This is a genomic window from Haladaptatus rarus, from assembly GCF_054177585.1.
Genome location: NZ_JBPEHG010000004.1, coordinates 1 through 55,779, shown reverse-complemented (window position 1 = coordinate 55,779; position 55,779 = coordinate 1). Strand labels below are relative to the sequence as shown.

At 61.7% G+C, this 55,779-nt stretch carries 55 protein-coding genes, 1 tRNA gene and 1 rRNA gene (1 of these 57 only partly in view); 32 read left to right on the top strand and 25 right to left on the bottom strand.

Annotated elements, in window-relative coordinates; translation table 11 throughout:
* Both ACR3FE_RS11420 and ACR3FE_RS11415 read right to left on the bottom strand, forming a co-directional pair.
* Positions 1-225 carry the 5' portion of a universal stress protein gene (locus tag ACR3FE_RS11420; RefSeq protein WP_458207258.1) on the bottom strand. The gene continues 168 nt to the left of window position 1, outside the view, so only the first 225 of its 393 coding nucleotides appear in the window; its start codon is at positions 223-225; its stop codon lies beyond the left edge, outside the window.
* A 24-nt stretch (positions 226-249) separates the two neighbouring features.
* The gene (locus ACR3FE_RS11415) at positions 250-954 is read right to left on the bottom strand and encodes an Sjogren's syndrome/scleroderma autoantigen 1 family protein (protein ID WP_458207256.1); all 705 of its coding nucleotides are present in this window, start codon (positions 952-954) and stop codon (positions 250-252) included.
* An 80-nt stretch (positions 955-1,034) separates the two neighbouring features.
* Between ACR3FE_RS11415 and ACR3FE_RS11410 the strand changes: the two genes are divergently transcribed.
* Positions 1,035-1,685, top strand: coding sequence for a CRISPR-associated protein Cas4 (locus tag ACR3FE_RS11410; RefSeq protein WP_458207255.1), 651 nt, complete (start codon positions 1,035-1,037; stop codon positions 1,683-1,685).
* Here ACR3FE_RS11410 and ACR3FE_RS11405 read toward each other — a convergent pair.
* The 3 genes from ACR3FE_RS11405 to ACR3FE_RS11395 are packed head-to-tail and all read right to left on the bottom strand — an operon-like array spanning position 1,668 to position 3,094.
* Positions 1,668-2,258 (bottom strand): L-threonylcarbamoyladenylate synthase, encoded by a 591-nt coding sequence (locus ACR3FE_RS11405; protein ID WP_458207253.1) that lies wholly within the window; start codon positions 2,256-2,258, stop codon positions 1,668-1,670. The two genes, ACR3FE_RS11410 and ACR3FE_RS11405, sit on opposite strands and share 18 nt — an antisense overlap.
* 54 nt (positions 2,259-2,312) lie before the next feature.
* Positions 2,313-2,825, bottom strand: a complete 513-nt coding sequence (locus tag ACR3FE_RS11400; protein WP_458207252.1) for a redoxin domain-containing protein — start codon at positions 2,823-2,825, stop codon at positions 2,313-2,315.
* Positions 2,825-3,094, bottom strand: coding sequence for a glutathione S-transferase N-terminal domain-containing protein (locus ACR3FE_RS11395; RefSeq protein ID WP_458207251.1), 270 nt, complete (start codon positions 3,092-3,094; stop codon positions 2,825-2,827). Before ACR3FE_RS11395 ends, ACR3FE_RS11400 begins: the two co-directional genes overlap by 1 nt.
* A gap of 118 nt (positions 3,095-3,212) precedes the next feature.
* Between ACR3FE_RS11395 and ACR3FE_RS11390 the strand changes: the two genes are divergently transcribed.
* Positions 3,213-4,604, top strand: a complete 1,392-nt coding sequence (locus ACR3FE_RS11390) for a hemolysin family protein (protein ID WP_458207250.1) — start codon at positions 3,213-3,215, stop codon at positions 4,602-4,604.
* Between the two features lie 131 nt (positions 4,605-4,735).
* Complete coding sequence (gene ribH / locus ACR3FE_RS11385; protein WP_458207249.1) at positions 4,736-5,152, top strand: 6,7-dimethyl-8-ribityllumazine synthase; 417 nt, start codon at positions 4,736-4,738, stop codon at positions 5,150-5,152.
* A gap of 234 nt (positions 5,153-5,386) precedes the next feature.
* On the opposite strand, the gene ACR3FE_RS11380 is transcribed toward ribH, so the two are convergent.
* Positions 5,387-5,983: a conditioned medium-induced protein 4 gene (locus ACR3FE_RS11380; RefSeq protein WP_458207248.1), complete on the bottom strand. Its 597-nt coding sequence runs from the start codon at positions 5,981-5,983 to the stop codon at positions 5,387-5,389.
* Between the two features lie 128 nt (positions 5,984-6,111).
* Between ACR3FE_RS11380 and ACR3FE_RS11375 the strand changes: the two genes are divergently transcribed.
* The 4 genes from ACR3FE_RS11375 (at position 6,112) to ACR3FE_RS11360 (ending at position 10,303) form a co-directional block, all read left to right on the top strand.
* Positions 6,112-6,696: a biotin transporter BioY gene (locus ACR3FE_RS11375; RefSeq protein ID WP_458207247.1), complete on the top strand. Its 585-nt coding sequence runs from the start codon at positions 6,112-6,114 to the stop codon at positions 6,694-6,696.
* Entirely contained in the window at positions 6,693-7,391 is a 699-nt protein-coding gene (locus ACR3FE_RS11370) for an energy-coupling factor ABC transporter ATP-binding protein (RefSeq protein WP_458207246.1), read from the top strand. The genes ACR3FE_RS11375 and ACR3FE_RS11370 overlap by 4 nt, the downstream gene beginning before the upstream one ends.
* Positions 7,388-8,095 carry an energy-coupling factor transporter transmembrane component T family protein gene (locus tag ACR3FE_RS11365; RefSeq protein ID WP_458207245.1) on the top strand — a complete coding sequence of 236 codons (708 nt, stop codon included), beginning with the start codon at positions 7,388-7,390 and terminating at the stop codon, positions 8,093-8,095. The genes ACR3FE_RS11370 and ACR3FE_RS11365 overlap by 4 nt, the downstream gene beginning before the upstream one ends.
* 87 nt (positions 8,096-8,182) lie before the next feature.
* A complete protein-coding gene (locus ACR3FE_RS11360) occupies positions 8,183-10,303 on the top strand; it encodes a (Fe-S)-binding protein (RefSeq protein WP_458207244.1) in 2,121 nt (706 codons plus the stop codon).
* A gap of 808 nt (positions 10,304-11,111) precedes the next feature.
* Here the strand turns inward: ACR3FE_RS11360 and larB are convergent.
* Positions 11,112-11,879: a nickel pincer cofactor biosynthesis protein LarB gene (gene larB / locus ACR3FE_RS11355; protein WP_458207243.1), complete on the bottom strand. Its 768-nt coding sequence runs from the start codon at positions 11,877-11,879 to the stop codon at positions 11,112-11,114.
* Between the two features lie 171 nt (positions 11,880-12,050).
* Between larB and ACR3FE_RS11350 the strand changes: the two genes are divergently transcribed.
* Positions 12,051-12,218 (top strand): DUF1931 domain-containing protein, encoded by a 168-nt coding sequence (locus tag ACR3FE_RS11350; RefSeq protein WP_458185959.1) that lies wholly within the window; start codon positions 12,051-12,053, stop codon positions 12,216-12,218.
* Between the two features lie 79 nt (positions 12,219-12,297).
* Here the strand turns inward: ACR3FE_RS11350 and rpiA are convergent, their stop codons facing one another.
* A complete protein-coding gene (gene rpiA, locus ACR3FE_RS11345; protein WP_458207242.1) occupies positions 12,298-12,984 on the bottom strand; it encodes a ribose-5-phosphate isomerase RpiA in 687 nt (228 codons plus the stop codon).
* A 391-nt stretch (positions 12,985-13,375) separates the two neighbouring features.
* Between rpiA and ACR3FE_RS11340 the strand changes: the two genes are divergently transcribed.
* The gene (locus ACR3FE_RS11340) at positions 13,376-14,620 is read left to right on the top strand and encodes an ABC transporter permease (protein ID WP_458207241.1); all 1,245 of its coding nucleotides are present in this window, start codon (positions 13,376-13,378) and stop codon (positions 14,618-14,620) included.
* Between the two features lie 146 nt (positions 14,621-14,766).
* On the opposite strand, the gene ACR3FE_RS11335 is transcribed toward ACR3FE_RS11340, so the two are convergent.
* Positions 14,767-14,922: a C2H2-type zinc finger protein gene (locus ACR3FE_RS11335; RefSeq protein WP_458207240.1), complete on the bottom strand. Its 156-nt coding sequence runs from the start codon at positions 14,920-14,922 to the stop codon at positions 14,767-14,769.
* 132 nt (positions 14,923-15,054) lie between these two features.
* Between ACR3FE_RS11335 and ACR3FE_RS11330 the strand changes: the two genes are divergently transcribed.
* Entirely contained in the window at positions 15,055-15,324 is a 270-nt protein-coding gene (locus ACR3FE_RS11330) for a DUF7553 family protein (protein WP_458207239.1), read from the top strand.
* A gap of 44 nt (positions 15,325-15,368) precedes the next feature.
* Here the strand turns inward: ACR3FE_RS11330 and ACR3FE_RS11325 are convergent, their stop codons facing one another.
* The 4 genes from ACR3FE_RS11325 to ACR3FE_RS11310 form a co-directional block, all read right to left on the bottom strand.
* Entirely contained in the window at positions 15,369-15,995 is a 627-nt protein-coding gene (locus ACR3FE_RS11325; RefSeq protein WP_458207238.1) for a rubrerythrin family protein, read from the bottom strand.
* 59 nt (positions 15,996-16,054) lie between these two features.
* Positions 16,055-16,306, bottom strand: a complete 252-nt coding sequence (locus tag ACR3FE_RS11320) for a DUF7511 domain-containing protein (RefSeq protein ID WP_458207237.1) — start codon at positions 16,304-16,306, stop codon at positions 16,055-16,057.
* A 54-nt stretch (positions 16,307-16,360) separates the two neighbouring features.
* Positions 16,361-16,852, bottom strand: a complete 492-nt coding sequence (locus tag ACR3FE_RS11315) for an NUDIX hydrolase (protein WP_458207236.1) — start codon at positions 16,850-16,852, stop codon at positions 16,361-16,363.
* A gap of 182 nt (positions 16,853-17,034) precedes the next feature.
* Entirely contained in the window at positions 17,035-17,901 is an 867-nt protein-coding gene (locus tag ACR3FE_RS11310) for a sulfurtransferase (RefSeq protein WP_458207235.1), read from the bottom strand.
* A 242-nt stretch (positions 17,902-18,143) separates the two neighbouring features.
* Between ACR3FE_RS11310 and ACR3FE_RS11305 the strand changes: the two genes are divergently transcribed.
* From ACR3FE_RS11305 to ACR3FE_RS11285, 5 genes are all read left to right on the top strand, one after another.
* Positions 18,144-18,923, top strand: a complete 780-nt coding sequence (locus ACR3FE_RS11305; protein ID WP_458207234.1) for a sulfurtransferase — start codon at positions 18,144-18,146, stop codon at positions 18,921-18,923.
* 322 nt (positions 18,924-19,245) lie between these two features.
* A complete protein-coding gene (locus tag ACR3FE_RS11300; protein ID WP_458207233.1) occupies positions 19,246-19,707 on the top strand; it encodes a twin-arginine translocation signal domain-containing protein in 462 nt (153 codons plus the stop codon).
* Positions 19,708-19,946: 239 nt separating this feature from the next.
* Positions 19,947-21,077, top strand: coding sequence for a thiamine ABC transporter substrate-binding protein (locus ACR3FE_RS11295; protein ID WP_458207232.1), 1,131 nt, complete (start codon positions 19,947-19,949; stop codon positions 21,075-21,077).
* On the top strand, positions 21,078-22,757 hold the full coding sequence (locus ACR3FE_RS11290) for an ABC transporter permease (protein WP_458207231.1): 1,680 nt from the start codon (positions 21,078-21,080) through the stop codon (positions 22,755-22,757).
* Between the two features lie 17 nt (positions 22,758-22,774).
* Positions 22,775-23,827, top strand: a complete 1,053-nt coding sequence (locus ACR3FE_RS11285) for an ABC transporter ATP-binding protein (protein WP_458207230.1) — start codon at positions 22,775-22,777, stop codon at positions 23,825-23,827.
* A 57-nt stretch (positions 23,828-23,884) separates the two neighbouring features.
* Here ACR3FE_RS11285 and ACR3FE_RS11280 read toward each other — a convergent pair whose 3' ends face one another.
* Both ACR3FE_RS11280 and ACR3FE_RS11275 read right to left on the bottom strand, forming a co-directional pair.
* Positions 23,885-24,622, bottom strand: a complete 738-nt coding sequence (locus ACR3FE_RS11280) for a cupredoxin domain-containing protein (protein ID WP_458207229.1) — start codon at positions 24,620-24,622, stop codon at positions 23,885-23,887.
* A gap of 185 nt (positions 24,623-24,807) precedes the next feature.
* Positions 24,808-27,129: an ATP-dependent DNA helicase gene (locus ACR3FE_RS11275; protein ID WP_458207228.1), complete on the bottom strand. Its 2,322-nt coding sequence runs from the start codon at positions 27,127-27,129 to the stop codon at positions 24,808-24,810.
* Positions 27,130-27,504: 375 nt separating this feature from the next.
* Here ACR3FE_RS11275 and ACR3FE_RS11270 point away from each other — a divergent pair, with 375 nt between their 5' ends.
* The 3 genes from ACR3FE_RS11270 to ACR3FE_RS11260 all read left to right on the top strand — a co-directional run bounded on the left by ACR3FE_RS11270 (position 27,505) and on the right by ACR3FE_RS11260 (position 28,920).
* The gene (locus tag ACR3FE_RS11270; protein WP_458207227.1) at positions 27,505-28,083 is read left to right on the top strand and encodes a DUF1684 domain-containing protein; all 579 of its coding nucleotides are present in this window, start codon (positions 27,505-27,507) and stop codon (positions 28,081-28,083) included.
* A 328-nt stretch (positions 28,084-28,411) separates the two neighbouring features.
* Positions 28,412-28,561: a DUF7563 family protein gene (locus tag ACR3FE_RS11265; RefSeq protein ID WP_458207226.1), complete on the top strand. Its 150-nt coding sequence runs from the start codon at positions 28,412-28,414 to the stop codon at positions 28,559-28,561.
* 62 nt (positions 28,562-28,623) lie between these two features.
* Complete coding sequence (locus ACR3FE_RS11260) at positions 28,624-28,920, top strand: GIY-YIG nuclease family protein (RefSeq protein WP_458207225.1); 297 nt, start codon at positions 28,624-28,626, stop codon at positions 28,918-28,920.
* A gap of 2 nt (positions 28,921-28,922) precedes the next feature.
* On the opposite strand, the gene ACR3FE_RS11255 is transcribed toward ACR3FE_RS11260, so the two are convergent.
* The gene (locus ACR3FE_RS11255) at positions 28,923-29,510 is read right to left on the bottom strand and encodes an NADPH-dependent FMN reductase (protein ID WP_458207224.1); all 588 of its coding nucleotides are present in this window, start codon (positions 29,508-29,510) and stop codon (positions 28,923-28,925) included.
* A 267-nt stretch (positions 29,511-29,777) separates the two neighbouring features.
* On the opposite strand from ACR3FE_RS11255, the gene ACR3FE_RS11250 reads away from it, so the two are divergent.
* Positions 29,778-31,160: a phosphoglucomutase/phosphomannomutase family protein gene (locus ACR3FE_RS11250; RefSeq protein WP_458207223.1), complete on the top strand. Its 1,383-nt coding sequence runs from the start codon at positions 29,778-29,780 to the stop codon at positions 31,158-31,160.
* Here the strand turns inward: ACR3FE_RS11250 and ACR3FE_RS11245 are convergent.
* From ACR3FE_RS11245 to ACR3FE_RS11230, 4 genes are read right to left on the bottom strand one after another with little or no spacing between them, the layout of a single operon-like run.
* Entirely contained in the window at positions 31,153-31,344 is a 192-nt protein-coding gene (locus ACR3FE_RS11245; RefSeq protein WP_458207222.1) for a hypothetical protein, read from the bottom strand. The two genes, ACR3FE_RS11250 and ACR3FE_RS11245, sit on opposite strands and share 8 nt — an antisense overlap.
* 26 nt (positions 31,345-31,370) lie before the next feature.
* Entirely contained in the window at positions 31,371-31,754 is a 384-nt protein-coding gene (locus ACR3FE_RS11240; RefSeq protein WP_458207221.1) for a GNAT family N-acetyltransferase, read from the bottom strand.
* Entirely contained in the window at positions 31,751-31,948 is a 198-nt protein-coding gene (gene samp2, locus ACR3FE_RS11235; RefSeq protein WP_458207220.1) for a ubiquitin-like small modifier protein SAMP2, read from the bottom strand. The genes ACR3FE_RS11240 and samp2 overlap by 4 nt, the downstream gene beginning before the upstream one ends.
* Positions 31,949-32,008: 60 nt before the next feature.
* Complete coding sequence (locus tag ACR3FE_RS11230; RefSeq protein ID WP_458207219.1) at positions 32,009-33,034, bottom strand: bactofilin family protein; 1,026 nt, start codon at positions 33,032-33,034, stop codon at positions 32,009-32,011.
* Between the two features lie 278 nt (positions 33,035-33,312).
* On the opposite strand from ACR3FE_RS11230, the gene ACR3FE_RS11225 reads away from it, so the two are divergent.
* The 4 genes from ACR3FE_RS11225 (at position 33,313) to ACR3FE_RS11210 (ending at position 40,365) form a co-directional block, all read left to right on the top strand.
* Entirely contained in the window at positions 33,313-34,287 is a 975-nt protein-coding gene (locus ACR3FE_RS11225) for a replication factor C small subunit (protein WP_458207217.1), read from the top strand.
* Between the two features lie 136 nt (positions 34,288-34,423).
* On the top strand, positions 34,424-35,053 hold the full coding sequence (locus ACR3FE_RS11220; RefSeq protein ID WP_458207216.1) for a GNAT family N-acetyltransferase: 630 nt from the start codon (positions 34,424-34,426) through the stop codon (positions 35,051-35,053).
* 60 nt (positions 35,054-35,113) lie between these two features.
* Positions 35,114-37,885, top strand: a complete 2,772-nt coding sequence (alaS, locus tag ACR3FE_RS11215; protein WP_458207215.1) for an alanine--tRNA ligase — start codon at positions 35,114-35,116, stop codon at positions 37,883-37,885.
* Between the two features lie 1,103 nt (positions 37,886-38,988).
* Positions 38,989-40,365 (top strand): right-handed parallel beta-helix repeat-containing protein, encoded by a 1,377-nt coding sequence (locus tag ACR3FE_RS11210; protein WP_458207214.1) that lies wholly within the window; start codon positions 38,989-38,991, stop codon positions 40,363-40,365.
* 66 nt (positions 40,366-40,431) lie between these two features.
* Here ACR3FE_RS11210 and ACR3FE_RS11205 read toward each other — a convergent pair whose 3' ends face one another.
* Positions 40,432-40,692 (bottom strand): DUF8028 family protein, encoded by a 261-nt coding sequence (locus ACR3FE_RS11205; protein ID WP_458207213.1) that lies wholly within the window; start codon positions 40,690-40,692, stop codon positions 40,432-40,434.
* A gap of 230 nt (positions 40,693-40,922) precedes the next feature.
* Between ACR3FE_RS11205 and ACR3FE_RS11200 the strand changes: the two genes are divergently transcribed.
* Genes ACR3FE_RS11200 through ACR3FE_RS11190 form a run of 3 tightly spaced genes read left to right on the top strand, consistent with a single transcriptional unit; the run spans position 40,923 to position 44,232 of the window.
* A complete protein-coding gene (locus ACR3FE_RS11200) occupies positions 40,923-42,329 on the top strand; it encodes an extracellular solute-binding protein (RefSeq protein WP_458207212.1) in 1,407 nt (468 codons plus the stop codon).
* A 4-nt stretch (positions 42,330-42,333) separates the two neighbouring features.
* Complete coding sequence (locus ACR3FE_RS11195) at positions 42,334-43,284, top strand: carbohydrate ABC transporter permease (protein WP_458207211.1); 951 nt, start codon at positions 42,334-42,336, stop codon at positions 43,282-43,284.
* Positions 43,285-43,320: 36 nt separating this feature from the next.
* Positions 43,321-44,232 carry a carbohydrate ABC transporter permease gene (locus ACR3FE_RS11190; protein WP_458207210.1) on the top strand — a complete coding sequence of 304 codons (912 nt, stop codon included), beginning with the start codon at positions 43,321-43,323 and terminating at the stop codon, positions 44,230-44,232.
* Positions 44,233-44,246: 14 nt separating this feature from the next.
* On the opposite strand, the gene ACR3FE_RS11185 is transcribed toward ACR3FE_RS11190, so the two are convergent.
* Together ACR3FE_RS11185 and ACR3FE_RS11180 are read right to left on the bottom strand one after the other, a co-directional pair.
* A complete protein-coding gene (locus tag ACR3FE_RS11185; RefSeq protein WP_458207209.1) occupies positions 44,247-45,410 on the bottom strand; it encodes an HD domain-containing protein in 1,164 nt (387 codons plus the stop codon).
* Between the two features lie 829 nt (positions 45,411-46,239).
* A complete protein-coding gene (locus ACR3FE_RS11180) occupies positions 46,240-46,875 on the bottom strand; it encodes a class I SAM-dependent methyltransferase (protein WP_458207208.1) in 636 nt (211 codons plus the stop codon).
* Positions 46,876-47,194: 319 nt separating this feature from the next.
* Between ACR3FE_RS11180 and pheS the strand changes: the two genes are divergently transcribed.
* The 3 genes from pheS (at position 47,195) to ACR3FE_RS11165 (ending at position 51,152) form a co-directional block, all read left to right on the top strand.
* A complete protein-coding gene (pheS, locus tag ACR3FE_RS11175; RefSeq protein WP_458207207.1) occupies positions 47,195-48,703 on the top strand; it encodes a phenylalanine--tRNA ligase subunit alpha in 1,509 nt (502 codons plus the stop codon).
* The gene (gene pheT / locus ACR3FE_RS11170; RefSeq protein ID WP_458207206.1) at positions 48,703-50,415 is read left to right on the top strand and encodes a phenylalanine--tRNA ligase subunit beta; all 1,713 of its coding nucleotides are present in this window, start codon (positions 48,703-48,705) and stop codon (positions 50,413-50,415) included. The genes pheS and pheT overlap by 1 nt, the downstream gene beginning before the upstream one ends.
* 278 nt (positions 50,416-50,693) lie before the next feature.
* A complete protein-coding gene (locus tag ACR3FE_RS11165) occupies positions 50,694-51,152 on the top strand; it encodes a GNAT family N-acetyltransferase (protein ID WP_458207205.1) in 459 nt (152 codons plus the stop codon).
* A 12-nt stretch (positions 51,153-51,164) separates the two neighbouring features.
* On the opposite strand, the gene ACR3FE_RS11160 is transcribed toward ACR3FE_RS11165, so the two are convergent.
* Positions 51,165-52,223 (bottom strand): quinone-dependent dihydroorotate dehydrogenase, encoded by a 1,059-nt coding sequence (locus ACR3FE_RS11160; protein WP_458207204.1) that lies wholly within the window; start codon positions 52,221-52,223, stop codon positions 51,165-51,167.
* Between the two features lie 46 nt (positions 52,224-52,269).
* The gene (locus ACR3FE_RS11155) at positions 52,270-52,467 is read right to left on the bottom strand and encodes a hypothetical protein (RefSeq protein WP_007982308.1); all 198 of its coding nucleotides are present in this window, start codon (positions 52,465-52,467) and stop codon (positions 52,270-52,272) included.
* A gap of 253 nt (positions 52,468-52,720) precedes the next feature.
* Between ACR3FE_RS11155 and ACR3FE_RS11150 the strand changes: the two genes are divergently transcribed.
* The 3 genes from ACR3FE_RS11150 to ACR3FE_RS11140 all read left to right on the top strand — a co-directional run bounded on the left by ACR3FE_RS11150 (position 52,721) and on the right by ACR3FE_RS11140 (position 55,642).
* Positions 52,721-53,029: a non-histone chromosomal MC1 family protein gene (locus ACR3FE_RS11150; protein WP_458207203.1), complete on the top strand. Its 309-nt coding sequence runs from the start codon at positions 52,721-52,723 to the stop codon at positions 53,027-53,029.
* Positions 53,030-53,975: 946 nt separating this feature from the next.
* Positions 53,976-55,447: ribosomal RNA gene (locus ACR3FE_RS11145) — 16S ribosomal RNA — on the top strand.
* A 123-nt stretch (positions 55,448-55,570) separates the two neighbouring features.
* A tRNA-Ala gene (locus ACR3FE_RS11140) sits at positions 55,571-55,642 on the top strand.
* Positions 55,643-55,779 lie beyond the last annotated feature (137 nt).

Below are 55,779 nucleotides of genomic sequence, written 5' to 3'. Positions count from 1 at the left end.
TCGGAACTCCAGTTGCATATCGGTCCAGAGTTTCACATCCGCATCGACGCCTTCCGACTCGACCACTTCACGGGCGCGTGAGAGGATCTCGTCGGTCGCGTCGGTCTGTTCGTTGGAGAAGTGAACGACGTGGAGCGTCGCGTCGAATTCCTGGGCGAACGTCACAGCGAACTGAAGTGCGCGAGAACTACACTCCGAACCGTCGATAGGGACGAGTACGTCCATGACAGGTGGTTGGTTGGTTCGGGCTTAACGTTTCGCCCGTTCGAGTGCCGCCAGTGCCTCTGCTGCTTCGCGTGTCGCGCTCAGCAGTTCCCGTGCGTATCCTACGTCGTCCGTCTCCTCCGCTTCGCGCGCGAGCCGCGTCAGTTTCCGGCGCAGTGCGTTCCGAGCTCCGGTGAGATCACCCGTGTCTCCGAACTCGTCTCGCCGAGCATCGGCCTGTGCTCCCGCCTGGTGGGGTTCTCGACTCCGACCGCGTGCCGCTTCTGACTGGCTCGATGGCGCACGCCGAGGCTGTCGCGGCGGTGTCGGTGGCTGACCGGATTCGTCCGACTGCGTGTTCGTCTCCGGGTTGGAACCGGACTGCTCGACTTCGATCTCGGTCGCTCCGTCGGCGGGTGTTGTGTTGGCAGATGCTGCATCGGCGGATGTTGCGTCGGCAGATGGTCCATCAGCAGATGCTGCGCCGGCGGCAGTTTCTTCAGTCGGTATGTCCCCGGAGGCGCTCTCTGCGGTCGTCCCCGTGTTCGTCTCCTGCTGGCACGTCGGACAGAACTCGGTTCCGTCGTATCGGAAGATAGGGTCGCCACAGGTGTCGCAGTGTTTTCCCGTCATCGTCGCGCCTTGCAACAGCAGCTCGCTCATTCGCTGTGTCGCCTGTCGCTCCTCCTTGTCCTTCTCGTACTGCTGGCGGAGTTTCTCCCGCTCAGCTTCCTTATCGAAGTCGCTCATGTGCGACCAGAGACTGTCCAGACTCTTGCCGCTTTCCCTCAGCCCGGAGGTTTATATACGACCCCGCGACCAGAACCGCCGTGTCGAAGATACCCTTCAGTGAACTCGAAACCGCCGCATACTGCCCGCGGAAGCTCTACTACCTGCGCCGGGACGACATCGACGTTCCCGACCTCGTTGCCGAACGGCGGCAACTCGCGTTCGAGTACGAGGCGCTTCTCGACGAGGACATCACAGATCGTCCACTCGCCATCTCTCCCGCTCAGTTCCGGTCGAATCTCGGACGGGCGACACAACTCGACGCGTGGTCGGAACTGGTCGCCCCCGCCGACCGCGAACGACTGGTCGAAGGAAAGGACTGCCGTGGTATCGTTCACAAGGTGCTCGATCTCGAAACCCCCGTCCCATCGATGGTGTTCACCGGAACGCCACCCGAACAAGGCGTCTGGGGGCCTCAAACTGTCCGGACGGTCGCGGCAGCGAAAGCCCTCTCGTGGGAACACGAACAGGCGGTCGAACGCGCGTTCGTCGAATATCCTGCCTACGGGGTCGTCCGTGAGATTCAGCTTACTATCCGGCGGAAAGCCGCCTATCGCCGCACCGTCAGAACCACTCGCGCGATCGACGGGCCGCCACCGCGATCGAAAAACGAGTCCAAGTGCGACGCCTGCGAGTACCGGGCCGAGTGCGGCGTGAAATCTCGTTCACTTCGGTCACTTCTCGGCGGCTAGCCACACCTCGATCTCGTCAGCGTCCGACCCTCGTCGGAGTATCTCGCCGCGTTCGACGTTCACGACGGTGCTCGCGGTTCCCCCCGTCTCTCCGTCGTCGAGCACGACCGACGCCGCGTCTCTGACCTCGGTGTCGAGGTCGTCCACGCGCGTCACGCTCGCTCGCCCGCTCACGTTCGCGCTCGTGCTGGTGACCGGCGTGGGAGCGACGCGTCGAAGGAATTCCAGCGCGACCGGGTGGTCGGGAATCCGGACGCCCACGCGCGCTCGGCCAGCGGTAAGGACGTCCGGAACCGGCTCCCGCTTCTCACAGAGAACAGTCACGGGGCCGGGGAGAAACTGCTGCATGAACTCGCGTTCGCGCTCCGTCGGGCGGACGTAGGGGAGTGCCGACTCTACGTCCGGGACGGCGAGCGAGATGGGTTTCTCGCGCGCCCGTCGTTTCGCGTCGAACACGCTTCGGATGGCGTCCGGATCGAGCGCGTCTGCGCCGAGACCGTACACCGTCTCGGTCGGGTAGACGACGAGGTTCCCGTCCTGGACCGCCGCCACTGCTCGTTCGAGGTCGTCCATGGCAACTGTTCGGCCATCCGGCGAAAAAAGCGTAGCGTCCTCGGACGGTCGGGCTTATCGCTCTTCGATGGCGCGCTCGATCTCGTCGTAATCGGGGAACTCGGGCCACTCCGTCGCGACCCACGCGTACTCGACGGTTCGGTCTTCGTCCAGGAGGAAGACGGCTGGTCGGGGTTCGCTGATGCCCGCCATCCCGTCCAGATCGTTGCTAATGCCGTATTGTTCCGCGACCTCGTTTGCGGGGTCGCTGAACAGTCGGTATGCTATCCCGCGCTCTTCGATGAGCGTCTTGTGCTCGTAGGGCGTCGAGATCGAGAGGCCGACGATCTGCAGATCGTGGTCGTCGTCCCACGCGCGCTCCCGGAGTTCGTTCCAGATGTAGGTCGCAGGGAATCCGCCGTCCATGCTGTGGAAGACGAGTAACGTCGGGCCATCAGCGGTCACGTCGGACAGCGACACGTCTTCCCAGAACTCATCGTCGACGAGCGGACGAGTGAAGTCCGGTGCCGTCTCTCCCACTTCGGGGTGGTCGGCGTCACCGAGTTCGACCACGTCGAAGTCCACCATTATTCGCCTCTCCCGTACGTGTTTTCGAGGTACTCCACGATGTTCGCGCTCTCGCTCATCGTCACACCCGTGTTCTCGTCGACGATGGCGGGAACGGTTCGCTTTCCGCTGATGCGCTTGACGACGTTCCGCTCCGAATGCATCGGTTCGATGAACCGTGACTGGTACGAAAGGTCATATTCCTGTAATTTCCGAACCACACGCTCACAGAACGGGCAGGCCTGCAGTCGGTACAGGGTGATGGGTGGAGCTGCTGTTTCGGCACTCATATCCGTCTTTTGGGTAGAAACGCCTGTAAGGGCTTCGCTCGCGGCAGTTTCACCCGTAATGTCTCCTCAGCAAAAGAATAAAGAGTTAATCCCGCTGATGCTCAAGATGGGTCATTGAATGACACTCTCTCCGATACTAGTCGTCCTCGCGCAGACTGCTCCACTCGATAGTGTGTTTGGCTTCCAACTCTCCGACTCGATTATTTTGTGGAGCGGTGCCGCCGTTATCACCATCCTTATCGGATTGTCGGCGTTCTTCTCGTCTTCGGAGATTGCGATGTTCTCGCTCGCTCAACACCGCGTTGAGGCGCTGGTCGAAGACGGTGTTGCGGGTGCCGATACCGTCGCGGCGCTCAAAGACGACCCGCATCGATTGCTCATCACGATTCTCGTGGGCAACAACATCGTCAACATCGCCATGTCCTCGATTTCGACGGGACTGCTCGTGTACGCCGGCTACTCGCAGAGCACGGCGGTCGCAGTTGCCACCTTCGGCATCACCGCACTCGTCTTGCTGTTCGGCGAGAGCGCGCCGAAATCGTACGCCGTCGAGAACTCAGAATCGTGGTCGCTTCGAATCGCCAAACCGCTCAAATACTCCGAGTACGTCCTGCTCCCACTCGTCGTCCTCTTCGATTACCTCACTCGGATCGTCAACCGCGTCACCGGCGGCCGGTCGGCGATCGAGACGTCGTACGTCACGCGCGACGAGATTCAGGACATGATTCAGACGGGTGAGCGCGAGGGCGTCATCGAGGAGGACGAGCGCGAGATGCTCGACAGAATCTTCCGATTCAACAACACCATCGCTAAGGAGGTGATGACCCCCCGCCTCGACATGACCGCTGTCCCCCAGGACGCGGGTATCGACGAAGCCATCGAGACGCTCGTTCAGGCGGGCCACGAGCGCGTGCCGGTGTACGAGGGCAGTCTGGACAACGTCATCGGTATCGTCACGGTGCGTGACCTCGTGCGCGAGAAGAACTACGGCGAAGGGGGCGACGGTCTCAAGCTCGGCGACCTCATCCAGCCTACGCTTCACGTCCCCGAGAGCAAGAACGTGGACGAACTGCTCACCGAGATGCGAGAAAACCGGATGCAGATGGTCATCGTCATCGACGAGTTCGGGACGACGGAGGGGCTCATCACCATGGAGGACATGGTCGAAGAGATCGTCGGCGATATCCTCGAAGGCGAGGAAGAAGAGCCCATCGAGTACGTGGACGACGACACGGTCATCGTCCGCGGCGAACTCAACATCGACGAGGTGAACGAAGCGATGGACATCGACCTCCCCGAGGGCGAGGAGTTCGAGACCATCGCTGGATTCATCTTCAACCGCGCGGGCAGGCTCGTCGAGGAAGGCGAGGACATCGAATACGACGGTGTTCGCCTCCACGTCGAACAGGTCGAGAACACCCGTATCATGAAAGCCCGCATCACGCGCTTGAACGACGACGAGGTCGAAGCAAACGCGATCGAAGAGGGTGTCGAGTCCGGCGTCGAATAGTCGTCACGGCGCTCGATCATTTGTCTTCGTGGGACGCCGTCAGTGCCTATCCATCGTCGTTACGTCCAGTCCCTGGTATCACATATCTGTGAACCATTGCAATTACGTGATTCTATTCGACAACCTGTTCTATGCCCGAAATCGGAGTAGTAGTTGCCGACTTCTACGTGGAAATCGCGGAGGGGATGGAACGACGAGCCAGGGAGTATGCTGACAGTCGGGGTGCAACGATCGCCGAGGTCATCACCGTTCCAGGTGTCTACGATACACCACTTCCGGTGGATAAGCTCGCCAGGCGGGATACAATCGATGCGGTCGTCGTTTTAGGTGCCATTATCGAAGGCGACACGAATCACGATCGAGTCGTCGCGCACGCCGCAGCACGAAAACTCGCCGACGTGAGCTTAGAGCGTGATGTTCCCGTGACGTTCGGGGTGGTCGGCCCTGGTATGAGCCGGGCAGCGGCGGACGAACGAATCGAATACGGAGCGAATGCCATGAACAGCGCCCTCGATATACTCGACGCGCTTCCGGGGGACGCTAACTGAATCACCGCGCTGTGGCCGGCGACACAACCGCCGAAAAATCGCCCGGCGACACAACCGCCAGAGGCCAGCTTACTCTCCGGAAAATCTTCGATTTTCCGGGCCGACGAATCCCTCGAAGGAGCGTCGAAGACGCGACTGAGGGGGTGAGGAGTGCTTTTGGTCGAGCTTTTTACAGGGAGGCAGGCCGAGTCGCTCGCCCGAGCGACTCGGCACCCGACCGCAGAAAGAGGTAATTTAGAATGAAACGTTCGTCTCCATCCCTTCGGTTGCGTCGTCCAGTCCATCCTGCTGGATATCCTGTGCCATCCGGTCGGAGAGCTCGCGGTCGTGGAGGATATTCTCGAACTCGTTGGTGAACTGCTGGTTGGCCGTCCGCGCTTCGTCTCTCGCTTCGACGATGTGCTGGTAGCGTCGGGCTGTCGATTCGCTGATATCGAGTTCGGCTGCACAGTCAGAGAGAGGGGTATCGTCTGCGAGAAGTGCGCGGAAAGTTCTGATATCGAACGGGACGTCGGTTTCCGACCGCCGGAAGAGATGGAGATCGATCCGCGATCGGGCGACGGTGTCCTCACTCGCGTCGAGTTCGCTGGCGATCTCGTCGTCCTCGTCCCCGGCATAGAACCGCCGGACGACTGTCACCAGTTCCTCCGTGGAGAGCGAGGTGTCGAACTCGTAGCGCTCGCGCATATCCTCGATGACGTCGCGCAGTCGTTCGTCCACCTTCTCCTCCGACCCGAGCGACCCGTGTGTCTCCTCCTGCGCTTCCGTAACCGTCGCTTCGTCCGTCACATCCATGAAGATGTCACGAAGTTCCTCCGTTTTCTTATCCATGGCGCGTTTGTGACGTCTGAATCCTATAAAAACCTGTTGGGCGGGCGCTAAAATTTTCCATGCTGTGATCCGACGAACCAAGACCGTCAACCGAAGCTATCATACTGGTTGACGAGCGACGATTCGCCATGTCAACCGAAACGAGTTCGGTCGAACTGGTCGGTGAACAGACCGTCGGAAACGTCGCTCGTACCGCGCTGTTCGCGGCCATTGTCGGCGCGTTCGCACAGGTGTCGTTTCCCAACCCACTCGCTCCTGCGATTCCGGTCACACTGCAAGTGCTCGGCGTCTTCCTCGCCGGGCTCTTCCTCGGGCCGCTGTGGGGGAGCGCCTCGCTCGTCCTCTACCTCGTCGCGGGTGCTGTCGGCGCGCCGGTCTTCGCAGGCGGCTCTGCCGGATTCGTCGAACTGGTCGGCCTGACGGGCGGCTATCTGCTCTCGTACCCCGTCGCCGCGTTCGTCATCGGCGCGATCGTCCACGGCGGTCTAACACTCCGTGACCCGAAATCTGCGGGAATCCCTCGACTGGTCGCGGGGATGGTCGCCGGAACTGCCGTCATCTACGCCTTCGGTACCGTCGGCTTCTCGCTCGTCGGCAACTACGCGCTCACCGAAGCCTTCGCACTCTCGGCGCTGGCGTTCATCCCCTTCGAGGCTGTCAAGATCGCCGCCGCGGTCGGTATCGTAAGGAGTGACCGCGTCACCGCCGAATGATAGCGACGCGGAACCTCGTCCACCGATTCGGCCAGTCGGTCGTCCTGGACGGTATCTCGCTCACCATCCCCGACAGTGAGTTCGTCGTCCTCACCGGTCCGAACGGAAGCGGAAAGACGACGCTCGTCCGGCATTTCAACGGACTGCTGACGCCGGACGAGGGGCAAGTTCTGGTCGACGACGTGCCGGTCGAAGACGACCTCGTGGCCGCACGAACGCGCGTCGGGATGGTGTTCCAGCATCCGCGCGACACCTTCGTCTCCGCGACTGTCGGCGGGGACGTCGCCTTCGGCCCGGAGAACCTCGGTCTTTCGCACGACGTGATCGACCGCCGAGTCGAGGTGGCCCTGTCCGCGGTCGGGATGGCAGATCGCCGCGATGCGCGAATCGGAACCCTCTCCGGCGGCGAGTGCCAGCGGGTCGCCATTGCGGGCGCACTGGCAATGGAGCCAGCCCACCTTGTGTTGGACGAACCGTTCACCGGATTGGACGCGCCAGCCCGTGAGTCGGTCGTCGAGCACCTCGCTACCCTTTCGGCTGAGGGAACAGGTGTCGTGGTCGTCACTCACGACCTCCGAGACGTGTGGTCGCTCGCGGATCGGGTAGTCGCACTCTCTGATGGTCGAATCGCGGTCGATGGCTCACCGGGGGAGAGCGAGGACGAACTCAGCGAACTCGGGGTGCGAGTGCCATGACGCTCTCCTATCGACCAACTGGGTCGCTCGCCGAGCGCGTCGACCCACGGGTGAAACTACTCTTTCAGGCCGGATTCGCGGTCGCCGCCTTCGCACACACGACGCCTCGTGGACTCGCCGTGTCGACCGGACTGGTGGTGTTGGTGCTCGTGGGAGCCGCTACGTCGCCGCGCTGGATTCTTCGGGAGTTCCGGTACGTCTTCCCGTTTCTGCTCGGTGGGCCGTTGTTCGCGGCGCTGTCGTTCGGCCCTCCGTGGGTCGTCCCCGCGGAGGCGGTCGCCCCCCTTCTGGCGAGCTATCGCGTCTACCTCGTGCTCTGTGTCAGCGCGGCCTACGTCCGCACGACCCCGATCCGGGAGTCGCGCGCGGCGATCCAGTGGGCGGTACCGGGGCGACCGGGCCAGTTTCTGGGGATGGGTGTCGCGTTCGTCTTCCGGTTCCTGCCGGTCTTACAGGCCGATCTACGGTCGATTCGGCAGTCGATGGCTGCCCGGCTCGGCTCGGAACGACCGCTCTCGGAGCGGATGCAACTCATCGGTGCTATCGGACTGGCGCGCGCGTTCGACCGAGCAGACCGCTTCTCGCTCGCACTCCGCGCTCGTTGTTTTGCGTGGAATCCAACCCTTCCCCCGCTGTCGGTTTCACGGTGGGACGTCCCGGTCGCTTCTCTCGCACTGGTGATACTGGGGTGGGGATTCACATAAACTCCCAACAAGTTTTGTATTCTCGCACGACAGCGCGGAGATGGATGGGAAGTAAGACTTAAGCGACTCGTCTCCACCTGATAAAACATGGCAAACTTCGTGCTTTCGCAGGCGACGGGTGTCACGCGCCCGACGTTCTGGAAAATCGGACTGCTCGGTGAGGCGGTGTTCTACTACCTCGCCGCGGTGGCCGTCGTCGTGTTCCTGTACGGCGTTTACGGCCGGTTCGAACGCTTTACGCAGGGAGGCGACGACTGGTTCGACCGACTCGACGACCTGCCGGGGCGAATCGTGCGCGCGGCGAAAGTCGTCATCTCGAACGAGAAGCAGTTCAACCGCGACCTCTACGGCGGGTTGATGCACTCGTTCATCCTCTGGGGCTTTCTGACCCTGCTCATCGGGACGACCATCCTCGCAATCGACATGGACGGCTATCGGAAGTTTACCCACTACGTGCTCGGCAACGAGCAATCGTTCTTCGTCGGCGACTTCTATCTCGCCTATTCGCTGGTGATGGACGCGATGGGCCTGCTGTTCGTCGTCGGCGTCGGCATGGCCATCTACCGGCGCTACTGGGTGCGCAATCACCGTCTCTGGGGTAAACACACGAGTCTGGAGGACGACCTGTTCATCTGGACGCTGTTCCTGCTCGGCGTCGGCGGCTACATCACGGAAGGGTTCCGAATCCTCGGAACCGGTGCCCAGGACTTCGAGACGGTCAGCTTCGTCGGCTGGTTCGTCAAGGACGTGCTCGAGATCGCTGGCGTCACACCCGCGATGGCGACCGCGTGGTATCCGGTGACGTGGTGGTCGCACGCGCTCTTGGCGCTCGTCTTCGTCGCGTCGATCCCCTACGCCAAGCCGTTCCACATGCTCTCGTCGTTCGCCAACGTCGTCACGTACGACGAGAAGGCTGGCAAGCGTCTCCCCGGTGTTCCGGCAGACGCCAGCCCCGACGAGATCGGTGCGAGTAGCATCGACGATTTCTCGTGGCGACAACTCCTCGACCAGGACGCCTGCACGAAGTGCGGTCGCTGTTCGTCGGTCTGCCCCGCGAAGGCATCCGGTCGACCACTCGATCCGCGCGACGTGATCCTCGACCTGAAACAGTACCGTGAGAACCTCGATGCAGGCCAGACGGACGAGAAGCCCATCATCGCCGACGGTGGGGCGAGCGTCATCGACAGCGAGACGATGGAGTCCTGCATGGCCTGCATGGCCTGCATGGACGCCTGTCCGGTCGACATCGAGCATCTCACCTCCTTCACCGAGATGAACCGTCGGCTCACCGAGTCCGGCCAGATGGACGCCAACGTCCAGGACGCGATGATGAACGTCTTCCAGAATGGGAACGCCTTCGGCGACCCCGAGCGCAAGCGCCCGGACTGGACGGACGAACTCGACTTCGAGATTCCGGACGCCCGCGACGAGGACGTGGAGTTCCTCTGGTACGTGGGCGATTATCCGTCCTACGACGAGCGCAACCGCCGGGTCGCGCGCTCGTTGGCGACTATCTTCCACGAGACGGGCGTCTCCTACGGTATCCTCTACGAGGACGAGCGCAACGACGGCAACGACGTGCGCCGCGTCGGTGAGGAAGGGCTGTACGAGATGCTGGTCGAGGACAACGTCGCTGCCTTCGAGGAGTGCGATTTCGACAAGATCGTCTGTACCGACCCGCACAGCTACAACACGTTCAAAAACGAGTATCCGGAGATGGTCGAGGAGTTCGACGCCCCCGTCTACCACTACACGCAGGTCGTCGAAGAACTGTTCCAGTCGGGCCAGATGGGACTGTCGGGTACCGAACTCGATTACACCGTCACCTATCACGATCCGTGTCACCTCGGGCGCTACAACGACGAGTACGAAGCTCCGCGTGAGATCGTCCGCGCGACCGGCTGTACGCTGGACGAGATGCCGCGTAACCGCGCCAACTCGTTCTGCTGTGGCGGCGGCGGTGGCGGCCTCTGGATGGACTTCGAAGAAGACCCCAAGCCGAGCGAAGAGCGTATCCGGGAGGCACTGGAGGACACCGACGCCGCGAATGCAGTCGAGAAGTTCGTCGTCGCCTGCCCGATGTGCATGACGATGTACGAAGACGGGCGGAAGACCGGTGATTTCGAGGACGAGATCGAGATCGTGGATGTTGCTGAGTTGGTCGTCGAGGCGTTGGGTGCCGAAGAGCGCATCAAAGTGTCAGCGTAACTCCGACCACGATCTCTCTACGACCCCGATTTCTCTGTTGTGGTGTCTCGGCTACTTCGTGTTGGAATCACTACCACCGAGTTCGCTGCTAACGCGAGAGGCAACACCGTACCCGCAGAAGGTGCTTGGATACAAGACCGCGACCGCAGGAGTCGCTAAGGTCAACGCCGCAGCCGTACAGCAGGAGTTTCTAGGGCAAAACACCGCAACCGCACCGCAGGAGTCACTCGGGTGACATCCTCACACGACTAACGTCGTGGGCTTTCCACGCCCGTTTGCGCTGGTTTGGGAACCTCGGGTTTACGACCCGACACGCCGATGAGAGTGCCACGCCCCCGTTACTCCTATCCTGTGAAGGACTCGAAGGTACCTGATTGTTTCGTGTCGGTCTGCGTGTCCGAGGGCTTACTTATTTGGTAAGGCAAATACCGAATCAACTGCCAGTTTTCGGACAGTCAATCACGACGGGAGTCCGTCGCAACGACAATCACAGAGACACAGTGTGGGCACTCGATTCTTTCGATTTTGGCGTTTGAAACCGATGACGGCGATTCATCCCACGACTGAAGTCGTAGGTTTTCTCGCCTGCAATTATATAACATACCGCCACCGCATGCGGACGGGCGGCCCGACCCGCCGGGGCCGCCCGTCCTCGCGGCCCCGTCCCTCCCCGGTGGCGTGCGCCTTCGCCGACTGCTGGCGCAGTCGCACGCACTGCGCGACCGGAAAGCGGTTGGTTGGCTCCCGGCCTACGAAATTCCTGAAGCACATTCCAGTAGAAAACAGTACATATCAGTAGAAATCTCTTTCACTCCGTCGTCGCCGCGTCGATCGCACGGGCTATCAGCCCGGCCTGCGCTCCGGCGACGAATCCGGCGTCGATGTTCACGGTCGAGAGGACGGTACAGGACTGCAACATCCCCGACAACGCGGCTTCGCCCCCGCTGGCGTGGCCGTAGCCGTTCGACACCGGGAGTCCGATGACGGGGGTGTTCACCAGTCCGGCGACGACGGTCGGAAGCGCGCCCTCGCGTCCAGCGGCGACGACGAGCACGTCTACAGCGCGGAGGGCGTCCACCTCGTCCAGCACGCGCACCAGTGACGCAACACCGACGTCGTGGAGTTCCTCGACGGTCGCCCCCATCTCTGCAGCGACGATGGCGGCCTCTCCGGCGGGGATGGCGTCGCTCGTCCCCGCGCTGACGATACCGACCGTGGCATCGAGTTCGGGCGGTTCGAACGCCGCTGCGTGCGCGACGAGGATGTTCGCGCGTTCGCGCGTTCGCACGTTCGCGTCCGGATGCTCGTCCGCGAGACGTGCGCGGACGGCCTCAACCTGCTCGTGGTCTGCCCGCGTGACCAGCGCGCGCCCCGCCGTCTCCACTGCGGTCGTCGCGAGCGCGGCTACTTCCTCCGGTGTCTTGCCGTCGCAGAGCACCGCCTCCGGGACGCCGCGGCGCGTCTCGCGCGCGGCATCGAATCTCCCGGCCTCACTGGTTGCGTAGCCCGAAATCTTCGCTTCTGCTTCAGAGACGCTTAAACTGCCGTCTGCGACCGCTTCGAGTAATTCGCGCATATTCGACCTTCTGTGTCCCTCCTACTCCGGTCTGTCGGCTCGGCCCCTCGTTTCTTCTCCACTTAAATCTTTTGGCGAGGGCGACAGAGTAGGAGAGATTCTTCGAAACGTGGCCGTTCGCCGAAGAATTTGGGAAGCTTTATTAACTGGGATGCGGAACGTCGAACTTGTATGGCAGACCTTATTGTCAAAGCCGCTGTGAAGGAAGCGCTCGACGACAAAAACGTTGCGTCGGACTTCTACGACGCACTCGACGAAGAAGTCGCTGGCCTCCTTGACGACGCCGCCCGACGTGCCGAGGAAAACGACCGGAAGACGGTCCAGCCGCGCGACCTGTAAATAAGACACTTCCTTTCATTATTTTTCGCCCCACGAGCGACAGCTGTCGGCGAGATAGAGGATCTCTGGCGGCGAACCGCTACAGTCGCTGAACGTCGACGCCGTCGTCGGTGCCGACGTGGATCTCGTCTGCCATCCCGACGAACAGTCCGTGTTCCACCACGCCCGGAATCGAAGCGAGATCACCTGCCAGCTCGCCGGGTGAGTAGATCTCGCCGAACGCACAGTCGAGGACGAGGTTCCCGTTATCGGTCACGACCGGGCCGTCCTTGTGCGCCGCCTCGCGCAGTGTGGGGTCGCCGCCCAGTACGCACACGTCGTCGGCGACCGTGGTTCGCGCCGCTGGAAGCACCTCCACCGGAACCGGGTGGCTCAGCCGCTCCGCCGCCTTGCTCGGATCGGCGACGACGAGAAACCGGTTCGCAGCCCCATCGACCACCTTCTCGCGGGCGTGCGCCGCTCCGCCGCCCTTGATGAGGTGTGGCCCGGCGAACTGGTCTGCCCCGTCGATAGCGAGGTCGATAGCCGACACCGAGTCGAGATCGACCAGTGGGATTCCTTCGTCGCGGGCCAACTGCCGCGATTGGAACGAGGTCGGAACACCCTGCACGTCGAGTCCAGCGTCGACCTTGCGGCCGATGGCTCGAATCGCATGGGCCGCCGTGCTCCCCGTGCCCAGTCCGACCACCATCCCGTCCTCGACCGCTTCCGCCGCGCTCTCGCCAGCGTTTCGCTTTGCCTCGTCGCTTCCACCCGTCGTTTTCATATGTGGGTGGATTCTTGCGTGGCTCGGAAAAAAGCTTGCTAGCACGGATGGACGGAGATGGATTTCGAGAGGGATCTAACACGCTTGCTGTCGGCGCGCGCTGGCGTGGCGGCGAGGGACCCGAGGTTTCTCCGAAACCTCGAGTGCGGTGCAACCGCGAGCGGACGTCCGAGCCGCCGCCGAAGTCGTGCGAGGTCTTCGTGAGCGACGCGAGCGACCGGGGGTTTTCTGGCGCAACTCGATAACAATCGCTCATCCACCGGAACGACGCTATTACGGTACCCGTTTCGTTCGGCGGCAGGGTTTTGTGCGTTTGCTCCGTTCCAGTCCGTATGACTGCTGGCCGCCACACGACCGTGAGCGATTGCGAGAGGCATCGGGAGTTCGGCTGATGGACGCCCGCCAGACCTTCAGCATGAGTTGGCGCTCCATCCGGAGCCACAAGCTCCGCTCGTCGCTGACGACCCTCGGCGTCATCATCGGCGTCGCGGCGGTCATCGCGCTTGCAACACTCGGCGCGAGCGTGCAGGCGAGCATCATCGGCGACGTCGGTGGTGAGGAGGCCCAGCAGATCTACGTCTGGGCTGGTCCGGACACCCAGGGTGGTGGCGGTGGCGCACCCGGTGCGGGCGCACAGCCCGTGTTCACCCAGCGCGATATCGACCACATCTCCGGCATCGACGGCGTCGAGACCGTCATCCCGCGTGGTACCGTCCCGACCACCGGATTGCGCTACGGAAACGACACCGTCGCTCGAAACGAGGTGGTCGCCATCACCCCCGCGTACTTCGCCGGTGCCGAGTTCGAATCGGGCCGCGCCTTCGAATCGGGCGCGGGCGAAGTCGTCCTGAACACGGCGGCTGCGACTCAGTTCGAGCAGAACGTCTCGGTCGGCGACTCGATCTCGATCCTCCGGGTGAACGGCTCTGCCACGAACGCCACCGTCGTCGGCATCCTGAACGGCTCGGCGAGCCAGGGGCCGTTCGAGGGCTTCGCCTCCCAACCGCGTATCTACGCTCCGCCCGCCCCATTCTACGAGACGACCATCCAGATGGAAGGCGAGAATCAGCGCGTCTACCCGCTCATGACGGTCGTCACGACCAACCCCGACGCGGTCGAACCGACTCGTGACAGAATGCTCGCGTACCTCCGAAACGATTCGGACGCCGCGTCGCTCACGCCGACGGATTACGAGTTCAGCGCCCGGACGAACGAAGAACTGCTCCAGCAGGTACAGGACCTGCTCAACACGCTGACCGGCTTCGTCACTGGGATCGCCGTCATCTCGCTCGTCGTCGGTTCTATCGGCATCGCCAACATCATGCTCGTCAGCGTCACCGAGCGCACGAAGGAGATCGGCATCATGAAAGCCGTCGGCGCGCAGAAACGCGACGTCATCCAGTTGTTCCTCGTGGAGGCCGTCTTGCTGGGGCTGCTCGGCGCGCTCGTGGGAACGCCGGTCGGTGTCGGCGCGGCGTACCTCGTCGCGGGCTACATCGACGTGTCGCTCGTCTTCCCACTGGAGTGGTTCGCCATCGCTGTGGGTGTCGGTGTTCTCGTCGGCGTGGTCGCAGGCCTCTATCCGGCGTGGAGTGCGGCCCGCACCGACCCGATCGACGCGCTCAGGTACGAATAAAAAAGCTGGACGTTCGGAGCCACAGTTACAGGAGACTACACTTCTCACATCACGTTGGATGCGGTTGCCCCCCGCATTCAGTGGGGAAGGGGGGGTTTCTATTTCCCTGCGCTTCCCGCGACGCTCGGTCGAGTGTCGTGCCCGAGTCAGTCTTCGAACGGAAGGACGCCCGGCTCCTCGACGACGACCCACCAATGGGGGTCAGCCTTGGGGTGTCGCCGCTCTACGTGTTCCCGCAGCTCGTCCCCGCGTTCGAAATCACGGCCACAGAGGTTACAGCGATGGTGTCGTTTTCGAGCCATGCGACTAGAACGCTCGGAGACCGGTAAAACTCATCGACGGTTTTGCCCTTGCATCTCCCTGAAATCGTCCCGTTGCCCGACCGCTTTCGTACCGCCCATAGCACTATCTCCCTCCGTCTCGTATCCTCGCCTATGCCACGTGAGCAACTGGTACAAGCGGCAGAGGAACTGAAACAAGCCAGTGCGGACGTGTCGGGTGAGACGAAAGACCGTCTCGAAGCACAGGCCGAAACGCTTCGCAGCCTCGCCGAGGCCGACCACGGCCCTGATCACGGCCGACTCGACCGAATCATGCACGGGCTCTCGGAACTGAAAACCGAGGTGGACGACGAGACTGCCGAGCGAATCGACAGTGCCTACGACCACGTCAAGGCCCACCGCGAGACCGTGAGTGGGGTATGACGCCGGTACCCTGAGCAGACGACATCACTCTGAAATCGAAACGCCTAGCACACAGGTTTCGGATTGACGCCCATCGATTCCAGCGATTCGGTGTACTCTTCGTAGGCAGCCTGGATCGCACCACTGGCGGCTTCTTTCGCTTTTTCCCAATCGTCGTCGGAGTCGCAGGTGTCGGCGAGCACGTCGAGCGTCTGCTCTAACTGGTCGCCGAGGTCGCCTTTCAGGTCGCGGAACAACTGCGCCGTCTGCGGGTCGGCCTGCCCAGTGAAGAACCCCGTCAGTTGCGATTTCGACTTCTCGCTCGCCAGCGTGCGACCGACGAACCCGCCGAGGCGTGCGCGCGTGTCGTCCAATCCGCGAAGATACTCGTGAAGAGCGGGCGTCTCGCTTGGGTCGTGGTCGTCTACCCTCGCGGACACCGTCTCGTAGTGTTCCGCCTCGGTGTCCGCGATCCGGGCGAACACCTTGCTCGCTTCCACGTCGTCTTCTTCATCGGCCCACTGCTCGAACGTTCGATGGGCGGCGTGCTCGGCGTCCGCGGCGGCGCGAAACACTTCATCGGGTTCCATCTCGCCGCCCGTCGCGGCGTACAGCGACTTCGAAGAACCGAGGCGCGAGAGGGCGGTTTCGTTCGCTTTGCGGACGGCATCGACGAATTCGTCCGAATCCATACTCCCTCGTACAGTCGCGCACTGCTTGTATTCTCCGACCTCGGAAAAAATGGACCCGATCAGTGCATCTCGTCCAGAGAGACGAAGGTGTCAGCATCAGTGGTTATCCAACTGGCCATTCGTTCGAGGCGGTCGGCGTCTGCCGAGTAGATCGTACATCTGTCCGGTCGGCCATCGTACTCGACGACGACCGACGTCAGTTCGTACTGTGACTGGCTGGCACTCGGCTTCGGTTCGGGCGGCTCGGTCGGTTCGCGGAAGGTGTCGAAACAGCCGGTCGTCGAGTTCTCGTGCGGATCAGTGGATGCCACGATATAGAGATTCGGCTTCGTCTCAATAATCACTGCTAGTAGTTCTCTGGAGAGCTATGTACTGCTCTTCCGATCTGGATTTCTGTCGGCCGATTTCGTAGGCGGACGTTCTCGACCGAGCCGTTCGACGTACTCTGCTTGCCACCGCCTCGTCGCCACTCGTTCGGCGTCACCGTCGAAGAGGTGGTCTGTGAGCGATTCGGGAGCGACCCATCGAACTGCCTGGAGGTCGTCGAGGGCGACTGCATCCCTGGTGTCTGCTTCACAGTGATAGAGCACCTGGATGCTGTTCTTCTCGACGTCGTGACCCCACGGGAAGGTCATGACATCGACGAGCGCTTTCACTTCCACGTCGAGTCCGGTCTCCTCTTCGATCTCCCGCTTCGCGGCGGTTTCGATGTCTTCACCGTACTCGACGTGCCCCCCGAGAAGATGCCACTCTCCACTGATCGGGTGGCCCGGCGTTTCTTCTTTCTGACCGATAAGCACCTCTCCATCGTGTGTTATCAACCCCTTCACGACCGTGCGAAATCTGTCCCGACTCATACGTGCAGTCGTAGTGTCGTGAACCGTCATTCTGTCGATACTATATCATAAATATGAGAACGAGATTCCGCCTCTCTGCTGGCGAAAAACCGATTTCGGGCCTTCTCGACCCCTTCAGGCTTACTTTCCGTCCCCGGTGCTACCGAAAAGCACGGAGTCGTGTCCGTACGGCCACTCCGCGGTTACTTTCCGGTACCAGTCTCGATGGGCGCGTCCACCAGATTACCCCACTCGGTCCACGACCCGTCGTAGTTCACGACGTTGTCGTAGCCGAGCAGTTCCGAGAGCGCGAACCACGCGATAGAGGAGCGTTCACCGATGCGGCAGTAGGCGACGACCTCCTGGTCGTTGGTGACGCCCTCGCTCTCGTAGAGGTCGCGGAGTTCGTCGGCGCTCTTGAACGTGCCGTCGGGGTTGACCGTCGCGGCCCACGAGACGTTCGATGCGCCGGGGATGTGACCGCCGCGCTGGGCCGTCTCCTGCAGTCCTGGCGGGGCGAGTACTTCGCCGCTGAACTCTTCCGGACTTCGAACGTCCACGAGGGGAACCCCGCGGTCGATGGCCTTCTCCACGTCGTCACGGTAGGCGCGGATGCCCTCGAAGGGGCCACGGGCGTCGTACTCGACTTCCGGGAAATCCGGCGTCTCGTCGGTCGTCGGATAGTCGTTCTCCAACCAGTAGTCGCGTCCACCGTCGAGCAGGCGCACGTCGCGGTGGCCGTAGTATTTGAACTGCCAGTAGGTGTAGGCCGCGAACCAGTTCGAGTTGTCACCGTAGAGGACGACGGTCGAATCTTCGCTGATGCCGTGACTGCCTAGCAGTTCCTCGAAATCTTCCTTTTCGAGGATGTCTCGTTTCGTCTGATCCTGGAGCTGTGTCTCCCAGTTGAAGCCGATCGCACCGGGAGCGTGGGCGTCGTCGTATGCTTCGGTGTCAACGTCTACTTCTACGAGGCGATACTCCGCGTCGTCGCTCTGGAACTCGTCGAGGTGGTCTTCCACCCAGTCGGCGGTGACGAGTACGTCCTTAGCGTAGTCACTGTCACTCATGCACGTTTACATACTGACGCCCGGATTATATCGTCTTTACTGCCGGAAGGTTCCGCCCTTTGTCGAGCGTACCGGCAAGGTTCGCCATCAAATACCCGACCAGTCGAGCTATCCAACACGAATCGACCGCTCTGGGACCGCTCGCCCCGCAAGATGCGGAAAGAATCTCCGCTACCTCCGGTAGCATGCGGGATTCGACGGAACCCGGAGTGCTAAGGCACTGGCGTCGCTACGCCGAAACGATGCACGAGAACGTCGTGGTCTCCGCGGAGTGGCTCGCCGACCGACTGGACGAGGTTCACGTCGTGGACGTGCGCGACGGCTGGGAGTACGACGGGATCGGCCACCTCCCTGGTGCGGTCAACATCCCGTTCGAGCGGTTTCGATCCGCCGACGCGGACGATGCTGGGATGCTTCCCGGTGCCGAGACGTGGGCCGACCTGCTCGGTAGCGTCGGCATCGACGAAGATGATACGATCGTCGCCTACGACGACATGCACGGCGTGTTCGCCGCCCGGTTTCTCGTCACTGCGGAATTGTACGGCCACGAAGATCTGCACCTGCTGAACGGTGATTTCAGTTCGTGGCAGCGCGAACACGAGACGACGACCAACGCACCAGACCCCGACCCGACGGAGTACCGCGTTCGTGACCTCGACGACTCGCCACTCGTTGGCCGTGAAGCGGTCGAAGCCGCCATGGCCGACCCGAATTCGGTGCTCGTGGACACCCGCGACCCAACCGAATTCGCCGAGGGCCACCTGCCCGGTGCGGTCAACGTCGATTGGCTCGATCTCGTCGACGACGAGACTCGCGGGTTGAAATCCCGAGACGAACTTCGCTCCATCCTCGAATCCAGCGGTGTCACGCCCGAAAAGCGGGTCGTTCTCTACTGTAATACCGCCCGACGGATCAGTCACACCTACGTGGTTCTCTCCCGACTCGGTTACGACGACCTCGGTTTCTACGAGGGAAGTCTCACCGAGTGGACTGAAATGGACGGTAAACTGGAAACGGCGTAACGACACCTGCTTTCGGCGCACTCTCGCCACTACCTCTGGCTCCCTTCTAATCGCAGTTGCTTCGCTAAAATCGTATTGCTGACGAAGTACAGGATAGACGTCGTTTCCTTTCTGTAACTACCATAGACCGGGTTGTAACTGCGGATACTGCCAGAGCGACGATCGTAACGTAAGATACTGCTTTCCGTCGCAAACACCCCCGTTGTCGTGGGTCGTTTCTGGTGTGAACCTAACCATGATAGTTTTCCATTGGCGCTCGAAACGGTGAACCCCCTTTATCTTTAGCTCCGGCCTATAGCCTGTCACCCCAGGAGGGGGGAGAATGACCGAGAAAGAACAACAAGACACAGAATACGTCGACTCGGAAGAACGACGGTCGTTCATGAAGAAAGGCGCACTCGCGACGGGTGCGCTCGCGCTGGGTCTCGGGAGTGCGGGGAGTGCGTCGGCACAGCAAGGTGCTGAGATGCTGGTGTACACGTACGACTACCACCCGAACATCCCGTTCCGCGTCACGAACGCGCTAGAGCAGTCCACAGTCGTTCGATTGCTTCGCCGACCCGGTGGCGGTGACGTCCCCGAAATCAGCCAGCCTGACGACTACAACGGTTGGGTCGTCCGCTACGACCTCGGCGGGCAGGACGCTTCGCTCACGACGGTCGTGTTCTCGCGAACGGCTAATCTCAGCTCGGGTGACCGTCGTCGGTTCTCCGGCGATGCCACCATCTTCAGCAGCGAACTCAACCTGCTGAGCACCAGTCTCCGAGGCGGCGGCGACAACTAACGACTGATTCGAAGTCGTGTCGGATAACGAAAATCGATCCCATCATTTTTCGGTGAGAGAGACCCGATAGAGCGACTGCGCTCCGATTCGTTCTGATCGCATATCGCCGGCAGTACGTTCGAAGATCATCGCATCTCTGACGACGTCGCGACACAGATTACACCATTCGTTGGTCTTGTGGCCACTGCCGGATTCGAACATCACGCCCGTTAAGTAACACCCACTGTAACCACTCGGTAATGAAACGACGCACGTTCCTCACTGCGGGGAGCACAGCACTCGCTGGACTCGCTGGTTGTCTCGATGGCACGTCAGGTTCGTCCGAGTCCGACACCACTGAGACGACGACCGGCACCGCCGGAACCACGGCTAAGACGACCGCACAGACCGAACTGAGTGGCACGCTGAAGGTCGCAACCTACAGTGCGTTCGTGGACGCACCGAGTTCGTCGCCCGGCCCGTGGATCAAAAAGCAGTTCGAAAAGGAGTTCCCGAAGGCCACGCTCGAGTGGCAAACGCCCAAGGACGAGGTGAACTACTACATCCAGCGGAAAGCACAGGGCGTCGACATCGACACCGACGTGTACGTCGGGCTGAACGTCGACCACCTCATCACCATCGACGACAAACTCGGCGGAAAGAAGCTGTTCACGCCGATCGCCGACTCGCTCTCGAACTATGGCCACGTCAAAGATGGCCTGACGTTCGACCCGAAACAGCGAGCGATCCCGTACGACACCGGCTACATCAGCCTCGTGTACAACGCCCACGAGGTGGACGACCCCGGCACGTTCGACGCGCTGACGAAGCCGAAGTTCAAGCGCACGCTCATCACCGAGAACGCCCAGCAGGCCGCGACGGGGCGAGCGTTCTTGCTCTGGACCATCAATCAGATGGGGCCGGACAAGTACCTCGACTACTGGCAGCAACTGAAACAGAACGACGTGCGAATCCTCGGCTCGTGGGATGCCGCTTACACCGCTTACTCGAACGGCGAGCGCCCCATCGTCGTCTCGTACTCGACCGACCAGGTGTACGCCCACCGCTCGGGGGCGGACATGAAGAAACACCAGATCGGTTTCCTGAACGGACAGGGCTATGCGAACCCCGAAGGGATGGCGAAGTTCGCCGAAACCGACCAGTCGAAGCTGGCCGACGCCTTCCTCGACTTCATGCTCTCGAAACCCGTCCAGTCGAAGATCCCGACGCTCAACGTCCAGTTCCCGGCGACCGACTGGGCGTCCCCCGGAAAGGAGTTCGACAAGTACGCCAAAGCGCCAGAGAAACCGGTCACCTACTCCTACGACGACCTCGAAGGCAACGTCGAAGAGTGGGTCGACCAGTGGGCGCGGAAGATCGCAAGCAACTAGATGCACCTTCGCCGCTGGCTCGAACGACACGCACTCGCCCTCTTCGGACTCGCGACCAGCGCCGTCCTCGTCGTCCTCTTCTATTACCCGGTCGCCATCGTCTTCGCCGAGGCAGGCGGGTCGGACGCTTTCTTCGACGTGTTGACCGACCAGTTCTACGTCCGCGAGATATTCGGCTTCACGGCGTATCAGGCGGCGCTTTCGACGATAGCCAGCGTCGCCCTCGGGCTGCCGGGTGCCTACGTCCTTTCGCGCTACGAGTTCCCCGGCAGACGGACGATTCGCTCGCTCACCATCCTCCCGTTCGTCATGCCCTCTATCCTCGTCGCCATCGGTTTCGTGGCGATGTTCGGGACGAACGGCCTGCTCAACGACTTTCTCGGCGTCGTCGGTCTCGGGCCGTACTCGCTGCTCTACAACCTCCCTGCGATAATCGTCGCCCACGCCTTCTACAACGCACCACTCGTCGCGCGAATCACGAACGCTGCGTGGGAGAGTGTGGACGCCCGCGAGGTTGAGACCGCCCGAAGTCTCGGCGCTGGCCGATTTCGAGCGTTCCGGGACGTACTGGCTCCACAACTGCTTCCTGCGGTCCTCACTGGAGCGCTTCTCACCTTCATCTTCACGTTCATGTCGTTCCCCATCGTGCTCGCGCTGGGCGGGTTCGAGTTCCAGACCGTCGAGGTGTGGATCTACGCACTGGTTCGAGACCTCGACTACTCCGAGGCCGCCGTGCTCGCCGTCCTCGAAACGCTGCTCTCGTTGGTGCTGACCGTCGCTTACCTCCGCTACGAAGCCAGACAGGCTGCTGCATCGCGGGCTACTCGCCCACTCGCTCGAAAACGACTACTCTCCACCGACCGCGAACCGGTGGAGCTACTCGAACGTGCAGGCGTGGCAGTCTATCTCTTCGTCGTCGCCGTCGTCTTCGCCGGCCCCCTCATCAGCACGGTGCTCGAAAGCGTGACCGGGCCGAACGGCTTCACCCTCCGTTACTACGAATTTCTCGTCACGCGGCAGGTGACCGGCGCATCCTTCCAGACGAAACCCGGCGTCGCGGTTCGCAACTCACTCGTCTTCGGTTTCGGTACCCTGTTCATCGCGCTCCCGATGGGGATCGTCGTCGCCGTGCTCTCCCGCGCTCGCGGCAGTCGCAGTCGCGTGATGGAAGCGGTGGCGATGGCTCCGCTCGCGGTCAGCGGCGTGATGGTCGGACTCGGGATGCTCCGAGGACTGGTCTTCGGGATTCCGGTCGCTGGCACACGAATACAGGTCGGCGGCGCGCTGGCTATCGTCGCCGCCCACGCCGTCGCGGCCTATCCCTTCGTCACGCGGAACGTCGCGCCCATGCTTTCGGGAGTCGACCACCGGATGGTCGAATCGGCTCGCGCGCTCGGCGCGTCCCGCGCTCGCGCGCTCGTGGACGTGGAACTCCCGCTCGTCGCGGCGGGCATCGTCGCCGGAGCTGCGTTCGCGTTTGCCATCAGCATCGGCGAGTTCGACTCGACAGTTATTCTTGCCACGGGCAGTAGCAGTTACACGATGCCCGTCGCAGTCGAACGCTATCTCGGCAACCGGACGCTCGGGCCAGCGACCGCGATGGGAACCGTTCTGCTCGTCGTCACCGCGGTCAGCTTCGTCGTCATCGACCGCCTCGGCGGGAGGTGGGAGCATGGTTAGTTCCGGGAGGTGGGAACGTGGTTGAAGTGTCTCTCTCGGGTGTCCGGAAGGAGTACGACGGCGTGACTGCGCTCGAAGACGTGTCGTTCCGCGTCGAAGACGGGGAGTTCTTCACCCTCGTCGGCCCCTCGGGGTGCGGGAAGACGACGACGCTTCGGGCGATCGCGGGGTTCGAGACGCCGACCGCTGGCGAGATTCGGTTCGGCGACCGCGAGATGGCGGATGTCCCGCCGGAAGACCGCGACGTGGGGATCGTCTTCCAGAACTACGCGCTCTTTCCACACATGACCGTCGCGGAGAACGTCGGCTACGGTCTCCGGTTCCGCGACCCGCCGGGGACGCGAACACGCGACGAGCGTATTGCGGAACTCCTCGAACTGGTCGATCTGGCGGATTTCGAAGACCGAGACCCGGACGCACTTTCGGGTGGCCAGCAACAGCGCGTGGCCCTCGCCCGTGCTCTCGCGCCCGGCCCGGACGTGCTCCTGTTGGACGAACCGATGAGCGCGCTCGATGCGCGTCTCCGCGACGACCTCAGAACGCAGGTCGCTCGCATCCAATCCAACCTCGGAATCATGACCATCTACGTCACCCACGACCAGGAGGAGGCGCTGGCGATCAGCGACCGCGTCGCCGTCATGCACGACGGCCGAATCGAACAGATCGGTCGCCCGGAGGACGTGTATCGCCGACCCCGATCGCGGTTCGTCGCCGAATTCGTCGGCGAGAACAACGTCTTCTCGGGGACGGCAGTTGCATCCGAAACGAAGGGGTCGCGCGTCGCAGTCGATGATCACGAATTTCGGATCTCGGAGACGACGGCAGACCACGTCACCTTCTGTGTCCGGCCCGAGGTGCTCACGCTCGGTGACGGTGAGAACTCGTTTTCGGCGACCGTCGAAACCGTCGAATTCCTCGGCGAAGCGTTCCGTGTCCATCTCGATTGGGATGGACGGCCAGTGACACTCCGAACAGACGAGGCACCCGATCGTGAGCAGGTTCGCGTCGGGTTCGACCCCGACGATGCACACGTCATCGAAGGCGGAACCGAACTCGTCGAACAGCGATGACGGTTGGACTTCGGTCTCTTCTACTGATATCGGTGAAATCAGAAGGAGGTGGCCGAACTACCGTCGTGTCGTAGTGTCGGTGAAGAAGCCGTCAGTCGTTTCGGTCGTAAAGAATCCATCGGTGGTGTCGGTGAAGAATCCGTCAGTCGTTCTGGTGGTAAAGGTACCGTCCCTTGTTCTCGTCGTGAATCCGTCGGTCGTTCTGGTCGTCCCTGTCGTCTCGGTGGTGTCGCGTCGCCCAGTCGTGAACGTTCCTTCCGTCGTCCCGGTTCCAAACTCGCCTGACCGGAGGATGTTCCCTCGCATCTGGTCGGGATGGAATCGACAGCGGTATCGCCGCACGCGGTCGGTTGCGCGGAACGTGATCGACCGCGTAGCGCCGGTTCTGGACGACGGTTCGGTCTCTCGAAGAACCACTCCTTCCTCACCGTCTTCCTCGCCGAGTATCTGGAACTGATGTCTTCTCCCGTCGAGGTTCACCCAGACGACCCTGTGGCGCTCGCCGGGAAGCAGTCCCAGGGTCGGGTTGTCCGCCCGCTCGATGACGCTCGGTGCGAGACCGAGCCACGCTTCAGTTCGCGCACCGAGGACGATGGTTCGTCGGATATCTCCGTCCGTCGTTTCGGTGGTCTCGGTGGTCTCTGTCGTTTCAGTCGTCTCCGTCGTTTCGGTCGTTTCAGTCGTCGTCTCGGTACCGTCCTGCGCCAGTGCGAGGCGTCCGAGCAATCCGACGCCAGCCGCCGCCCCTGTCGCCTTTAAAATCGCCCGACGCTGTGATTTCGGTGACCGTGTCATGTTGTTCCTCTGGGAAGGTGACGCTACTTCACACCAAAAATCGCTCCTACTGTTCGGTTCCGTAATCGACTGTTAGACACCGGATACGTGGATTATCGATGCCGCTGACTCGAATAACTGTCTATTGTTCGTCATTTTTGCGGTCGCGCGAGCATTCGATATCGACCGTCGTTCGGTCACCTGGATTACCAGAACCGATCCAGCCCGAGCGAGAGCATGTCCGGGCTGACCGGCTGGAACTCCTCGCGCTCGGTTTCGGGGAAAAATCTCCTGACGCTATCCCACGATTCGCGGGCGTAGCGACTATCGACGAGCACGCGAACGCCTCGCTCGTCGGAGCCGCGGATGACGCGTCCGAGCGCCTGTCGTGCCTTTCTGACGGCTGGCACCGTGAGTGCGTAGGTGAACCCGTCGCCGAACTTTCGTTCGTAGGCGGTTCGAACCGCTCGGGTTCTGGGACTGGCCGTGTTGATGATGGGGACGCCACAGACGACGGCGGCGCGGAGTCGGTCGCCACGGTAATCGACGCCCTCGGTGAGCGTTCCGCGGAGGCTCGTTACCAGCACCTTCGCCTCGCCGTCGAAGAACTCGTCTTTCAGCTCTTCCGTGGCGTCGTCCGCGCTGCTCTCGTCCAGCAGGACTTGCTTATCGACGACGGTTCGGAGGTGTTCTGCGGCCCACTTCGCCTCTGCGTAGTTCGGCATCCCGACGAGGACGTTGCCGGGTGATCGAGCCACGTCGCGGATGGCGTCGGCGTACACCTGTCGCTCCGGCGTCTCCTCGCCCGGCGCACCCCTGTTGTCGTAGGTGAACTTCGGTGCGTCCACCGCGAAGCTCTCACGGTTCGATTCGGGGAAGTTCAGGCCGTAGGTTCGCTCGACGACGGGTCGGCCGTCCTTTTCGAGGTGCATCAGCCCCGACACTTCCTCGAAGATTTCGAGCGGTTCGAGAGTCGCACTCATCAGGATGCCGCCACCGAACTCTCCGAGTTGCTCGCCGATGGCGTCGCTCGGGACGCAGTTCTGCATGGCGAGTTTCGCGTTGTACGCTCGCCGCCACGAGTCGTCGGGTTCGCGGTCGTTCCACGTTCGTTCGAGGACGATCTCGCGGAAGTACTCCTCGTGGCCGTTGCGATACCATTCGCCGAGGACGCGCCCTGCCGGGAGCGACGCGCGTTCTCTATCCTCCTCCTCGGCTTCGTTGAGGATTCGGGCGACGATCGCACCCACCGCCTCTGCGCGTGCCCACGTCCCGCCGTCGTAGCCCGCTTCTTCCGCCCACTTCGATATCTCGTCGGGCTGCGGGACTGTCGGGTCGCGGAGGGGTATCTCGGCGTCCGGCAGGTCGGTGAGGTTCGCCTTCCAGCCTCGGTGCTCGCGTTCGAGGTGTGCGGTGACCCGGCGGTCGAGTTCCTCGCGGAGGTCGCGCACGAAATCGCGGGTCTCCTCCAGTTCGCGGAGGGTGACGTTCGCGTCTTCGAGTTCGGCGCGGACGAGGTCGGCGTCGGCGGTGGTGTGTTTGGAATCCCGGTCGTCGAACTTCACCGGTTGGATGACGCGAGTGAGTTCGGATTCGGCATCCCGGAGCGTCGTGTCGCCGACGGATTCGCTCACGAGGTCGCGGACGCGCGGCTCCAGCATGTGCGCTTCGTCGCAGACGAGGAAGGTCGACTCGTCCACCAGCGGCCCGGTGAACCCTGCGGTCGTCACCGGGTCGAAGGCGTGGTAGTAGTTTCCGACGACGACCTCGACGTGACCGAGCAGTGCGCCCATCATCGAGTGCGGGCAGGTACCCCACTGCACCGAGTGAGCCACGAGGTCGTCAGGTTCGATGAGACCCATGCTATCGAAGTCGAACGGCACCGCCTCGACCGGGTCGCCGTCCTCCGGCAGGTCGTCTAAAAATTGGGCGTAGAACGGACAGTACTCCACGTCGTTGTACTCCGGCATCTCGGGTGGATAGGGAGTCGGTTCACCCGCCGTTTCGAGGTACGACGCGGCGCTTCCCTGTCTGCCCGAGTCGGCCACCCCGGTCTGTTGGCTTCTGGCCTGGGAGGCGAGATTCTGTGCGGTCGTGGAACCGCCCTCACCGGTGATGTCGCGGGTTCGCTCTCGCAGGCCTTCACAGCGGTCGTAGACGGAACTGTCGTCGATGTTCCCCGCGTTCTCTCGGCTGTAGGGACAGACGTCGGCCTTCCCGACGAGTGTGAGTGCGGAGACGGGTCTCCAGTCGTCGGGCAGGTTGGCGTTGATCGTTCGGAGGTCGGTCTCGAACTGGCGGAGTTGCTGTTTGACGCTCGTGAGGACGACCACGCGCTCGTACTGGCTGTCGGGGTCGCGCACGAGGTGGAGTCCCGCGGTCAGCGCCAGCATGGTCTTGCCAGTCCCACAGGCCCCTTCGATGACCGAAAAGCCATCTTCGCGGGCGGTTTCGATGGCCGTCTCGATGCCATCCACTTGCTCGTCGTAGGGTTCGTCGTGACCGAATATGGTCCGCCAGTCCGCCATCATATTTTCTCTGTCGCCCCCCTGCTTAGGGTTGTTGAACTGCATTGGTTCCGTCTTGGTATTTAACTCTCAGCATGGAGTGGAAGTGGTGTATCGAGGATGGGAAGGCGGTTCGGATACCTCGGTGGCTGTCTTTCAAAAAGCCCTCTTACTCGTTGCCTCTGCCACTGATGAGTTAGATTCCCAGAAAGCCTTCGTGGGCTTTCAGGGACAACGAGACTGCGGTAACTCACTTGCAAGAAAGCGTCTACTAACACGAAAACAGAAGAATCGCTGTACTGAATCGCGTACTATTCTCCATTGAAATGTACTGAAATATACTGCTTTCGAGCCGACGACGCAGTGTTTACCCGGCGCGAACTCATACCGCTCGCCATGACCGACGAGAGCGAACCCACGAACGCGACCGAACTCGCGGACGACGATTGGCGCGAGGAACTGCTGGCACTCCGCGAAGAGAAAGACGAATTTCTCGCCGACCATCCGCAGTCGCCGATCTCGCCCGACCAGCGCGACGAGTTCGATGGGCTGTCGTACTTCGAGCCGGACAGCGACTTTCGCGTGACCGCTACGGTCGAGGCACACGACGAACCGGAACCGCTCGAACTCGAAACGACCGCCGGGCCGCCACAACGGTACCTCCGGACGATGACGTTCCACTTCGAAGTGGACGGCGAGGAGTGTTCGCTCTCGGCGTACCAGCAGGAGGGCCAGGAATCGCTGTTCGTCCCCTTCCGCGACAAGACCACGGGCCAACAGAGCTACGAGAAAGGGCGCTATCTCGACCTGCATCCCGACCGCGAACTGACCGACGGTGATGAGGTCACGCTGGATCTCAACCTCGCGTACTCGCCCTTCTGTGCCTACAGCGAGACGTTCTCGTGCCCTCTCCCGCCCGAAGAGAACTGGCTCGACGTGATGGTTCGCGCAGGCGAACGTGCGTGGGACGATTAGAGGGCTCGGAATACGACCGAGTGACGGGGGAGCGACTGGAGGCGTCGAACACGATTTTCACGAAGTCGACACGTGAGAATCGGTGACGTTCTCCACTGGAAACGAAGGGCATCTATCTCCACCGGAAACGAAGGGGGTCGCCGACCGACTTTTCCATTTCAAAACTTTCTCTCGTCAGTTGCAATTTTGCACTGTCCTTCGACCGCCTGGATCTCGATTACGAAAACAAATCTTCCCATTTCACGAATTTGGGTGAGAATTTGGAAAGGATATTTAGCCTCCCCCGACCAAGAATTGATTGCCGGCGACTCAGTCGCTGGCTACCAGCATGCCAAACTGCGACCACTGTGACGCGCACGTCTCGGAACGATTTGCGCGCGTCTTCGCTGACGAACACGGTCACATCCGCGCTTGCCCTGCCTGCTCGGCGAATGCAGGAATCGCCGAGGTGGCACGCCAGCGTGCGCAACAAGCATAGCCCGATGAGGCAGAAGGGCGGAATCGACAGGACAAAGACGAACCACGCGAAGCCTGTCAGGTGTGACTACCCACTGGGTCTACGTCGTCGAATGCAGTGACGGCAGTTTTTACACCGGATACACGACCGACGTAGCACGCCGCGTGGCGGAACACGACGCAGGCGACGGTGCGAAGTACACCCGTGGGCGGACACCCGTCGAACTCGTCTACTCCGAACGATTCGAGTCGAGATCCGCCGCGATGTCCCGTGAATACGAGATCAAACAGTTTTCCCGACCTGAAAAAGAGCAACTGGTAGATGAATCTCTAGCCCAGGAACGATCGGGAGAAGATGATTCGGTAGAAGAACGAGTCTGAGCCTAATCGTCTGCCGTCGCTTCGTCCGTCTCGTCCGCTTCGGTCGAGGTGACCTCGGGCGTGATGAAGGCGTACTCGACGGCCTGCCGTCCCAGTTTTCGAGTGCGCTCTTCTAAATCCTCGTCCACGAACTCGCCGTCTTCGAACTGGTCGTACGCCCGCCGGATACCGACCTGATGCGGAAGTACCCAGCCGTGCACGCCGCGAACCGTGATCCGCATGTGGTCGAGCGTGCTGCTGTACGTGCCGCCGCCCGCCACCGCGAGCAAGCCGACCGTCGTCTCTTCGAACTCGTCGAAGCTACAGTAGTCGTGGACGTTTCGGAACGCCGAGGTGTACGACCCGTGATAGACAGGACTACCGAGGATGACCGAGTCGGCCTCCCGGATCTTGCGTTTTATCTCCACCGCGTCTTCCGGCTCGTCTTCGTCCGGGTCGAAGATGGGGAGGTCGTACTCGCGGAGGTCGATGAGTTCCGTCTTCGCGCCTGCGTCCGCTGCGGCATTGAGTACGTGGGTCAGCGCGGTTCGCGTGTGACTTCCATCGCGCATGCTCCCACACACTGCGACGACATTCGGTACTGCTGCCATTATTTTCCTCTTTCGCCCCGCGAACGTTTAACCCACACGCTCTGCTGCGCACGTTGCCGCATACAAACGGGTTGAAACGTCTCGGAACGACGAGCCGACCTCGATACCGTATCCGATACCGTCTCCTCTCGTCTCCATCTCATGTTCGAAATACAGGTGCGATAGCACAAAACACTTCCCGGAAGTCGATTTTTGTAGAATTTTCTTCACTTGTTTGGGGTGGTGGCACACGGTGGTTTTTTCGACCCGGCCGATGACGGACGGTGTATGGACACGCCGATTTCGTTCGGAACCGACGGCTGGCGGGCAACGCTGGACGAGTTCACGTCGCCGCGCGTGCAGATTGTCGGACAGGCAGTCGCCGATTACCTCCGTGAGGTCGAAGACCGAGCGGGCGAGACGGTCGCGGTCAGCTACGACGCCCGCGACACGTCACGCGGATTCGCGGAAGACCTCTGTCGCGTCCTCGCGGCGAACGGCTTCGACATTCTCATCCCCGAGCGAGACACGCCCACGCCCATCCTCGCGTGGACCATCGCAGACCGCGACCTCGCGGGGGGATTGATGATAACCGCCTCGCACAACCCGCCGGAGTACAACGGCGTGAAGTTCATCCCGGCAGACGGCGCACCGGCCCTCCCCGAGGTCACCGACGAGATCGAATCCCGACTCGCCGAACCCGACCCGCTTCCCGAAGACGAACACGGAGTCGTCCGCGAGATCGATTTCGTCGCCCCCTACGAAGAACACGCCTTCGACCTCGTAGAAAGCGACTTTTCGAACCTTTCGGTCGTCTACGACGCCATGCACGGAACCGGTCGCGGCGTCACCGACCGCCTCCTCGAAGATGCAGGCGCGAGCGTCGAACGACTCCACTGCGAGCGAGACCCCGAGTTCGGCGGCACCCCACCGGAACCGGACGCCGACCACCTTCACGAACTGGTCACGACGGTTCAGGAGAACGACGCAGACCTCGGCATCGCAAACGACGGTGACGCCGACAGACTCGCCATCGTGACGCCCGACCGCGGCTTTCTGGACGAGAACCTCTTTTTTGCCGCACTGTACGACTACCTGCTCGAAGACGACTCCGGTTCGGCGATTCGAACCGTCTCGACCACCTTCCTCATCGACCGCATCGCCGAGGCACACGGCGAGGAAGTCCACGAAACCCCGGTCGGGTTCAAGTGGGTCGCACAGGCGATGGCCGAATACGACGCCCTCGTCGGCGGTGAGGAGAGTGGCGGATTCACCATCCGTGGCCACGTTCGCGAGAAAGACGGCGTCCTGATGGCCTTGCTCGCCGCCGCGGTCGCCACGGAACGCCCCTTCGACGAACGAGTGGATGACCTGCTCGCCGAGTTCGGCGAGATCCATCAGGACAAGATCAGTCTCGCCTGTCCCGACGACGACAAAGAGCGCGTCCTCTCCGACCTCGAAACCGAACTCCCCGACGAAGTTGCGGGCAGGGATGTCGAAGACGTGGTGACCAAAGACGGTTTCAAGATACTGCTCGACGACGGCTCGTGGCTCCTCGTCCGCCCGAGCGGCACCGAACCCAAGATGCGCGTCTACGCCGAAGCCGAGAGCGACGACCGCGTCAGCGAACTCCTCGTTGCGGGTGAGAAACTGGTCGAACCACTCATTTGAACGAGAGCACGTCACCGGGATTCAGATAGTAAAGCGCCGCGAGTCCCACACCGAGCGCCACCGTGAATAGCCCGAGCAAGTCGCTCGCCGACGTGTCGACCCCATCCTGTAGTACGTAGAACGCCATCAGCCCCGCGAACGCGACCCAGATGATCGCGAGACGGCGACGTTTCGTCTCGTCCATGGGGTGTGATTGGAAGACGTGTGGTATCAGTTTTCGCCTTCGAGGATTCCCCACAATCTCTCTTCATCCCCGGTTTCGATATCGAATCCCAACGACTCGTAGAACGACCGAACGCTCGGGTCGAACTCCGCGGAAAGCGTTCCGTAGCGTTCGCGGGCGGTTTCGACCAGTTCACTTCCGATCCCCTGCCCCCGCCGTGCGCGCAGCACTGCGATGGAGTCGATGTAGCCACCCGACTCGCGTGGCTGCATCACTGCCGCGCCGAGGATTCGTCCGTCTTCTTCCGCCACCAGCACGTCGCCCGCCTCGACCCGTTCTCGAACGTCGCTCGCGTCGGTTTCGAGCATCGCGGCGTCCAGAATCCGCATGATAGAAAGGTGATCGTCGGGGTCTGCGGGTCGGACGTTCATCCGCCCTTGATGAGTCGCAGCACCTTCACGTGCTCCGCTTCGACGGGTTGGTCTTCCGGGACGGGTCGGCCATCGACCATCACCGACACTTCGTGAGGACTCAAACCGACTTCCGACAGCAGGTCGGCGTAGGTCGCGTCGTCCACCTCGAACTCGTGGGTGTCCTCGCCGACCACTTCGACGGTCACGTTCATGGCTTTCCTTGCCAGCCTCGCGCCTTCAGCATGTCGGGGTTGGAATCACGGGGGAATCACTCAGTCGGCGGGCGATTCCTCGTCGGTTCTGCGTTCGGCTCGCTCCGCGTAGGTCGGGGTTTCGCGCCGTCCGCGGTAGTGTGCTCGGATGGCCATCGCCAGTGCGCCGAGTCCGAGCAGGAGGACGATGAACTGCACGAGACCGCCGAGGATGGGGATCTGACTGAGCAGCGCGATGACGAGTAGTCCGACCACCAGCGCAAGCCAGCGGTTTCGCTCGTCGGCCAGCGACAACAACCAGACGCCGACCGTGAACGCTCCGTAGATCGTCGCGGCCCAGAGAAGGATGGCGAACAGGAGTGCGCCGAGCAGCGAGATGGGGATTCCGATGATGGTGATGGCGAAGACGATGAGCAAGATCGGCACGAGGACGAGCAGGAGGAGACCGACACCGGCGGAGAGTACGGGGTCGCCACGCGCTCGCTCGCTCACACGGTCGGAGAACGTGGGAAACACGGCCAGCAAGATCGCTCCCAACAGGAGGTTCACGAAGAAGCCGTACAGCGCGCCGACCCAGTTCGGAACGCGCGGTGCGGGTGCTGGCCCGACGTCGACGAGTGACTCGTCTTGTCGAACCGTCCCGGCGATACTCGCCCCCTGTGCGCGCTCGAACGTTCCGGCGTCGTAGACGAGATCCCCGCCGATATCGGCGGTTTCGGCGACTTGTAGCGTCTCGCTCACGACCTGAACGTCACCGGTTATCGTCCCCGCCAACAGGGTGGAGCCTGCCGACCCTTCGAGCGTTCCGCCGATCCGTCCAGGTTGAGCGACGACGAGATTTCCGCCGCCAGCTTCGACGTTCCCGGCGACGTTGCCCTCGATTCGAACGTTTCCGGCGAGTGCCGACAGGTCGCCACTGATGGTTCCGCTCTGCGCGACGAGGACGTTACCGGCGAATGCGGTCAGGTCGCCGTTCACCGTTCCGCGGATGACGACGGTTCCAGCAGTGGCCGTGAGGTCGCCATCTATCGTCTCCCCCTGTTCGACGACGACAGCCCCACCGGTTCGGGTCTGTTGTGCTGCCACCGTCGTTGGTAAAGTTGCGAGTAGCAGAATCACTACGAAAATGCTCACGTACGCGCGCATGGGGCGTGGGTCGGTAGCCGGGTGGAAAGTAATTGAGTCGTTGTCGGAGCGGAAGTAACGAATATCCGTGACGAATTGACGGGCTAACTGGGTCTGTGTCGGCGAGCCAACTGGATGTGAGTCCGTCGATCAGTGACACGTGGACTGAAAGCGGATAACTGGCAAACGAGGCGCGGAGTCTCGGGGACTTTAAGAATGGGAGGTTCCTCTGCTGGAACATGAGCGAGGCCGACGCGGAGACCGTCCCCGGACGCGGAACCATCTGGGTCGAGAAGTACCGGCCACAGACCCTGGACGAGGTGGCGGGTCACGACGACATCACGGCGCGACTCCAGAGCTACATCGACAAGAACGACCTCCCGAACCTGCTGTTTTCGGGGCCGGCAGGTATCGGCAAGACGACCAGTGCGGTCGCCATCGCCAAGGAACTGTACGGCGATAGCTGGCAGTCACACTTCCTCGAACTGAACGCCTCCGACGAACGTGGTATCGACGTGGTGCGCGACCAGATCAAGAACTTCGCCCGTCACGACCCCGGTGCCGTGGATTTCCAGATCATCTTCCTGGACGAGGCAGACTCCCTGACGAGCGACGCGCAGGCCGCCCTCCGCCGAACCATGGAGCAGTTCTCCGACAAGACGCGCTTCATCATGTCGTGTAACTACTCTTCGAAGATCATCGATCCCATCCAATCGCGGTGTGCTATCTTCCGCTTCGGCCCGATCTCGGACGATGCGGTCGCCGACCGAATCCGTTACATCGCAGACGAGGAGGGGATCGAGACGACCGAGGGCGGCATCGACGCGCTCGTCTACGCCGCGGACGGCGACATGCGAAAAGCCATCAACGCCCTCCAGGCCGCCGCTGTCATGGGCGAACGAGTGGACGAGGAGGGCGTCTTCGTCATCACCAGCACGGCCCGCCCGGAGGACATCAAGGAGATGGTACAGGACGCGCTCGTCGGGGACTTCACCCGCGCTCGCTCCAAACTGGACGAACTGCTCACCGAACGTGGTATGGCGGGCGGCGACATCATCAACCAGATCCACCGCTCCGTCTGGGAGTTCGACCTGGACGACGAGGATGCCGTGCGCGTTCTCGAACGAGTCGGCGAAGCCGATTACCGTATCACGGAAGGCGCGAACGAGCGCGTCCAACTCGAAGCGATGCTGGCTTCGCTGGCACTCAACTGAGTAGAGAACGATCCGAGAATCTCCTCGCGAGAGACAGAGACTCGGTAAAGACGATGATTTATAACTTCTTATGTCTTGCGGTAGATGTGTCTTCTAGCGGAACAGTTTGAAGGATGGCATCCTTTCTGGACAACGTATGTCCCGATCGCTGTTTCCGGAACGCATCGAGACCGACCGCCTCGTGCTCGAACGAGTGTCAGCAGAGAACACTGATCACTTCGAGCTGTACGACCTCTGTTCGACCGAGTCGTGGCAGACCGACGTGACCGAGCACATGCCGTGGTTCCGCTTTCAGACGCTCTCCGACGTTGCGGGATTCGTCGAGCACGCCGAATCGCAGTGGAACGACCGCGACACTGCTCGGTACACCATCCGCCCGAAATCCGGCGAAGACGGTGCTGGCGAACTCGCCGGACTCACCGCGTTCGGCTCGGAGTGGGACGAGCGCCGAGCAGGGTCGGGGATCGTCCTCGCAAAACGGTTCTGGGGTCGAGGTTATGGGCAGGAGCGAGCGAGAGCGATCATCGAACTGACGTTCGAGCGATTCGATCTGGACGCCTACTATACTACTGTTGCGGACGGTAACGAACGCTCACGCCGGATGATCGAGTCGTACATCGAACCGTTCGGCGGTCGCCACGAGGGGCTGCTCCGACAGTACAAGCCGCGACCGAACGGGGAGGTGACAGACCAGCATCGGTACTCCATCACACGCGAGGAGTACGAAGCCGCGACAGCGGACGAAGATTCGACCGGTGTGTGCTAAACTGACTACAGGGGCTTTGCGGAACTGTTTTACGCACCGATGGGCGAAGAACTACCAACAATGAGTGAACTCGAGGAGGAGTACCGCCTCGATTATTTCGAGGAAAACGACTTCGTGCGAAAGGAGTGCTCCGAGTGCGGAGCCCACTTCTGGACGCGCGACCACGACCGAACGACGTGCGGGGAACCCCCGTGCGAGGAGTACGGATTCATCGACAATCCGGGCTTCGACGAGGAGTTCACACTCTCGGAGATGCGGGAGGCGTTCCTCTCGTTCTTCGAGGAGCACGACCACGAACGGATCGAGCCCTATCCGGTGGCCGCGAACCGCTGGCGTGACGACGTGTTGTTGACACAGGCGTCTATCTACGACTTCCAGCCGCTCGTCACTAGCGGACAGACACCGCCCCCGGCGAACCCGCTGACCATCAGTCAGCCCTGCATCCGGATGCAGGACATCGACAACGTGGGAAAGACGGGCCGACACACCATGGCCTTCGAGATGATGGCTCACCACGCCTTCAACGTCCGCGAGGATGCCGAGAAGGAGTACGCCTACGAGGGCGAAGTGTACTGGAAAGACCAGACCGTCGCGTACTGCGACGAACTCTTCGAATCGCTCGGCGCGAATCTGGACGAGATCACGTACATCGAAGATCCGTGGGTCGGCGGCGGCAACGCAGGTCCCGCTATCGAAGTCATCTACCGTGGGGCCGAACTCGCCACGCTCGTCTTCATGTCGATGGAGCAAGACCCCGAGGGTGAGTACGAACTCAAGGATGGCAACCGCTACTCGCCGATGGACACGTACATCGTGGACACGGGGTACGGACTCGAACGCTGGACGTGGATGAGCCAGGGGACGCCGACCGTCTACGAAGCGGTCTACCCCGACATGATCGCCTTCCTCAAGGAGAACGCCGGAATCGAACATACCGAGGAGGAAGCGGAGTACATCCACCGCTCCGCCAAACTCGCGGGCCACATGGATATCGACGAGGCCGAAGATATGGAGGCCGCCCGCGACAACATCGCGGATCAGATCGGCATCTCGAAGAAGCGCCTCGAAGAGCTGATGGAACCGCTGGAGACCATCTACGCCATCGCCGACCACAGCAGGACGATGGCCTACATGTTCGGCGACGGGATCGTCCCGAGCAACGTCTCGACGGGTTACCTCGCTCGGATGGTGCTCCGACGAACCAAGCGGCTTTGCGACAACGTCGGCGTCGATGCGCCACTGGACGAACTCGTGGACATGCAGGCCGAACGACTCGGCTACGAGAACCGCGATACGATCCGCGATATCGTCCGGACGGAGGTCGAAAAGTACCGCGAGACGCTTGAACAGGGCGGTCGCCGGGTGCGCCGTATCGCCCGAGACCACGCCGAGCAGGGTAAGCCGATTCCGACCGGGACGCTGGTCGAACTGTACGACTCCCACGGTCTCCAACCCGACATGGTCGAGGAGATCGCCGACGAGTTCGGCGTCTCGGTGGACGTTCCGGACGACTTCTACAGTCTCGTCGCGGAACGCCACGACGGTGGGCAGGCGTTCGAGGAAGAGGAGTCCAAAGACGACCGCTTCGACGACCTTCCGAAGACGGAACGACTCTACTACGAAGACCAGCACCGCACCGACTTCGAGGCCGTCGTCATCGACGTGTTCGAGCGCGACGATGGCTACGACGTGGTGCTCGACCAGACGATGTTCTACCCGGAAGGCGGTGGACAGCCGGGCGACCACGGAACGTTTTCGACCGACGAGAAGACCGTCCAGATCACCGACACCCAGCTTCGGGACGGCGTCATCCTCCACTACACCGACGAGCCGGTGGACAAGGGTTCGATCGTTCGCGGGAAGATCGACGCCCAGCGTCGTCGCAGGCTGATGCGCCACCACACGGCGACGCACATCGTCGTCCACGCGGCCCGCCAGCTCCTCGGCGACCACATCCGACAGGCCGGTGCCCAGAAGGGAACCGACAGTTCGCGGATCGACGTTCGCCACTACGAGCGCATCGACCGCGAGACAGCGAAGCAGATCGAACTCCTGGCGAACGAGATCGTGATGGAGAACACGACGGTTCAACAGGAGTGGCCCAACCGCCACGAGGCAGAAGAGGAGTTCGGCTTCGACCTCTATCAGGGTGGGATTCCCGCCGGGACGAACATCCGCCTCATCCACGTCGCGGAAGACGTGCAAGCCTGCGGTGGCACCCACGTTCGCCGCACGGGTGACGTGGGCTGTATCAAGATTCTGAACACCGAGCGCGTGCAAGACGGCGTCGAGCGACTCACGTTCGCTGCAGGTGACGCTGCCATCGAGGCCACCCAGCAGACCGACGACACCCTCCGGTCTGCCGCCGATATCCTCGACGTCGCTCCTCCGGAAGTGCCGGACACCGCAGAACGGTTCTTCGAGGAGTGGAAAGCGCGGGGCAAGCAGATAGAAGACCTGAAAGAACAGCTCGCCGAGGCCCGCGCTATCGGCTCCGCTGCTGGCGAGGAGATCGAGATCGGCGACACGACGGCGGTCATCCAGCGCATCGACGCCGACATGGACGAACTCCGTGCGACCGCGAACGCCCTCGAAGCCGAGGGGAAGGTCGCCGTCCTCGGCAGTGGCGCTGACGGCGCGCAGTTCGTCGTCGCCGTTCCCGACGGCGTCTCGGTGAACGCCGGCGAGGTCGTCGGCGAACTCGCATCCCGCGTCGGCGGCGGTGGTGGCGGCCCACCGGACTTCGCCCAGGGTGGCGGTCCCGACGCCGATAAACTGGACGAGGCGCTCGAAGACGCGCCCGACGTGCTCCAGCAAGTCGAGAACGCCTAACGCGGTTCTTCGTCTCGCCTGCTCACCGCTATTTTCTCTTTTTCCTCGCTTCTCCTCTCTCTCCACTCTCTGACTCCTCTCGTTACCGTGACAGATGGGCCGCAGAACGAACGCTTGTCGATCCAGTGCAACCGTGTCCTCACACACCGTGAGGAGTCCTGTTCCGCAGGGACCAGTGCTCTTCACCTGGTCGAACCCCTCTCCGTCACCGGGTTGTGACCCGCACGATGGAAGCTGCTATCTTCTGCCCACCTCCGATTTCATATAGCAACATGCAATTCACCGGTGGTCGATACCTGCGACAGTAGCACACATAAAATCGCCCGAAAGAACGCTTCTCGCGTCTGAAATGCTCCATCACGGCGATTCGAGTATCCCCACTGCGCCGGTCTCTGTCGAATCGGGGGCCGAAGAACGACCTCTCCTGGATCTGCGAAAGAACTGGTGACTGTGTCGGTTTCGATCGACGGGGAAATCCCCCGATTTCATTCGTCACGAGCATACTCATCGGACCCAGACGAGTTCCTCGGTTGGCGAAACAGCGCCCGCGAACCTCTCGATTCGCGTGAGCAGAGACGACGAACCACCCGCTCTCGACTCCGTCGCAGCAGATCGACCTTTCGGGGTGGGTGTCCTCCTCGGGAACTTCTTTGTCCGAACTCGATGCGAACCACTCTCATCCTCGTCTCCTCGATCGTCGTAATCTCGACACTCCTCCCGGTGAGGAAGGAGACGACTGCACGATCGTCGGGTGGCCTGTGACCACTTCGGCAGTGGTGTGGTCCCTATTTTACGGATATTAGCCGTGAAATGGCCGTTCGCGACTCGTTCAGTATGTCGGACGTCCCTATTTAAACGAAGAGGATAAACCGCATACCACGATACAAAATCCCCTCCCCGTTCCCGACTGGCTTGAATCCAGATGTGCATCGAGCGCAGCGAATCGAGCACGTCTGTCGTGTCCAGTGCCGAAAATTCCAAATAAAAGTCCTTTTAACGAGTATTTTCACAACTTTGCGGATTGTTTTATCATCTTTCTCGACGATTAGGTATACGGTATGTTTCACAAACCTTCTGTTGTTGTCATCGTACTGATTATCCTCGTGGGAACGATCCCAGCGACCTCGCTGGGCGGTGCTCCGACCTCGTCTGGAGCGACGGAGATCGATTCGTGTACGACCATCTCCACACCCGGCGAATACGTTCTCACCAAGAACATCCGAAACAGTCCTGCGGACGCTTGCATCGTCGTCGCCGCCACCCACGTGACGCTGGACGGGCAGGGCCACACCATCGATAGCGATGGAGAGGGCCGAAGCATCGGCGTGACCGATGCCGAATCGATCTCGATCACGGATCTTCGGATCGAGAACGTTCGACTGTCGGACTGGACGCAGGGTATCGAGCTTCGCCGCGCGGAGAACGTCACCGTCGTCTCGTCACGCTTCAGTGGCGTGAACGAGGCGGCAGACCTCACCGCCGTTTCGAACCTCCGGTTCGTGGATAACGTGGTGGATCATCGCTCGCGTGACGGCATCCAGTTGTACTCGCTTACCGACCTCGAATCGCGGAACAACACCATCGCCAACAACACCTTCCAACGGATAGGAGGTACTGCCATCTCGGCACGGAGCGATGGTCTGCTGATCTCGAACAACGACATCCGGGGCGGAATCCGGGGGATCTCCGTCCTCGGCTCGAACGTCACCATCGCGGATAACCTCGTGACGAAGGTCGCCGGACAACCGAAGGACGGCTTCGTCAGCTTCAACATCGGAATCAACGTGGACGCCGACCGAACCGTGGTCGAGAACAACACCCTCACGAAGAACGAAGACTTCGCTATTCGGGTTTCCGGTGGAGATGCTGTCCGTCTGGTGAACAACCAGATCTCGAAGACGAGAGACTCGAACACGTCCGAGGATTCGAGCGTCACGGACGGAACCGGTGTCGGGATCGCTTTCGATGCCGAGAACACTACGCTCGTCGGAAACGAGATCAGTCAGAGCGACCGCGGCGTCGAGATCATCGGCATCGAAGACGTTACCATCGAGAACAATCGGATAGAACGAACCAACGAGGGTATCGTCGTCCGCCGGGGGTTCATGGTGGGTGACCTGGGTGGCCCGGTCGCCGTCCGAGACAATCACATCGCCGAGAACGTCGTGGGCGTCCACTTCGAATCCGGATTCCCGGTTGCGACCGCCGTCGTCGAAGGGAACACGATCCAGGAGAACGACTGCTTCGGCGTCCTGAACGACAACTCGTCGGTGGTCGACGCACGCGGAAACTACTGGGGTGCAGCGAACGGCCCGTCGAGTTCCGGCGATCCCGCCGCGCCGATCGCCGATCCAGTGACGGGAACACTCGCAAACGGTGACGGCGACGCCGTCTCGGAGAATCCTTCGATGCCGGGCGAATCGAACGTCAGATTCGATTCGTGGTTGGAGAACGCCACGGTCGCAGCTGCAGGAGCGTGAGCACACGCGTCAGGTGATCTGTACCTGCCACGCGTCAAGCGAGTACGTGCCAGCATGTGCCGACGTTCACGCGCTCGCGTCCGTATCTGCACCTGTCCCCGTGCCCGCGTCCTCGCGCCCGTACCCGTGTCCGAGCACGAGTGAAACGACGTGGACTGCCAGCACCCCGACGAAGACGGTCACGCCGAGTTCCATCCCCTGGTAGAGGAGCGGAATGTAGAATAGGGGGAGTGACACGGACATCCAGAAACCGACGAACTGGACGAACTGGAAGGGGATGGCAGCGATCTGTGCGGCGAGCGTGCTAACGAGTTCTATCGTGGACATATTCGAATCCACGACGATATTCCTGAATATTATTCGTCACATAAGGAATATAACCGACCGTATAACTGAGCCGATAACCGAGTAATTTCGAATCAGTCGGGTACTCCCCAGTTTCTCAGCCGTCGTTTCAACCAACAGCCGGACACGATTTGATTATGATACGAATCGTGTCTATTGATGAGTAATGCCTTTGGAGCCTCCACTGGTATCGGTGCGCGGTGGGGGAACATATGACACGACCGACGCGACGACAGTTCGTGCGGACAGTGGGGGCGACCGGGGCACTAACCGGTCTTTCCGGTATCGCGACAGCGACCAGACAGCAACAGACGACGATCCAGTGGGCGGGCAATCAGGTCGACAAACAGAACGTCGGAAACATAAATCAGGCACTTCAGGATGCGGGCTTGCCACAGAACGTCCAGGTCGAGGTCATCAGCACCTCCGACATCTCGGGTGACGTTCAGCAACAGTATCGTCAGTGGTTGCAGGCGGGGCGGAACAAGCCTGACATCCTTCGGATGGACAGCGGGTGGACGATACCGTTCATCGCGCGCAATCAGATAGCCAATCTGAGTCAGGCGATGTCACAGGACGCGATACAGCGCATCAAACAGGACAACTTCCAGGCTAGCGTCAACACCGCGTCGGCACCGAACGGTGACCTCTACGGTGTGCCGTACTTCACCGACCTGCCGACCATCCAGTATCGCAAAGACTGGGTGACCGACGCCGGATTCGACCCGGAGGGTGAAAACTGGGACACCGAACCGATGTCGTGGCAGAAGTTCTCGCGGGTGATCGCCGAGACGAAGAATCAGGCGAACGCACAGTACGGCTACGCCTGGCAGGCGAACGCCTACGAAGGGCTGTCGTGCTGTACGTTCAACGAACTCCTGACCTCGTGGGGCGGCGCGTACTTTGGTGGCCGGGACAATCTCTTCACTTCGGTCGGTGATCGACCGGTCACGGTGGACGAGCAGCCGGTCATCCAGGCACTCCGGATGGGCAGAACGTTCGTCCACGGACAGAACGATCAGCACTCCCTGGAGGGCTACCGCCAGATATCGCCACAGGCGGTGCTCCAGTGGACGGAAGGGCCGTCGCAGTCGGCGTTCATGAACGAGAACGCCGTGGCGATGCGCTGGTGGCCGTCTGGGCTGTTCGAGGCGGCCCAGAAGTTCGGCGACCAACTCGGCGTCATGCCGATGCCCTATGGTGTGCAACCGGGCCAGGCGAAGTACGACGGAACCGGCGGGACGGCGGCGGCACTCGGTGGCTGGCATCTCACGGTCAATCCGAACTCGCAGAACCAGCAGGCCGCCGTGCAGGTGCTCGAAGCCGTCACGAAACCGGCGTTCCGCAACTTCGAGTTCAGTAGTCTGGGCTACTTCCCCTCGGACGTTTCCTACCTGCAGACCCAGCGAGCGAAGCAGGTGGACGTCTGGGGAGATCATATCGACACGCTCCGCATCGCGGGAGAGAATGCGATTCCGCGACCCGTCACCGTCGTCTGGCCGGACGAATCGACCGCTATCGCCGACCGCGCAAATGCCGCGCTCGCACAACAGCAGGCACCGCAACAGGCGATGTCTGAGTTGAAGAGCACGCTTCAGGACATCGAGGGGAGCGTCTGACCGGATGAGCAGCGAGTACGGCGTCAGGACGCTGGTGACGTCGCCAGCGAGTTGGACGGAGCGGTTGGACGAAGAGCAGTTCGCCTATCTCCTCATCCTTCCGGCGTTTCTGCTGGTAGGAGCGATGGCGTTCTGGCCACTGATTCGGACGTTCGAGCTGTCGTTGCACGCGGACAACCTCTTCGGTGGCGGCTACGTCGGCGAGTTCGTCGGACTCGAAAACTACCGCGCGCTCCTGTCGGGTGCGCGCGACAGCATCCTCGGCAGTCCGTTCATCAGTTTCAGTCAACCGTTCACCAGCGCCGTCATCGTGACGCTGATCTTCACGGTGGTTTCGGTGACGCTCGAAACGCTCGTCGGCTTCGGACAGGCGCTCGTGTTGGATCAGGATTTCCGGGGACGGCGCTGGGTTCGCGTGGCCATCATCATCCCATGGGCGGTGCCGATCGCCATCCAGGGGATGATCTTCTTCCTCATCTTCCAGCCCGGCATCGGCTTCGGAACCGGCGTGATGCAAGATCTCGGCATCTTCACGGCGACGCCGCTCATCAACAGCGTCGATTCGCTCATCATCATCATCGTCGCCGACGTGTGGAAGACCTCGGCGTTCATGGCCCTGCTCATCCTCGCGGGGCTTCAGAGCATCGACCGGACGCTGTACAAGGTCGGGCGCGTCTCGGGCGCGTCGCGATGGCAGCAGTTCAAGTACATCACGTTTCCGCTGGTCTTGCCGACGCTGCTCGTCGCCATGTTGTTCCGGACGATACAGGCGATGCGCGTGTTCGGTATCGTCGAGACGGTATCGAGCTGTAGCACGATTCCGACGCTCTCGTGTCTGGTTGTCAATACGTTCAGTGCAGGCCGATTCGGCACGTCTGCGGCGGTGGCGTTCATCACGGCGGGGATCGTGGGCACGGTGGCGTTCGTCTACATCGTCCGGTATGCGGACTTGTGAGCAGACAGGGAACGACGGTACAGGAACAGAACGACTATGGCACAGGAACACACCGATGGGCCGTACACGCGCTGGGTGCAGGGGGCGATTCGAAACCCACGACGAGCGTATCGTGCGATGTTCTACGTCGCGGCCATCTTCTTCATCGTCACGACGCTGTTTCCGTTCTACTGGTTGTTGGTGCTCGCGCTGACGCCGCGCGACCGGATCGTCGATATGGGTCTCGTCCCGAAGGGATTCAATCCCGGCGCGTTCGTCGAGATGTTCCAGCTCATCCCGTTCCACCGGTACATGTTCAACAGCATCGCCATCGCGCTGACGACGACGGTCATCATCCTGCTCGTCGGGAGCTTCGCGGGATACGCCTTCGGTCGGTTGGACTTCCGCGGGAAAGGCGTCCTCCTGGTCGTCCTGCTCGCAACGTCGTACTTCCCGCCAGCGGCGTTCATCCTGCCCCTGTTCAACTTCTTCACCGGTAACGTCTCCGTGCTGGGCGTGTCGAGTCCGAGTTGGTTCAACACGCCCGGCGCGCTCGTCACACCGTTCAGCGGGCTGTACATGCCACTTTCGGTGTTCATCCTGACGACGTTCTACGGACAGATACCGGATGGACTGGAAGACGCCGCCCGGGTCGAAGGGGCGACGCGGATCGGGGCGCTGTTTCGTGTCATCATGCCGCTTTCGGCACCGGGTGTCGCCACGGCGGGCGTGCTGACCTTCATCTCTGTGTACAACGAGTTCTTCTTCTCGTTCCTGATGACCGACGGACAGCCACAACACTGGGCACCTATCGTCTGGGGAATCCTCAACTATCAGGGGCAGTTCCAGGCGTTCTACAACCTGATGGCAGCGGCGAGCATCGTCGGTGTCCTTCCCGTGGCTATCCTCGTCGTCGTGGCACAGGAGCGGATCGTGAGTGGACTGACGGCAGGCGCGCTCAAGGAGTGATGGTCCGGATGCGCTCAGGATGTGAGATTCAGTACCGCGTTCGCCGCGTTTTCGACCGCATCGATGTGCTCGTCGGGTGCGTAGACGCCCAACCGCCACTGGGCTCGCTGGGAGGCCTGTAGTCCCTGAACGAGCGGCGACTGGTCGGCCAACCGCCGGACTTCACCGTTGACGACGACGCGCGTGGAGGACTCGGGCATACTCGGTTCGCCGGGGTTGTCGAGCAGGACTGCGCCCGATGACACTCCCGCCTCGGTTGCGATGTCGCGTTCGAACTCGCGCACCGCTTCGTGGTCTGCGGTGACGACCTCTTCTGGTACCGCATCCCACTCGGTCCAGACGGCGCGCTTGAACAGGTTTCGACCAGCGATCCGGTCGGCCATCTCGCTCGTCTCCTCGCACGCTCTGAGTGCGGCGAGCAGTTCGGCGTCGGTGAACCGTCGGAACTCCTCGGGAGTGCAGTCGGTCGAATCGAGCAGACGCTCGCTCGTCCGTTCGAGCATCGCTCCCGCGATTCGGGAGACGTGGTGGCGATAGACCGTCGCGTTCATCAGCGCGCGGGCGACCAGCAGGCTCTCTGCAGTCTGGACGTTCCCCTCGGCGAGCACGAGTTTCTCGTCGGCGAAGCGGAGCGCGCCGAGCAGTCGCCCGTAGTCCACGGTCCCGTAGGGAACGCCCGTGTGGTGGGCGTCGCGGACGAGGTAGTCCATCCTGTCCACGTCGAGTTCGCCCGCCACGATCTGGCCGAGTTCGCCCTCCCCCGCGACGAGCGCGGCGACCGTGTCGGGGTTCAGGTCGTGACGTTCGAGCACGTCCGCGAGTTCTCCCGTTGCGAGCAAATCCTCGACCTCGTCGTGGTGTCGCCCCAGTCGGCGCTCGATGATGCCCTCGGTCTGGTGGCCGTAGGGACCGTGCCCCACGTCGTGGAGGAGCGCGGCGGCCTGTACCGCCTTGGCCCGCTGACCCTCGATACCGAGCCGGGAGAGTGCTCGCCCTGCAAGGTGGGCGACCCCGATGCTGTGCTCGAATCGCGTGTGGTTCGCGGAGGGGTAGACGAGCCGGACGGTACTCAACTGCTTGATGTGCCGGAGTCGCTGGATGGGAGCCGTATCCAGCAACGCCTCGGCGACCGGCGGGAGCTCCACGTAGTCGTGAACGCTGTCCTTGATGGCCTGCATAGAGTGGTGGGAGTTGGGGTGGTGACTGGGTAAAACGTCCGATTCTCCGATTTCGAACGTGGGGTCGGTTCGTGCGGTTTGGTGTCTTCTGGGCAGTACTAGTTAGTACATTTCAGTACAAACCGTTGATAGTGTCTTCGCTGTTTTCGTCGTGGTGTTGTCTAAGAATGTCGTGGTCGGTTTCTCCACGATGGACGAGCTACCGAAGTGACGGTGACCCCGAAAGCCCCCGCCGTTTCGACTCGGGCGACACGCGTGAGCTTCGCTCTCGCTGCCCGCCACTCACTTCGTTCGCGGCGATCTCGCTGCGCTCCTCGGCTCAGTCGCTCCGCTCCCTCGCCTTGCGGTGCTTACTTCGCCGTCCTTCGCCGAGACGGCGGCCCCTTTCAGTCCACCCAGACAGTCCCGCAGCCGCAACCGCGCCTCGTTCCTCCCCAGCCTCCTCCTTCGCTCCGCTCAGTCGTCCCTCGCGCGGGCACGCCCTCCGGGCGTGCCGTTGCGCGCCACCGCACGCATGTCCGACCAGCCGCCGAGCATCCACACCTATCAATCACGAAAAGCTCCCCGGCCCGTCCTAGGGATTCCTGGCGGACTGAAAGGGCGAGGGTGGTACGCGAAGCACGACGACGCAAGCACTGGAACCGAACGAGTGAAACGAGTGAGGTGAAGCGCGCAGCGAGGCGCGCAAGCGTAGCGCCCGAGGGCTTTCTGGGGCAACCTCATTGCGGTAGTTCGTTCATCGTACTGAGATCGTCTGAAGGCTTTCAAGGTAGTCACCGCGTTAGTACTAGGGTCAGCAAAAACTACCTCCCAACCACCCCATTGGCCGTCACTTCTCAACGACGACACACGGTGTCGAAGAATCGACGAACTCCTCGTCGGTTGCATCGACAAGCTCCCAGTAACTCCGTGTCTCGGCCCCCGTAACCTCCCGAACCACGTCCTCGTCGATCAGATTCTCACCCTCCAGCACCAACTCGAAGGACTCGCGCTTTCTGCCCTCGAACTCCTTGTCGAACATCGCTTGACTCTCCTCGTTCGGGAAGTTCAACACCAGATACCCACCGTCCCGTACCCGCGAGTACAGGCTCTCGATGGCGCGTCGTGGCTCCTCCACGAAGTAGAGCGTGGCGACGCAGTACACCACGTCGAACCGGCGGGCGGTGTCGAGGTCGGGGAGTGAATCCACCGCGAAGTGGAGGTTTTCCAGACCGCGTTCTTCTGCCTGCTCGGTGTTATCCTCCACGACGGTCTCCGAGACGTCGAAGCCGAAAAATTCGGTGTCGGGGTAGCGCTCCGCGAGACGGAAGGGAACGACCGCCGGGCCACAGCCGACCGAGGCGAAATCGTCGGGTTGACCCACGCGGTCGAAGAATCGCGCCGCGAGGTCGGCCATCCGCTCGCCGCCGATGTAGGCACAGCGGTCGTAGTCCGCCCGTCGGTAGAACCGCTCCCAGTCCATCATGGCTCACCTATCGCAGGACAGAGGGTAAGTTCCTCCGGAACGGTTCGGTCTGTTTCATGCTCCCCAGACCGCTTTCGACCGGTTCTCCGCAACGTTTTTGTCGATTCTGAACAACCTTTCGACTATGCCATCCGAATCCCTGCGTGGCAGTATCGCCGTCGAACGACGACCAGCGACGGGATTCGGCTTTTTTAGCGCGGTCTGAGCGCGCGGTGGAGTCCTCTCGCGGTGGGAGGACGAAACCGCACGCAGTTCGCCCAGTCTTCAGAAGGGCTAAACCGCCGGACAGGGACATACGACCAACGACTACCGAGAGCAGATGAAACTACCAGAATCTCAGGTCGCGGTGCTCGAAGCCGCGAGCGCGAACGAGGCACAGACGATCGAGGAACTCGCCGCGAAGGCGAGGCTGAAACCCGAGACGGCGACGGGTGCGGTCTTCGAACTCGAAGACGAAGGACTGCTTTCCGTCGACGAACGAACCGACGAATCCGTCTCGCTGACCGAGGAGGGCGAGGAGTACGCGGAAGGAAGCCTTCCCGAGATCCAACTCTACGAGGCGGCGCTCGCCGCCGGAGCGGACGACGACCCGATCCAGATGGGGCAGGCCATCGGCCAGTCCGGTCTGGGCGGGCCACAGGTGAACATCGCCCTCTCGAACTACGCCCGCAAAGGATACGGCGTCATCGACAGCGGTGAGATATCGGCGAATCCGGATACCGACCCCGAATCGGACGAAGAGGCGACTGCCCTCTCCGCGCTCGCCGCCGGGGAGTCGATGGACGACGCCGACACACTCGACCAACTGGAGAGCCGCGGTCTCGTCGAGCGCGCCGAATCGACGGTTCGCTCGGTCACGCTCACGAGCGAGGGCGTCACGGCGATGATGGAAGGCGTCGAAGCCGCCGAGACGGTCGGGCAGTTGACCCCCGAGATGCTCACCACCGGCCAGTGGCGCGACGTGGAGTTCGCCGAGTACAACGTCGCCGCCGACGCCGAGCGGATCGACGGCGGGAAGGTTCACATCCTCCGGCAGACGGCGAATCGCGTCAAGGACGTGCTCGTCGGGATGGGCTTCGAGGAGATGGATGGGCCGCACGCGGACGCGGACTTCTGGATCAACGACTGCCTGTTCATGCCCCAGGACCACCCGGCACGCACCCACTGGGACAGGTTCGCGCTGTCGAACCCGACCGAGATCGGTGACCTGCCGGACGACCTCGTCGAGCGCGTTCGCCGGGCACACCTCGAAGGCATCGGCGAGGACAGCGACGGGTACCACTCGCCGTGGGACGAGGAGTTCGCACGAGCCATCGCGCTTCGCGGGCACACCACGTCGCTTTCGATGCGCTATCTCTCCGGGCACGCCATCGGAGACCTCGAACCGCCGAAGCGATTCTTCAGCGTCGAGAAGGTGTACCGCAACGACACCCTCGACCCGACACACCTGCTGGAGTTCTTCCAGATCGAGGGCTGGGTGATGGCCGACGACCTCTCGGTGCGCGACCTGATGGGCACCTTCGAGGAGTTCTACGAGCAGTTCGGCATCACCGACATCCAGTTCAAACCCCACTACAACCCGTACACGGAGCCGAGCTTCGAGCTGTTCGGCCACCACCCCGAGACGGGCGAACTCATCGAGATCGGCAACAGCGGGATGTTCCGGCCTGAGGTGCTCGAACCCCTCGGCGTCGAGTGCGACGTGATGGCGTGGGGGCTGGCGCTCGAACGCCTGCTCATGCTGATGTACGGCTTCGAGGACATCCGCGACGTGCACGGAACGTTGTGTGACCTGGAACTGCTCCGCGACGTGGAGGTGATTCACTGATGCCAACCGTAGACGTTTCCCCGGACGAACTGCGCCGACTGACCGGCCACGAGGAGAAAGACGACGAGGAACTGAAAGACGACCTGTTCGCACTCGGCCTGGAGTACGAGGGCGAGACGGAGGATGGCGACATGCAACTGGAGTTCGCGCCCGACCGTCTCGACCGACTCTCCATCGAAGGTGTCGCGCGGTCGCTGCGCTACCAGTACGGCGACGACCGCGGCATCTACACCCCGAAACCGAACGACCCGGACTGGTCTATCGTCGTGGACGAGAGCGTCCCGGACGAACGCCCCTACGTCACTGGTGCCATCGCCCGCGGCGTGAACCTCAGTGAAGAGGCGCTCGACTCGCTCATCCAACTCCAGGAGAAACTGCACGCGACGATGGGTCGGAAGCGTGCGAAAGGCGCGATCGGCATCCACGACCTGACGATGTTGAAGGGCTCGTCCGCCACCGACGAGGGCGGGAACACCATCCAGTACGTCGGTGTCGAACCGGACGGCGACCGATTCGTTCCCCTCGATGCGGACGCCGAGATGACGCCCGAAGAAGTCCTGCACTCCCACCAGACCGGCGAGAAGTACGCCGACCTCGTCGAAGATTACGAACGCTACCCGGCCATCTACGACGACATCGGCCTGTTCTCGTTCCCGCCGGTCATCAACGGTCGCCGAACCGAGGTCTCGACGGATTCGCGCGACCTGTTCATCGAACTCACCGGCACCGACCAGTGGACCATCGACAAGATGTGTACCATCATCTGCTACGCGCTGGACGCCCGTGCCGCGACCATCGAGGAGGTCGAGGTCGAGTATCCAGACCACACACTGGTTCGGCCGGACCTCGACGTGACGACGAAGGCAGTCACCCACGAACAGGTCGAGACGCTGCTCGGCATCGACTTCGGGCCTGACGAAGTGCTCGACCTGCTGGAACGCTCCGGCTTGTCGGGCGAGGCGAGCGAGGAAGACGACCGCGTCGTCTACGAGGTCGAGATACCACCCTACCGCGTGGACGTACTCCACCCGGTCGACATCGTGGACGACATCGGTCGAGCATACGGCTTCAACGACCTCTCGCCGCGGTACCCCGATGTGGGGACGGTCGGCGGGCGACACGAACGCTCGCAACTCGAAGACGCGGCCCGCGAGGTGCTCGTCGGACTGGGATTCGAAGACCTGCTCAACTTCCACATGATCAGTGAGGAGGAGAACTACGGTCGGATGCGCGTGGAACCCGAGACTGACGTGGTCGGCGGCGGCACCCCGGCGAGCATCAAGAATCCCTACAGCGAGGATTACACGATGCTCCGGACGTGGGCGCTCCCCTCACTCATGATGGTGCTGGAGAGCAACACCCACCGCTCGTACCCGCAAGACCTCGCGGAAATCGGCCTGGCGGCACAGGTGGACGACTCGGAGAACACGGGCGTCGAGGAACACCGCACCGTGGCTGGCGTCCTCGCACGCCATGACGCCTCCTACGAGGACGCCAAAGCGCGTCTGCAAGCCATCGCGCGGAACTTCGACACCGAACTGGAGACGCCGCCCACGGAGCACCCGTCGTTCATCTCCGGGCGCGCGGCAAGCGTGGTTATGAACAGCGAGACGGTCGGCGTCGTCGGCGAGATCCATCCCGAAGTGCTCGTCGAACACGACCTCGAACTGCCCGTGACCGGGTTCGAGTTCCGGCTCGACGCACTGGAGTAGGGTTTCTGTCTCATCGCTTTCGTCGTCGTGCTTCGTCCAGTACCCGGCCCCTTTCATTCCACCCGACCGCAACCGCCATAGCCACACGCCTCCCCAACCGATTGCGCTCCTCACTCCGTTGTGGTGCTCACCCTTCGCACGAGTCGCTCTGCTCACGGCTTCGCCGTTCGCATCGCTCCCGCGCGCCGGAGTAGTTGCCTTGGATGGCAGGAGAAAGAACTGGCCGTCGTCGGAGGGCGATAGAAAGGACTGACACCCTCCCCTCTGACTATCGGCGTATGGACTACGAGTTTCGCTCCTTCACCGCCGAGGACGTGGACGCCATCGTCTCGTGGCACTACGATCCGCCCTTCGATTTCTACGACGTGGTGAGCGACCCCGACGACCTCACGTGGTTCACGGACCCCGACAACTGGGACGACCGCTACGCCGTGTTCGACCCGGACGAGGGGCGCGTCGGCTTCTTCTCGTTCGAGTTAGACGACGGAACTCTCGATATCGGACTCGGGATGCATCCCGACCTGACGGGGCGAGGACACGGTGGATCGTTCGTCGAGGCTGGTCTGGAGTTCGCGCGGACGGCGTACGACCCCGACGAGTTCGCCCTGGCAGTGGCGATGTTCAACGAACGAGCCATCTCGGTCTACGAGTCGGTCGGCTTCGAGCGCGTCGGAACCTTCCTGCAGGAGACGAACGGTGGGGAGTACGAGTTTCTGCCGATGGCTCGGTCTGCGTGAGGAGAGATGCGTTCAGTCGAGGTCTGCGCCGATCGCGTCCTCGATGGTGTCGAAGCCATCGCGCTCCAGCAGTTCCAGCAATCCTTCGTTGATGTCGCAGGCGATGGATGGCCCGCGGTAGACGAGACCGGTGTAGAGTTGAGTGACGTGCGCTCCGGCGCGAATCTTCCGGTAGGCGTCCTCGGCGGTGAAGATGCCGCCGACACCGATGACTGGTACGTCCACGCGCTCGGCGGCGAAGCGGATCATCTCCGTCGCGCGTGACTGGATGGGTCGCCCCGACAGACCGCCTTCTTCGTGGCGATAGCGACTGCGGAGGCTGTCCGGGCGTTCGGTTGATGTGTTCGTGGCGATGACGCCATCGAGTCCGAGTTCCGTCACGAGGTCGAGCGCGTCGGCGATGGCCGGTTCGGGGAGGTCGGGCGAGAGCTTCACGAGCAGTGGACTCGCGCCTGCGTCCTGCAACGTCGTCAGGATTCGTTCGAGGTTCTCGCGGTTCTGGAGTTCGCGTAGCCCCGGCGTGTTCGGGCTGGAGACGTTTACGGCGAAGTAATCCGCGTGCACGGCCACTCGCTCGTAGGTGTACAGGTAATCTTCCTCGGCGCTTTCGAGTGGAGTCGTCTTCGACTTCCCGATGTTGGCACCGACCGGGACATCCGGGAGCGATTGCTGTGCCATACGCGCGCCGATCCTGTCGGCTCCGTGGTTGTTGAACCCCATTCGGTTGATGATGCCCTCGTCCTCGCGGAGACGGAACATCCGGGGTCGTGGGTTGCCTGCCTGCGCTTCGGCGGTCACGCCACCTATCTCGACGTGACCGAAGCCGAGGCTGGCGAGTGCCGAGGGGATCTGTGCGTTCTTGTCGAATCCTGCGGCGACGCCGACCGGATTCGGGAACGTCTGGCCGAACGCCTCGACGGCCAGTCGTGGATCGTCGACGCGGTAGTGCGCTTCGAGTAGTCGCTCGGCTGGCGTTCGCTGGACGCCTCTGAGCAACGTGTGTACGGCTCTGTGAGCGGTCTCTGCAGGGAACTGAAACAACAGTGGCCTGACGGCGTCGTATCCGTTCATCGTTCTACCAGTGGAGAAATACATCGCCTGCGGTTGGCCCGCGGCGCTAGAATTCGTGCTCGACCTCGTCTTTATCAGCCTTCTGGATGATGATCTTGTCTTCCCGAACTCGTACGAAGACCTCGTCGCCGATCTCCATGCCTGCAACGGCAAGTTCGTCTTCGTGCAGGTTGACGTGGACGTTGTGATATTCGCCGTCTTCGTCTTTCGCGCCACTCGGGCTGAGCTTCTTTTTCCGTACCATCGCGGTATCTTATGCAGTCCTTCGCCGTAGGATGTACTTAAGTGTTTTCTACTATATTATCCTACTTCGACTGTTTTCGGCCACCCCTATGTACCGAAGCCACTTACCTTGCTCGGCACGGACACAGGGTTGTAATGGGTCGAAAATCACGGGACAGCGGAATTCTGGTATAAATATCTATCGCTGGAAACCGCTCATATCGGCGATATATTTATAATGACCCCTGTGCTGGGTTGGCATGGAGGAGAAAACCATGGTACGTGACGATGGTAAGCGTAACTTCGCACTTCGCGAAGCCGGCGGTGAGGAATCGAGCGTCTTCTCAGGCAACACGCCCCGACAAGCTGCACTCAAAGCGGCGCGTCGACTCGATCCGGGCAGTTCCGAGGACGAAGCAGACCGCACCGAACTCCGTCTTCGAGAGAAGGGGACAGACAAAGTGCACATCTACGAAGGTTGGGCATGGCACGAGGAAGCTCCCGACGACAAACCCGACTGGATGCCGAGTGAGATCACGGAAGCGAACGTCTCCAAGCAGGGCATCGAGCATCTCGACGAGTGAATCGCGCGTACTCAACTACCTACGTGTTTTATCGAAAGTCGCTCGACTACTAGTGAATCTTCGTGCGCACGTGAGAGCAACCGAGGTATCTGAAAGACTTTTCTCCCCGTAGTCGAGAGTACGGGTGCGCGGGGCACATCCGACCGGACGAAGCGCACGAAGCGTAGGATGACGGATCGGCCTCCACTCGCGCTACATCTCTCGACTCGTATCCTGAATTACTTCCCAGCTGTTCGCAGTGTGGGTCGTGGTGCTAGTCAATCTGTCTCGAAGAGCTTCGCATTCGACGGTCTTAAGTGTAACTCCGCCTTTCGTAGAAATGTGAACGCCGCCGGGTGGTTACCCCACTCGGTGGCCGCCTGAATCCGACGCCTTTAAATGCGGCGGTGTCGCGGTTCGGGCGAACGAAAGCCAATCCAACGACCTTAAGTATACGGGGTCACTCGGAAATGATGTGGACGACGTCTCTTGGTTTGGGACGTCCAAAAGCATCCAATCCGGTGCCTTTAAGTAATACAGGGCACTCGGATTGGGTACGAAGACGCCCCGGGCGGTCAACCGCTCGGGGCGAGCGGAATCCGACGCCCTTAAGTGAAAGAGGGCGTTTGGATAAAAACGCGAAGAAAGATACGACGTGATTCGCGGAGCGTTCAAATCGTTCCGCAGTCTCGGACTTCGGTGGCTCTGCGCGTCGGCATCTCGCCGGCGCTTCGATGGGTTTAATACCTGTCCTCGCCTACCAATAAGTCCGAAGGAAATGAGGATTCCACCCCTGCGGTCTTCCGTAAATGATGGGATCTGATGTTAGCCCTGGCAGTTCGGTGACACCTGGCCAGTCATATGGCTCGGGGTCGTCGAACTGACGGACCAAGCAATGCGACCAATGTACAGAGTACATGCGTTAGCATGTCTCCGCCAGACCCACCGAGCAGTATGCTCGGCAACCATTCCGGTTGATCCTGCCGGAGGCCATTGCTATTGGAGTTCGATTTAGCCATGCTAGTTGCACGAGTTTAGACTCGTAGCGGATAGCTCAGTAACACGTGGTCAAACTACCCTATAGACCAGAATAACCTCGGGAAACTGAGGCTAATACTGGATAACGCTCCTATGCTGGAATGCAAGGAGCCGGAAACGCTCCGGCGCTATAGGATGTGGCTGCGGCCGATTAGGTAGACGGTGGGGTAACGGCCCACCGTGCCGATAATCGGTACGGGTTGTGAGAGCAAGAGCCCGGAGATGGATTCTGAGACAAGAATCCAGGCCCTACGGGGCGCAGCAGGCGCGAAAACTTTACACTGCACGACAGTGCGATAAGGGAACTCCAAGTGCGAGGGCATAAAGTCCTCGCTTTTGTGTATCGTAAGGTGGTACACGAATAAGAGCTGGGCAAGACCGGTGCCAGCCGCCGCGGTAATACCGGCAGCTCAAGTGATGGCCGTTTTTATTGGGCCTAAAGCGTCCGTAGCCGGCCGAACAGGTCCGTCGGGAAATCTGCTCGCTCAACGAGCAGGCGTCCGGCGGAAACCAGTCGGCTTGGGACCGGAAGACTCGAGGGGTACGTCTGGGGTAGGAGTGAAATCCTGTAATCCTGGACGGACCGCCGGTGGCGAAAGCGCCTCGAGAGGACGGATCCGACGGTGAGGGACGAAAGCTAGGGTCACGAACCGGATTAGATACCCGGGTAGTCCTAGCTGTAAACGATGCTCGCTAGGTGTGGCACAGGCTACGAGCCTGTGCTGTGCCGTAGGGAAGCCGAGAAGCGAGCCGCCTGGGAAGTACGTCCGCAAGGATGAAACTTAAAGGAATTGGCGGGGGAGCACTACAACCGGAGGAGCCTGCGGTTTAATTGGACTCAACGCCGGACATCTCACCAGCTCCGACAGTAGCGGTGAAGGTCAGTTTGATGAGCTTACCAGAGTTACTGAGAGGAGGTGCATGGCCGCCGTCAGCTCGTACCGTGAGGCGTCCTGTTAAGTCAGGCAACGAGCGAGACCCGCACTCCTAATTGCCAGCAGCACCCTTGTGGTGGCTGGGTACATTAGGAGGACTGCCGCTGCTAAAGCGGAGGAAGGAACGGGCAACGGTAGGTCAGTATGCCCCGAATGAGCTGGGCTACACGCGGGCTACAATGGCCGAGACAATGGGAAGCCACCCCGAGAGGGGGCGCTAATCTCCTAAACTCGGTCGTAGTTCGGATTGAGGGCTGAAACTCGCCCTCATGAAGCTGGATTCGGTAGTAATCGCGCTTCAGAAGAGCGCGGTGAATACGTCCCTGCTCCTTGCACACACCGCCCGTCAAAGCACCCGAGTGAGGTCCGGATGAGGCCATCATGCGATGGTCGAATCTGGGCTTCGCAAGGGGGCTTAAGTCGTAACAAGGTAGCCGTAGGGGAATCTGCGGCTGGATCACCTCCTAACGATCGGGATCAGGCCGACGCGCCTGACCCACCTTTGCTGTATTCGACACCTCGGCCACATTTCTGGCCAGGCACCTTTGAACTGCCAGGGTTAACACAACCCCTCGCCGTGAGGCGAGGAGGGCCCATAGCTCAGTGGTAGAGTGCCTCCTTTGCAAGGAGGATGCCCTGGGTTCGAATCCCAGTGGGTCCATGACTCGGTGTAGTTCGCAATCGTTCCCCTTAAGTACAAGGGGGCGAAACGAACTATCCCGAAGCTAACCGATGCACCATCCCGCGAAAGCGTGGTTGGGAAGGGTTCGACGCACGCTCTTGGCGACCACCGGGACG

Coding starts and splice junctions, on each gene's coding strand:
- ACR3FE_RS11310 (WP_458207235.1), bottom strand. CDS start 17,901: ATGAGTGACAGTGACTACGCTAAGGACGTACTCGTCACCGCCGACTGG.
- ACR3FE_RS11240 (WP_458207221.1), bottom strand. CDS start 31,754: ATGAACGTCCGACCCGCAGACCCCGACGATCACCTTTCTATCATGCGG.
- ACR3FE_RS11255 (WP_458207224.1), bottom strand. CDS start 29,510: ATGGCAGCAGTACCGAATGTCGTCGCAGTGTGTGGGAGCATGCGCGAT.
- ACR3FE_RS11390 (WP_458207250.1), top strand. CDS start 3,213: ATGACACTCTCTCCGATACTAGTCGTCCTCGCGCAGACTGCTCCACTC.
- ACR3FE_RS11150 (WP_458207203.1), top strand. CDS start 52,721: ATGGTACGTGACGATGGTAAGCGTAACTTCGCACTTCGCGAAGCCGGC.
- ACR3FE_RS11290 (WP_458207231.1), top strand. CDS start 21,078: ATGCACCTTCGCCGCTGGCTCGAACGACACGCACTCGCCCTCTTCGGA.
- ACR3FE_RS11200 (WP_458207212.1), top strand. CDS start 40,923: ATGACACGACCGACGCGACGACAGTTCGTGCGGACAGTGGGGGCGACC.
- ACR3FE_RS11265 (WP_458207226.1), top strand. CDS start 28,412: ATGCCAAACTGCGACCACTGTGACGCGCACGTCTCGGAACGATTTGCG.
- larB (WP_458207243.1), bottom strand. CDS start 11,879: ATGCGCGAATTACTCGAAGCGGTCGCAGACGGCAGTTTAAGCGTCTCT.
- ACR3FE_RS11160 (WP_458207204.1), bottom strand. CDS start 52,223: ATGAACGGATACGACGCCGTCAGGCCACTGTTGTTTCAGTTCCCTGCA.
- ACR3FE_RS11165 (WP_458207205.1), top strand. CDS start 50,694: ATGGACTACGAGTTTCGCTCCTTCACCGCCGAGGACGTGGACGCCATC.
- ACR3FE_RS11155 (WP_007982308.1), bottom strand. CDS start 52,467: ATGGTACGGAAAAAGAAGCTCAGCCCGAGTGGCGCGAAAGACGAAGAC.
- ACR3FE_RS11375 (WP_458207247.1), top strand. CDS start 6,112: ATGTCAACCGAAACGAGTTCGGTCGAACTGGTCGGTGAACAGACCGTC.
- ACR3FE_RS11250 (WP_458207223.1), top strand. CDS start 29,778: ATGGACACGCCGATTTCGTTCGGAACCGACGGCTGGCGGGCAACGCTG.
- ACR3FE_RS11405 (WP_458207253.1), bottom strand. CDS start 2,258: ATGGACGACCTCGAACGAGCAGTGGCGGCGGTCCAGGACGGGAACCTC.
- ACR3FE_RS11365 (WP_458207245.1), top strand. CDS start 7,388: ATGACGCTCTCCTATCGACCAACTGGGTCGCTCGCCGAGCGCGTCGAC.
- ACR3FE_RS11400 (WP_458207252.1), bottom strand. CDS start 2,825: ATGGTGGACTTCGACGTGGTCGAACTCGGTGACGCCGACCACCCCGAA.
- ACR3FE_RS11280 (WP_458207229.1), bottom strand. CDS start 24,622: ATGACACGGTCACCGAAATCACAGCGTCGGGCGATTTTAAAGGCGACA.
- ACR3FE_RS11180 (WP_458207208.1), bottom strand. CDS start 46,875: ATGATGGACTGGGAGCGGTTCTACCGACGGGCGGACTACGACCGCTGT.
- ACR3FE_RS11220 (WP_458207216.1), top strand. CDS start 34,424: ATGTCCCGATCGCTGTTTCCGGAACGCATCGAGACCGACCGCCTCGTG.
- samp2 (WP_458207220.1), bottom strand. CDS start 31,948: ATGAACGTGACCGTCGAAGTGGTCGGCGAGGACACCCACGAGTTCGAG.
- ACR3FE_RS11205 (WP_458207213.1), bottom strand. CDS start 40,692: ATGTCCACGATAGAACTCGTTAGCACGCTCGCCGCACAGATCGCTGCC.
- ACR3FE_RS11330 (WP_458207239.1), top strand. CDS start 15,055: ATGCCACGTGAGCAACTGGTACAAGCGGCAGAGGAACTGAAACAAGCC.
- ACR3FE_RS11275 (WP_458207228.1), bottom strand. CDS start 27,129: ATGGCGGACTGGCGGACCATATTCGGTCACGACGAACCCTACGACGAG.
- ACR3FE_RS11350 (WP_458185959.1), top strand. CDS start 12,051: ATGGCAGACCTTATTGTCAAAGCCGCTGTGAAGGAAGCGCTCGACGAC.
- ACR3FE_RS11415 (WP_458207256.1), bottom strand. CDS start 954: ATGAGCGACTTCGATAAGGAAGCTGAGCGGGAGAAACTCCGCCAGCAG.
- ACR3FE_RS11370 (WP_458207246.1), top strand. CDS start 6,693: ATGATAGCGACGCGGAACCTCGTCCACCGATTCGGCCAGTCGGTCGTC.
- pheT (WP_458207206.1), top strand. CDS start 48,703: ATGCCAACCGTAGACGTTTCCCCGGACGAACTGCGCCGACTGACCGGC.
- ACR3FE_RS11270 (WP_458207227.1), top strand. CDS start 27,505: ATGACCGACGAGAGCGAACCCACGAACGCGACCGAACTCGCGGACGAC.
- pheS (WP_458207207.1), top strand. CDS start 47,195: ATGAAACTACCAGAATCTCAGGTCGCGGTGCTCGAAGCCGCGAGCGCG.
- ACR3FE_RS11245 (WP_458207222.1), bottom strand. CDS start 31,344: ATGGACGAGACGAAACGTCGCCGTCTCGCGATCATCTGGGTCGCGTTC.
- ACR3FE_RS11315 (WP_458207236.1), bottom strand. CDS start 16,852: ATGAGTCGGGACAGATTTCGCACGGTCGTGAAGGGGTTGATAACACAC.
- ACR3FE_RS11380 (WP_458207248.1), bottom strand. CDS start 5,983: ATGGATAAGAAAACGGAGGAACTTCGTGACATCTTCATGGATGTGACG.
- rpiA (WP_458207242.1), bottom strand. CDS start 12,984: ATGAAAACGACGGGTGGAAGCGACGAGGCAAAGCGAAACGCTGGCGAG.
- ACR3FE_RS11340 (WP_458207241.1), top strand. CDS start 13,376: ATGGACGCCCGCCAGACCTTCAGCATGAGTTGGCGCTCCATCCGGAGC.
- ACR3FE_RS11325 (WP_458207238.1), bottom strand. CDS start 15,995: ATGGATTCGGACGAATTCGTCGATGCCGTCCGCAAAGCGAACGAAACC.
- ACR3FE_RS11305 (WP_458207234.1), top strand. CDS start 18,144: ATGCACGAGAACGTCGTGGTCTCCGCGGAGTGGCTCGCCGACCGACTG.
- ACR3FE_RS11225 (WP_458207217.1), top strand. CDS start 33,313: ATGAGCGAGGCCGACGCGGAGACCGTCCCCGGACGCGGAACCATCTGG.
- ACR3FE_RS11395 (WP_458207251.1), bottom strand. CDS start 3,094: ATGAGTGCCGAAACAGCAGCTCCACCCATCACCCTGTACCGACTGCAG.
- ACR3FE_RS11295 (WP_458207232.1), top strand. CDS start 19,947: ATGAAACGACGCACGTTCCTCACTGCGGGGAGCACAGCACTCGCTGGA.
- ACR3FE_RS11195 (WP_458207211.1), top strand. CDS start 42,334: ATGAGCAGCGAGTACGGCGTCAGGACGCTGGTGACGTCGCCAGCGAGT.
- ACR3FE_RS11190 (WP_458207210.1), top strand. CDS start 43,321: ATGGCACAGGAACACACCGATGGGCCGTACACGCGCTGGGTGCAGGGG.
- ACR3FE_RS11335 (WP_458207240.1), bottom strand. CDS start 14,922: ATGGCTCGAAAACGACACCATCGCTGTAACCTCTGTGGCCGTGATTTC.
- ACR3FE_RS11300 (WP_458207233.1), top strand. CDS start 19,246: ATGACCGAGAAAGAACAACAAGACACAGAATACGTCGACTCGGAAGAA.
- ACR3FE_RS11360 (WP_458207244.1), top strand. CDS start 8,183: ATGGCAAACTTCGTGCTTTCGCAGGCGACGGGTGTCACGCGCCCGACG.
- ribH (WP_458207249.1), top strand. CDS start 4,736: ATGCCCGAAATCGGAGTAGTAGTTGCCGACTTCTACGTGGAAATCGCG.
- alaS (WP_458207215.1), top strand. CDS start 35,114: ATGAGTGAACTCGAGGAGGAGTACCGCCTCGATTATTTCGAGGAAAAC.
- ACR3FE_RS11185 (WP_458207209.1), bottom strand. CDS start 45,410: ATGCAGGCCATCAAGGACAGCGTTCACGACTACGTGGAGCTCCCGCCG.